The 57,671-nt window shown below is 29.6% G+C and carries 36 protein-coding genes (1 of these 36 running past the window's edge); 11 read left to right on the forward strand and 25 right to left on the reverse strand.

All coding sequences use genetic code 11. The annotated features are described in order from the left end of the window. From ACKTTQ_RS07125 to ACKTTQ_RS07170, 10 genes are all read right to left on the reverse strand, one after another. A partial coding sequence (locus tag ACKTTQ_RS07125; protein WP_408048774.1) for a hypothetical protein occupies window positions 1–5,025 on the reverse strand: 5,025 nt, incomplete at its 3' end. 4 nt (window positions 5,026–5,029) lie between these two features. Further along, window positions 5,030–7,126, reverse strand: coding sequence for a fibronectin type III domain-containing protein (locus tag ACKTTQ_RS07130; RefSeq protein ID WP_408048775.1), 2,097 nt, complete (start codon window positions 7,124–7,126; stop codon window positions 5,030–5,032). After that, window positions 7,119–11,756: a hypothetical protein gene (locus tag ACKTTQ_RS07135; protein ID WP_408048776.1), complete on the reverse strand. Its 4,638-nt coding sequence runs from the start codon at window positions 11,754–11,756 to the stop codon at window positions 7,119–7,121. Before ACKTTQ_RS07135 ends, ACKTTQ_RS07130 begins: the two co-directional genes overlap by 8 nt. Window positions 11,757–11,906: 150 nt before the next feature. After that, window positions 11,907–12,617, reverse strand: a complete 711-nt coding sequence (locus tag ACKTTQ_RS07140) for an SMI1/KNR4 family protein (RefSeq protein ID WP_408048777.1) — start codon at window positions 12,615–12,617, stop codon at window positions 11,907–11,909. Continuing rightward, window positions 12,617–13,405: a hypothetical protein gene (locus ACKTTQ_RS07145; RefSeq protein ID WP_408048778.1), complete on the reverse strand. Its 789-nt coding sequence runs from the start codon at window positions 13,403–13,405 to the stop codon at window positions 12,617–12,619. The genes ACKTTQ_RS07140 and ACKTTQ_RS07145 overlap by 1 nt, the downstream gene beginning before the upstream one ends. A gap of 4 nt (window positions 13,406–13,409) precedes the next feature. Beyond that, window positions 13,410–13,934 carry a hypothetical protein gene (locus ACKTTQ_RS07150; protein ID WP_408048779.1) on the reverse strand — a complete coding sequence of 175 codons (525 nt, stop codon included), beginning with the start codon at window positions 13,932–13,934 and terminating at the stop codon, window positions 13,410–13,412. Then, complete coding sequence (locus tag ACKTTQ_RS07155) at window positions 13,931–19,594, reverse strand: fibronectin type III domain-containing protein (RefSeq protein WP_408048780.1); 5,664 nt, start codon at window positions 19,592–19,594, stop codon at window positions 13,931–13,933. Before ACKTTQ_RS07155 ends, ACKTTQ_RS07150 begins: the two co-directional genes overlap by 4 nt. A 20-nt stretch (window positions 19,595–19,614) precedes the next feature. Next, a complete protein-coding gene (locus ACKTTQ_RS07160) occupies window positions 19,615–22,080 on the reverse strand; it encodes a hypothetical protein (RefSeq protein ID WP_408048781.1) in 2,466 nt (821 codons plus the stop codon). 257 nt (window positions 22,081–22,337) lie between these two features. After that, entirely contained in the window at window positions 22,338–22,898 is a 561-nt protein-coding gene (locus tag ACKTTQ_RS07165) for a muramidase family protein (protein WP_408048782.1), read from the reverse strand. Window positions 22,899–23,017: 119 nt separating this feature from the next. Beyond that, entirely contained in the window at window positions 23,018–27,325 is a 4,308-nt protein-coding gene (locus tag ACKTTQ_RS07170) for a glycosyl hydrolase family 18 protein (protein ID WP_408048783.1), read from the reverse strand. 318 nt (window positions 27,326–27,643) lie between these two features. Here ACKTTQ_RS07170 and ACKTTQ_RS07175 point away from each other — a divergent pair, with 318 nt between their 5' ends. Continuing rightward, window positions 27,644–28,075: a hypothetical protein gene (locus ACKTTQ_RS07175; protein WP_408048784.1), complete on the forward strand. Its 432-nt coding sequence runs from the start codon at window positions 27,644–27,646 to the stop codon at window positions 28,073–28,075. 89 nt (window positions 28,076–28,164) lie between these two features. Here ACKTTQ_RS07175 and ACKTTQ_RS07180 read toward each other — a convergent pair whose 3' ends face one another. Genes ACKTTQ_RS07180 through ACKTTQ_RS07190 form a run of 3 tightly spaced genes read right to left on the reverse strand, consistent with a single transcriptional unit; the run spans window position 28,165 to window position 30,330 of the window. Further along, a complete protein-coding gene (locus ACKTTQ_RS07180) occupies window positions 28,165–28,785 on the reverse strand; it encodes a trimeric intracellular cation channel family protein (RefSeq protein ID WP_093871409.1) in 621 nt (206 codons plus the stop codon). Window position 28,786: 1 nt separating this feature from the next. Next, on the reverse strand, window positions 28,787–29,905 hold the full coding sequence (locus ACKTTQ_RS07185; protein ID WP_093871410.1) for a DEAD/DEAH box helicase: 1,119 nt from the start codon (window positions 29,903–29,905) through the stop codon (window positions 28,787–28,789). A 32-nt stretch (window positions 29,906–29,937) separates the two neighbouring features. Next, the gene (locus ACKTTQ_RS07190) at window positions 29,938–30,330 is read right to left on the reverse strand and encodes an acyl-CoA thioesterase (protein WP_093871411.1); all 393 of its coding nucleotides are present in this window, start codon (window positions 30,328–30,330) and stop codon (window positions 29,938–29,940) included. Window positions 30,331–30,431: 101 nt separating this feature from the next. On the opposite strand from ACKTTQ_RS07190, the gene ACKTTQ_RS07195 reads away from it, so the two are divergent. The 3 genes from ACKTTQ_RS07195 to ACKTTQ_RS07205 are packed head-to-tail and all read left to right on the forward strand — an operon-like array spanning window position 30,432 to window position 33,216. Next, a complete protein-coding gene (locus ACKTTQ_RS07195; protein WP_093871412.1) occupies window positions 30,432–31,778 on the forward strand; it encodes an MATE family efflux transporter in 1,347 nt (448 codons plus the stop codon). Window positions 31,779–31,838: 60 nt separating this feature from the next. Then, entirely contained in the window at window positions 31,839–32,417 is a 579-nt protein-coding gene (locus ACKTTQ_RS07200; RefSeq protein WP_408048785.1) for a TetR/AcrR family transcriptional regulator, read from the forward strand. A 49-nt stretch (window positions 32,418–32,466) separates the two neighbouring features. Beyond that, window positions 32,467–33,216 (forward strand): SDR family NAD(P)-dependent oxidoreductase, encoded by a 750-nt coding sequence (locus tag ACKTTQ_RS07205; protein WP_299134383.1) that lies wholly within the window; start codon window positions 32,467–32,469, stop codon window positions 33,214–33,216. A gap of 38 nt (window positions 33,217–33,254) precedes the next feature. Here ACKTTQ_RS07205 and ACKTTQ_RS07210 read toward each other — a convergent pair whose 3' ends face one another. Beyond that, window positions 33,255–33,926 carry a DUF2461 domain-containing protein gene (locus ACKTTQ_RS07210; protein WP_408048786.1) on the reverse strand — a complete coding sequence of 224 codons (672 nt, stop codon included), beginning with the start codon at window positions 33,924–33,926 and terminating at the stop codon, window positions 33,255–33,257. Between the two features lie 88 nt (window positions 33,927–34,014). Next, window positions 34,015–35,106 carry a redox-regulated ATPase YchF gene (gene ychF / locus ACKTTQ_RS07215; protein WP_093871415.1) on the reverse strand — a complete coding sequence of 364 codons (1,092 nt, stop codon included), beginning with the start codon at window positions 35,104–35,106 and terminating at the stop codon, window positions 34,015–34,017. 154 nt (window positions 35,107–35,260) lie between these two features. Here ychF and ACKTTQ_RS07220 point away from each other — a divergent pair, with 154 nt between their 5' ends. From ACKTTQ_RS07220 to ACKTTQ_RS07235, 4 genes are all read left to right on the forward strand, one after another. After that, entirely contained in the window at window positions 35,261–35,827 is a 567-nt protein-coding gene (locus ACKTTQ_RS07220; RefSeq protein ID WP_093871416.1) for an RNA polymerase sigma factor, read from the forward strand. A 77-nt stretch (window positions 35,828–35,904) separates the two neighbouring features. Further along, the gene (locus ACKTTQ_RS07225; RefSeq protein WP_113785892.1) at window positions 35,905–36,903 is read left to right on the forward strand and encodes a FecR family protein; all 999 of its coding nucleotides are present in this window, start codon (window positions 35,905–35,907) and stop codon (window positions 36,901–36,903) included. 16 nt (window positions 36,904–36,919) lie between these two features. Then, on the forward strand, window positions 36,920–39,850 hold the full coding sequence (locus ACKTTQ_RS07230) for a TonB-dependent receptor (protein ID WP_408048787.1): 2,931 nt from the start codon (window positions 36,920–36,922) through the stop codon (window positions 39,848–39,850). A 131-nt stretch (window positions 39,851–39,981) separates the two neighbouring features. Continuing rightward, window positions 39,982–42,639: a TonB-dependent receptor gene (locus ACKTTQ_RS07235; RefSeq protein WP_113785894.1), complete on the forward strand. Its 2,658-nt coding sequence runs from the start codon at window positions 39,982–39,984 to the stop codon at window positions 42,637–42,639. 107 nt (window positions 42,640–42,746) lie between these two features. On the opposite strand, the gene ACKTTQ_RS07240 is transcribed toward ACKTTQ_RS07235, so the two are convergent. Together ACKTTQ_RS07240 and ACKTTQ_RS07245 are read right to left on the reverse strand one after the other, a co-directional pair. Further along, the gene (locus ACKTTQ_RS07240; RefSeq protein ID WP_408048788.1) at window positions 42,747–43,688 is read right to left on the reverse strand and encodes an MBL fold metallo-hydrolase; all 942 of its coding nucleotides are present in this window, start codon (window positions 43,686–43,688) and stop codon (window positions 42,747–42,749) included. A gap of 4 nt (window positions 43,689–43,692) precedes the next feature. Then, complete coding sequence (locus tag ACKTTQ_RS07245) at window positions 43,693–44,226, reverse strand: lysophospholipid acyltransferase family protein (RefSeq protein ID WP_093871421.1); 534 nt, start codon at window positions 44,224–44,226, stop codon at window positions 43,693–43,695. Between the two features lie 103 nt (window positions 44,227–44,329). Here ACKTTQ_RS07245 and rmuC point away from each other — a divergent pair, with 103 nt between their 5' ends. Beyond that, a complete protein-coding gene (gene rmuC, locus ACKTTQ_RS07250; protein WP_408048789.1) occupies window positions 44,330–45,706 on the forward strand; it encodes a DNA recombination protein RmuC in 1,377 nt (458 codons plus the stop codon). Window positions 45,707–45,753: 47 nt separating this feature from the next. On the opposite strand, the gene glyA is transcribed toward rmuC, so the two are convergent. After that, window positions 45,754–47,028 carry a serine hydroxymethyltransferase gene (glyA, locus tag ACKTTQ_RS07255; protein WP_408048790.1) on the reverse strand — a complete coding sequence of 425 codons (1,275 nt, stop codon included), beginning with the start codon at window positions 47,026–47,028 and terminating at the stop codon, window positions 45,754–45,756. A 213-nt stretch (window positions 47,029–47,241) separates the two neighbouring features. Here glyA and fahA point away from each other — a divergent pair, with 213 nt between their 5' ends. Continuing rightward, window positions 47,242–48,522, forward strand: a complete 1,281-nt coding sequence (fahA, locus tag ACKTTQ_RS07260; RefSeq protein ID WP_408048791.1) for a fumarylacetoacetase — start codon at window positions 47,242–47,244, stop codon at window positions 48,520–48,522. A gap of 57 nt (window positions 48,523–48,579) precedes the next feature. On the opposite strand, the gene ACKTTQ_RS07265 is transcribed toward fahA, so the two are convergent. Then, window positions 48,580–50,136, reverse strand: a complete 1,557-nt coding sequence (locus ACKTTQ_RS07265; RefSeq protein WP_093871425.1) for a DEAD/DEAH box helicase — start codon at window positions 50,134–50,136, stop codon at window positions 48,580–48,582. 70 nt (window positions 50,137–50,206) lie between these two features. Further along, entirely contained in the window at window positions 50,207–50,599 is a 393-nt protein-coding gene (gene ytxJ / locus ACKTTQ_RS07270; RefSeq protein ID WP_093871426.1) for a bacillithiol system redox-active protein YtxJ, read from the reverse strand. Window positions 50,600–50,754: 155 nt separating this feature from the next. Between ytxJ and clpB the strand changes: the two genes are divergently transcribed. Continuing rightward, complete coding sequence (gene clpB / locus ACKTTQ_RS07275; protein ID WP_408048792.1) at window positions 50,755–53,361, forward strand: ATP-dependent chaperone ClpB; 2,607 nt, start codon at window positions 50,755–50,757, stop codon at window positions 53,359–53,361. 27 nt (window positions 53,362–53,388) lie between these two features. Here the strand turns inward: clpB and ACKTTQ_RS07280 are convergent, their stop codons facing one another. From ACKTTQ_RS07280 to ACKTTQ_RS07300, 5 genes are all read right to left on the reverse strand, one after another. Continuing rightward, complete coding sequence (locus ACKTTQ_RS07280; protein ID WP_408048793.1) at window positions 53,389–54,030, reverse strand: MIP/aquaporin family protein; 642 nt, start codon at window positions 54,028–54,030, stop codon at window positions 53,389–53,391. A gap of 66 nt (window positions 54,031–54,096) precedes the next feature. Next, a complete protein-coding gene (locus tag ACKTTQ_RS07285; protein WP_408048794.1) occupies window positions 54,097–54,498 on the reverse strand; it encodes a GlcG/HbpS family heme-binding protein in 402 nt (133 codons plus the stop codon). 90 nt (window positions 54,499–54,588) lie between these two features. Further along, window positions 54,589–55,431, reverse strand: a complete 843-nt coding sequence (locus ACKTTQ_RS07290; protein ID WP_408048795.1) for a helix-turn-helix domain-containing protein — start codon at window positions 55,429–55,431, stop codon at window positions 54,589–54,591. Window positions 55,432–55,451: 20 nt separating this feature from the next. Next, window positions 55,452–56,447: a PLP-dependent cysteine synthase family protein gene (locus ACKTTQ_RS07295; RefSeq protein WP_299134417.1), complete on the reverse strand. Its 996-nt coding sequence runs from the start codon at window positions 56,445–56,447 to the stop codon at window positions 55,452–55,454. A 107-nt stretch (window positions 56,448–56,554) separates the two neighbouring features. Then, on the reverse strand, window positions 56,555–57,671 hold the 3' portion of the coding sequence (locus tag ACKTTQ_RS07300; RefSeq protein ID WP_255405282.1) for a S9 family peptidase. 1,022 nt of this gene lie beyond the right edge of the window; only the last 1,117 of its 2,139 coding nucleotides appear in the window; the start codon falls outside the window, past its right edge; its stop codon occupies window positions 56,555–56,557.

Raw genomic sequence — 57,671 nt, forward strand, 5'->3', positions numbered from 1 at the left:
CCATTTATAAGCATATGGTAAAACTCCTCCAGTTACTTTTGAGCGTAACTGGCCTGTTCCTCCATTACATAAAATAGATACTTCCTCTACTTTTGCCTCTAATAATAATGGTTCCTTGATTATATGAGTGCTAGTTGACGTACAACTTCCTTTGTCTGACACAAGCAACGTATACGTTCCACCACTTATATTTAATAACTCATTAGAAGTACTTCCTAATACTTTTCCTGTTGAATCTTTCCATTGGTAACTATAACCTGGTGTTCCTCCATTCGCTGTTACCTTTATTGATCCATTTGATAATCCAAACCCAGTTACATCTTTCTCCTCTTCAGTACTTATTGATAATCCGGTGGCTGGAGTTGTTACTTTTATTAATTTACTTATCTCACATAAATTCTTATCGCGAATCGTTACTGTGTAATCTCCTCCTGTTAATGAACTTATGCTTGAACCTGTTGCTCCATGTTTCCAACTATATGTATAAGGTGCTGTTCCGCCTTTAGCTTCAACTGAAATACTTCCAGTTGCTCCTTTGTAACATAAAACATTTTGTACATCTACTTTAGAAAACTCAAGCTTCAAAGGTTGATTAACTACGTATTCCTTTTCAGTTTTTATTAAATTTTTATCAGTAACTTTTATTACATATGTTCCACCAGTAATAGTATTTAAAGCATTCTTAGTTGATAAAACTGTAGCACTTCCTTTTTTATACCATTTATAGGTATAAGGAATTGTTCCCCCTTGTATAGAAGCTGTTAAGTTTACATTTGAATCTCCAAAACATAAAATATCATTTACTTGTGTAATTTTTGATACTTCTAATTTATTAGGCTGTGTTATCTTAAAAGTTTTAATTAGAGAACAATTATTAATATCTTTAATTGTTAATTCATACTCTCCAGCTTTTAAACTATTAATTGATTTACTACTACCTATTTTAGTTGTTTTCCCTTTTTCTCTCCATTCATAACTATAATTAGGTGTTCCTCCTGATACTTCAATAGAGGCTTTTCCATCATTAGTTTCAAATCCTTTTAAATTTTCTGAATTAAAACTATCTATCGTAAGTTTTTTAACTGGCTGTTTTATTTCTACGTTTATAGAAGTTACTTTACAATTATTTGCATCTGTTACTTCTACAGAATATACTCCTTTAGGTAAATTTGATACATTTTTAGAACTTAAAGAAAAACCAATATCTCCTTGTTTAGACCATTTATAAGAATAAGTTGAAACTCCACCTGTTACATTTATAGTAATTTCGCCATCAGCTCCTCCAAAACAACTAACATCTTTAGAAAATGATAAATTAACATTCAATTTCCCTGGTTGATTAACAGATAATTCAGCAAAAGCACTTTCTCCTTTACTATCATTAACTTCAACTCTATAGGTACCTTTTTGTTTATTTTTTAATTCCGTTAATTTAAAATCCGAATTTAATAAAGTTTTAGATCCTCCATTTACCAAATACCATTTATAAGTAAAATCTGAAGGAACAGAATTTAAAGGATATCCTCCTTTTACTTCAGCTAGTAGAGAAGCAGAGCTTTCTCCAAAACATAAAATATTTTTTGTTTGTTTTATACTTACATTTATAGGCTTAGGTTCTTTAACTTCAAAGTCTTTATTTTTTTTACACCCTTTACTATCAGTAACCTCTATTTTATATAGACCTGCATATAGGTTATTAATGTTTTTAGTTGTTTTTATAAAAACAGGAGTTCCATTTTTAGTCCATTTATAAGTATAGCCTCCATTTCCTCCAATAATATTAATAGCGATACTACCAGTTTTACCTCCTGGTATATCACAATTAATTATTGAAGTACTTGTAATATTTATATCTGAAGGTTCACTTACAGTTGTTGTTTTGGCACCAACAATTTCACATCCTTTAGAGTCTTTTAACCAAACATTATAGTTTCCTTTCGATAATCCTACTATAGTATTGTTTGATAAAGTACTTGTACTCTTATAACTTGCTTTATTATCTATTGAATATAAGTAATTACCTGACCCTCCATTAGTAACTAACTTAATTTTACCATTATTGGCATTAAAACATGTTATATCTGTTTTTATTATACTTAAAGTTACTTTTGACGGTTCTGTTAAATTAATTGCTGCTGTTTTGTTAGTATGACTATCATTTACTGTTACAGAATAATTTCCTTGAATTGTATTAGTTAAAACATTTCTTGAATTTGACAGTAATACACCATTTCTTTTCCACTTATAAGTATAAGAACCAGAACCTCCAGTTACGGTAGCTTGTAAATTACCTTTACCACGATTACAGGTAATTACTTTAGTAACTTTTAATTGTAATTTTAATTCTGGTAATTCTTTTACTTCTATTTCTCTTGAATTAATAGTACAACCATTAGCATCTTTAATTGTTGCTGTATAAAAACCAGCTTTTAAACCTGTTATAGTTTGACCTGTTTTTGTAGACGATGAATTTTTCTTTTTCCAAGTAACCGAATAAGGACTAGTACCACCACCTAATGCCAATGTAATTTTACCAACACTACCATTAAAAACTTTATTGTCAACTACAGAAATATTTGTAACCGCTAAAAGAGCTGGTTGCGAAATTTTTCTAACGCCAGAAATTACTGAGGTACATGATGTAATATTTCTATCTCTTATTCTAAATCTATACCCTGAACTGGTATTAGCAGCTAAACTAAAAGTATTACTATTTTGCCATACAGTACTTGATCCTTTCCAAATAGCATATTGATAACTTCTAGATTTTCCTCCTGTAGTTGAAATCCTTACTGTTGATTTACCATTATAACATTTAATAGGGCTTATATTTATACTAGAAATTTTAACTTGAGATTGTGCGCTTACTGTTATTCCTTTTTCAAGTTTTCCTTGTCTTGTATCTTTTATTAATACTACATAATTTCCAGAAGTAACATTAACGAAAGTACTGCTAGTAATGTTTGATAATGTTTTTATTGTACTTCCATTTTTCTTTATAATAACTGTATATTTCGGATATCCTCCTGAAATACTAGCTATATTAATTCTCCCTTGTCCTTGATAACAATCAGGAGTTACAGCAGATACAGAAAATACAATTGGTTTAGGATCTTTTATTTCTGGTAATGTATATTGCTGGGTACAATTATTTTTATCCTTATAAATTATTTTATGTATTCCTGCTGGTAAATTAGGAATTGTAAAACCACTAGTATAAGCTTTTCCTGTTTTGGTATTAGAAGCACTTCCTTTTAATAAAACTGTATAATTAAAATAATTACTAATAGGTGTTCCACCACTTACACTTCCTATTCTTATAGAACCATCACTATTTCCTGGAGCACTTGTATGTTTTGTTTGAGATGTTGTTACAACATGTGTTATTTTACTTTTTCTTCCAATACTAACTTTTACATTAGACTTTGTTTTATCTACACAACCATTCGAATCTTTTAATTTTATAGTATAAGTTCCAGGTACTTGGTTACTTAATGTTATTGTTCCTCCAAAAGGCCTACTCCATGTAGATCCATTATTTAAACTGTATACATAGCTACCAGTACCTCCAGATGCAGTAATTTTAATTTTACCATTTTTTGAATTATAACATAATTCATCCTGAACTTTAACTGCATTAAAAGTTATAGGAGTAGGAACAGTTATTTTAAAATCATATTTATATTGCTTACAAAAAGGAGAATTGTTCACTTTATTGAAACCAGAAACCTCTATTCTATAGTCACCTCCTTTTATTGACTTTCCTCTTGAAGATCTCCAGGTGTATTTATATACATTTGTACTCACCCGAGTTAAAGATGTTATATTAACATTATTATCTTCAGGAACATATGATCCGTTTTGAAACTTTCTTAATAAATTAATTTCTATTTTTTCATGAGCAAATAATTGTCTTTTAAAATATAACACAAACCCTTTTACATCACTATAAGAACATAAAGGTTGGTTAAATGTAGGAGCTTTAGCTATTTTAGGAGGCTCAGGTAAAAATTGTACAGATAAAGTTCTTGACTTATCTTTTAATCCATTACACCCTGGATTAAGCCTTACCTGAATTTTTAAATTATTTAATGCTTTTTTTCGATCAGCTGCACTAGAATATAAGTTAGATAAGTACAAGTCTATAGCAGCTTGTCCATTTTTACTAGCAATTGGTCTCCAAATAGATATTTGTTCAGTTTTTGGACTATAATTACGCATCAATCTTCTGATTTCAACGACTTGATCCATATAATAATCACAGTTTCCTCCTCCACCAGGCGGTCGAGCTCTTTTTTGCAGATTACCTTTTTTCTTTTTTTCTTCCTGAGGAGCTCTTGGTATGTCTCCACCTCCACCTCCATCAAAATTAATACAATCTTCCCATCTTTCTCTAGCTCTTGTTAGTCTATCTATTAAAGCCTGATAACCCGATGTATTTCTAGTTATTTTATTTACCGGATCAAAAAACTCCCATTTATATACTGTTGAAGGAGATCTATACGATTTGTATTCACTTGTTAACTTTACTGGAGAAGTTTCGCATGCTGTTTGCGTACTATAAATACTTGAACCGTTAGTAAACTTTATTTGTGGTAAAGGAAAAACTTCTATAAGAGCATATCCACTCTTTATTCTTTCTTGATAAATTTGATTTTTATTATATCTTACTGAATTACAAGGAATAGACACACTTACTTTTTTAGTAGCTTCTCTTCCTGATCTACAATCTCCAACCCAGTTTTTATGTCTGGCACGAGTAAAAAACTCAACTTGAACTACTGGATTTGATTGATTAAAATTCCTTGTAAAAGAATAACTTTTATTTATATAATAATTAAGTTTATGAATGTCTTCTCTTCTCCCATTTTTGTATATTAAAGTTACTCGCCTTAACCCATTTATGGTACCACAACTAGAACTACCTTGTGCTACATATCCAGAAACATTTATCTTATACTGTTGTGAATATGATTCTGATAAACTAATAAAAATAAAAAATAAAAAAAGTAATAGTTTTTTCATAGCATTAATAATTTAATTCAATTTTTTTAAGGGGTGATTTTACTCCAGATGTAAATACAGCTTGAAGTATATATGTGTATTTTGTATTGATTAAAAGATTTTTATCTCTAAATTTTTTAGTTTTAGATTTAAATACTTTATACATCGTTGGTCTTTTTCCTTCACTTGCTTTGTACAAAACAAACTCACTAACATTTACTTGTTTATAATTCCAATTTAACTGAATAAATTTTTGCTCTCTATTCACTTCGCCAGTAAATTTATCAATACTTGGTTTCGATAAATTATCTAACACTTTTATTTTCAAAGGAGTTACTGGCTCTGATTCAAGTCCTGAATTATCAACTGTTAGTATAGTATATAAGTATGTTTTACTAGCTATACCTGTAGCATCTACATATTTATTTTGTGGTAGAGGTAACTCTGCTATTAATTGCCATTGTAAACCTGCTCCGTGTTCTTTTCTATATAACATAGTAACCTTAGCATCTTTACTTGTACTTGTTATCCAGTTCAAATTTACTTTTCCTTTATCTGTTTTAAATGAAGAAAATACTGGAGATGTTGGTGGTACTATGTCTGGTCGATCTAATTCTAAAACATCTGAGAAACCTGATGGGTTATATCTTTTATCAAAAGATTGAATTTTATAATAGATTTTTTTGTTTAGTGTTTTAATATTTACTGTATCAATAAAATTACTAAAAGGCGTTGGCTCAAAAGTAATTTGAGTAAATTCATCAGTTTTTAAATTAGCCTTGAATACTCTATACCCTAAAAAATCAACTTCAGTATTTTGTTTCCAGTTTAATTTTACAACACCTAAAGAATCTATTGTACCACTTAATAAAGTTGGAGTAGCAGGAGGAGTACTATCATCAGGCTGCACCATTTTAGGAAAAGATTCCCTTCTACTTCCGTCATAACCAATACCTACTATTTTATAATAACTGATTGGTTGTAATCTTGATAATCTTATGGCTCTTTGATTTTTTACAATCTGTTTCTTTACAGTTAAATAAACCCCTTTAGGTTTATTTGCTCTTACTAATTCAAATGATTTTAGTGTATTTATTCCTTCTGAAGGAAACTTCCAATTTAAAATAACATCTCCGTTATCTTGAAAAGATAAATCCGTAAGAAAAGGTGTATGTACTAATGGTGTTATTCCTTTACCAGCTACTATATTTGAGTAAGGCCCTTGAATTCCAAAAGGTGAAATTCCTTTTATTCTATACTTGTACTCTTTATTATTCTGGAAAAGGCTATCTACATACATCATTCTATTTGATGGATTCTTTTCTCGTTCTCCCATATTCACTATTGGAGTACTAGATAAGCTTTTAAATTTTTCACCTCCATTATCTGACTTTTCAATAATATAATTTGTATAATATCTTTTTAGTATTGCAAAATTCCAACTTAAAATGGCTGTTTTATTTTTAAAAACTCCAACAAATTCTTGTGGCTTGGGTAATGGTTTATAATCCATTAATCCTAAAAAAACTCCCCCTGATTTAATTTTATATTTTTTCTCTTTTGGTAATACTACTTTAATTGAATATAGATAACGTTCATTTGCTTTAACTGAAGTATCAATAAATGCTAATCCAGAAAATTTAGCGACTTCAAAATCCTGATCTGCTGCATATAAAGCAAATGTAAATCGTTGTTCAAAAGCTTGGGCTTGATTAATTATACTTATAACTCCATTACCTCCTTCATTCATGTTTACATCAAACTGTTCACCATATAAAGCTTGGGCTGCAATTGCTGCATTGTTATTTTTTTCTGTAAACTCTTTCCATTCCATCATAGGTTTTGGTTTTAGAGGTACAGTTACAAGCTGTTTTACTTCAGGATTAGGTAAAACTTGTTTATCTCTAACAATGGTTTTTCTCTCAATAGTATATCCATATTTGTTAGCATATTTCCATGCTGTAGGTGTTGTAACTCCCCAACGTAACATGATACTTTTTTTTGTTGCTGTAGCGATTACTTTTACTTCTGGCAATTGATTACCGATAGCTTTTTGAGCAATCAGATTGATATTAACCAATAATAGTACGACTATTAATAGGCTATTGATTTTCTTATTCATTTAAAGGGTTTGTGTACTTTACTAAATTTTTTCTACTTGTTTGAACTTGGCCTGGTAAAACATACTTAAATGTTGTTTTATATTTTCCTCTTCTCATATAAGGAAAAGCTTCTGTTACAATTTTTCTGTACTGTGGATTATTTTGCCATGGTAAATTTGAATTTACTAGTTGGTAACTCAAATCTTCAAAATCTTGAAGGTAATAGTGAGTTAAATTATATCTGTACGGATTATATTGATTAATTTCACCAGTATAATCATTCTCTAAATATGTTAAATACCACGTCATAGGTTCAACCCCTTCAACTGGTGGAACTCCTACTTTATTTGTTTCTCTATTTACTTCAATTGTACCTGCTAATGGATAACTGTTATATATTAATGGATAAATTTCTTTTCTGTAATAACTATCATCTAATACTGCTCTAGCTACTACAAGTGATTTATTACCCGAATATTGACTTCCTCTTAATTCAACTAAATCAAATGCTTCTTGATTGTCAATCGCTGCTAATAATGTTAATCCATAAGGGTATTGTACATGCTCATATAAATCTTTATTTTTATTCATATCACGCATTTTATCATAAAAAGTAGCGTATAAACTTGTTCTAAACTTATGTGTTAATAGTTCTCTTTCTCCGTCTTTACTAACACTTCCTTCAGCTTTTCTAGATTTTACATTTGCTGTATTTCCTGAATCACTACTTCCTAAATTTTTACTTGTATATTTTTCAGAAACATTACCATCTAAACTACTTCCTTTTGAAACCAACTTAATATTTACATTGTATTCAGTTTGATTTTCCATTCCATTAGGTAGACTATATGATAATTGTTTGCTAGAAGAATTATAAACATATTCTCTCTTCAATACATTTCCGGTAGAAGCTGTCATTATCATTTCTTTTTTCCAGTCTGGAACAGCATCAAACAAGTATGTTTGCCCTCTTTTTAGTTTTATATAAGCATTATTATACTCTTCAATAAAAAAGTTTTTCTGCCCTAAAACAGGATACATATATTCTATATTACTTAAAGGAATTGTTTTAGGTGCATCTCCACTAGTAAAACTCACCTCTTTAGTTTCTATAGCTGGTTTTCCATCAGATTTGATCACTTGCCAACTATTATTTTTAAACTCTTCAAAATGTAATTGAACAAAAGCTTTTAATTGAGCATGTGGTGGTAAAATTTCATGAGAATAAAATGCAACCACATCATTACGATCATTCCATTTTAACTCTCCTATTATTTTTTCACTACCATTAGTCACAGAAAATTCATCTAATAATATTTTATATTTTCTATCTCCTGTCTCATCTGGTAATTCAAAAATTTTATTTATCTGTAAATTAAATACAGCTTGTGGGGCAACAAAAACATCAACATCAGCACTTCCTTCTTTAGGAGTTAAATCACTAATAACAACAATTCCATCAAGTGGACTACCACCTACAATTTCACATTTTTCACCAAGTTCAACCTTAAATCTAAATCGTCCTTTTATTAATCCTCCTAATAAATTATACTTACCACCTAAATAACCTCTAAACCAAGCTGGGTTTGGAAGTCTTGCTTGTAATAAAACTGCACCTCCTCCACTAATAATCGGAATTTTAGTTTTAGAACCAAATAGTTTAAATGTTAATCCTAATTCTCCTTGCAAATATGCATATGCTTGACCGTTTGCATACCAACCGTTCATTCCTACTGGCTCAGAAGAACCTTTACAATGTGCATCTCCATAATCTTTAAGCATTATGTCAAAACCAACACCTGCATCAAAACGAGCGTAGAAAATTAAAAAAGTTAGGTCTCCTGTAGTAACACTTAAACTAGCACCAAATGCTAAGCCTTTACCAGATTCCAACATATTTAAATCACGCATGTAATCTAATTCAGAAACATCTAGCCCTAAGATATCAGCTACAATAGGCGGTGGTGGTGGACTTCCGGGTAAGTTATCACCAACCATGAAATAACTATCCATTTTCACCTTTAAAATACCTAGGTCAATTTTAATTCCTACTCTATCTTCTGGAGTTCCTATTAATAAATGCCATTCATCTGATGACACATAAAAATCTAACCAACCTGCTCTTCCAGATGGACCTACTCCTTTTATAATTCCGAAATTTATATATACTTCAGATGTTGCTTGAAAAATATCGTTTACAAAATCAAATCCTATAAATACATTCGCAGAAATAGCTCCTGAAGGGCTTTGGGCTGGTATTCCTGGATTATCTTTATCTGCTATACCTGATAAATTACTATTCACTTTATCAAAAAAGTCATTTGGTAATGCAGCAATTAACTCTCCAAAACCTTTAAAATAAATTTCTTGTAATCCACCTGACTTTCTAAAAGCCATTCCAAATTCAACTGTTGCATGGAATAAATCTTCTGAGTTTTGTGTTATAATTCCTACAGAAGCTTTCATTCCAAAAGCATTATCTTCATATGGCTCATAAATAACCCCAGAAGTTGAGGCTCCGATTTCTTTAAAGGCGGCATCTTTTACATTTGTATTACCAGCCATCTTCATTCTATTGTAAAAACCTCCTCCAAAAGAATTTAACGCAAAACCTGTAAAGACTGGGATTCCATTTGGTATAGTTACTTGTGCATCAGCAAACCAATATCTAAAAGTTTTCGTTCTTCCAAATAATGCTTTTGCTTCAACTTCTAACTTCATTCCCTTAGAAAACTTAGCTCCTACTGCACCAGCAAAACCAGTTCCATACGTAGGGTCGTCTTCAAAAATAAAAATAGCTCCTTTTAATTGCATTCCTGCAACCTCCATTTGTATAAATAGATGTTCTAATTTTACACCATCAAACTTCCATTTATTTCCTTGTTCATCTAATTTACCTTTAATAGCTAATTTAGATGCTCCACCATTAGCTCCGTCTCCTTCAGATGTAAGATTTATTTCAAAATCGAAAAATAACTCGGCTCTGTTACCTGTAGGAGTTCTTAATCCTATTTCATTTATAGCTATTGGAAAATTAGCAATCTTCAATTTTCCTTTTACCCCAAAATATTCGACTGAAAAATTGGGGGACTCCGTTTGAAGTACCATTTTTTGAAAAGTAATTCCTTCAAAATTTATAACACTTTTAGAAGTATCTTTTGGAGGACTTGATGCTTGATTTGGTTTATCCTTTTTAAGTCCAGATGCAAGATTTAATGAACCATTTAAACTCGCTTTGGGTCTAAATTCACCATCTTTAACTTTCATTTCTATATAGGAATCTTTAGTTAAATGTACATTTGCTTTCCATACATTAAACCTAATATCTTTTTCAGTCTTAACAGATAACTTATACTCTCCTGGTTGAAAAACAGCGTTATACTGCAAACTATCTAACTGAGAAACAGGTAATACTAGTTTACCATTAAACTCTCCTCCTCTTAAATTATTTGTTTCAATATCTAATAAGAAATAATCTAATGAAAAATCCCATCCAGAGGCTGAACCTTCTTTTAACCCAATTACATTTTCTCCAATAAATTTACCCGTAACTCCTTGCCCATCAATTATTAAATCAGTAGCTCCAAAAGCAACTCTTTTATCACTATTCTTTTTCTTAAATTCAGGAGGTAAAATTACTTTTAATGATTGTACATATACACCTCTCCATAAATTAGGTTCTTCTTTGTAGTATTTATTTAAATAAGAAGCAGGCGTAGCCTCATCGTTTCGTAAATCACTAAAATCAAATACAGCTGTATTTAACTGAAAAGTTGTTCCCTCTAACCCTTTTATTCCAAACTCAGGTAATGATATGTTTACTACCATATCATTCCAATCTGCAATAGATGTTTTAAAATCTGCTTCTACATACCCAATTTTCTTTTTACCATTTTTATCAACTGGATGTAATAAACCATTTGCAAACTTAATGTTTGCATCCAAACCCATTTCTTTAAAACCAGAACAATCAACAATAGCATAGGTACCCGGATTTTCAAAACTTCCTTTTAACGTTAGTAATACAGAACCTTGATTAAAGTTTACAGTAAATTGTGATATTAAATTTAATTTAGCTTCTCCTACAATTCCTCCTTCATGTGATAACTTCACATCTGAAGCACCTAAAATTAATACTTGATCTCCTCTGTCTGGATTTGTACTTGGTAATTCTACCTTTAAAAAAACTGTTAACTCAGTATACGCTGGTTTAAAAACTGCTTTAGCAATACCAACTGTATACTTTACGTTACTAATACTTACTGGTTTTATAGCAACTGGAAGTTCACTTAATCCATCTTTAGTTAAAACATCAATAAAATTAGCAGACTCTTCAATACTTTTAAACGTATTTTCTGCCATATCCAGCCATTTTTTATTGACTAGGGAATCTACTGTATTAAACTGAAATCCTTGATTCGTAAAACGTTTCTTTACAACTGGTGCTTCAACTTTATCAAATTTTTCTAATGAAGAAAAATTACGAAACATTTTCTTACTAGTAAAATTTAATGGCTTTACTGAATTACCATTAATTACTAAACTATCTTTTTCGTTTTTATCTTTATCAATACTAAATGTAGTATTGGAAAAAAGATTAATACTTATAAATACAACTATTAAAAAACTTAGGGGTAATTTTTTACTCATACTTTTTGGTTGTTGATTTTTTTCTTTTTATAACTTTATTTGATTTGAATCAATTTTTTAACTCTAAATATTTATTATAGGTTATAAACTAATAAAAATTAATATGCATATAGATTCTTTCCATAATTAGTAACACTTCTCTATATAATATTATTCCTTAGGATGCTCTAATTGCTTCAAAAAAAAATTAAAATCATCGGCTAATAATGTAACAGGGACTTCATGTTCTTCTTCCATTCGACAAAAGAAAACTTTTCCAAAATTATCTTCCTTAAGTCCAATCACAAATTGCCCCCCACTAGGATCACAAGCAAAAGCTAAATAACTATCTTCAAAAAAAAACTTTAAACCTCTATTTGATGGTTGTAAAGATAAATCTACTGAATCAGTAAATGGAAAAAATCTATCTATATAAAAAGTTTGTTTCTCTTTAATAAACTGACTCCCTTCGATTGAAATATTCTTAATATTCAGTTGAAACTCTTTAAAATCTAATGGTAAGGAAACACCTAACTCCTTTTCATATTTCTCGATTATTTTTAAAGTAGTTAGATTTTGCTTTATTCTGATTGGAGGAACTTCATTAGGGCATAAAACATCCCATATTAAAGCTTTAACAGTTAACCAAACGCTTTCTTCTGTATCATCAGAGCCTATAAAATTAGTGTCATATCCAATCTTTACCCAACTCCATTCAGGATCATTTAATGCTTGAATAAGTTCTTCTTTTATTTTTTCTGCTAGACCTTCGTTGATTTCCAAAAAAGTTTTAAAACCATCTTCATACTCTTCCTCCGTATACTCCCAATCAGCTGAAAACAAACCTATTGCATACTTAATTTCTTTATACATTTTACTCATTATTCTACAGGAAACATTGTATTTATTTCAAATTTATTAGTTGATTGATTTAATTTATATCGAACTTCTATTTTTGTTAGACCATCAATTTTTATAGGTTCTCCTGATAATCGTTGTCCTGTCAAAACATAATTAGGTGCTCCCGCAGGTCTTTTATAACCTAAACCAATAGCATCACCTAAATCAACTTGAAATTTAAACCTTTGTACTTGTCCACTAGTGCTTGCTTGCTCTATTCTCAAAGCGTTCTGAAATGCATCCGTACTTTCATCTACTGCACTTAATGCTTTTTTCATACTGGTAGCATCTTTAAATTTAGATGACATTGGTGGTATTACATTACCTATCCGTTGACCTCCTTGTCGTTTTGCAATAGAAGAACCATCAGGAGCTATTCCTTCTGTTGCCCTTCTTTTCAATAATTCCTCAGTAACCTCAAAACCATGTCTTTCAATAGTGTGAGCATAACTATTCGCTCTTAATTTTGAAATATCTTCAGCGGATAAGGTATTAATAGAACTTTTCCATTTACTATACCCTCCTATTGCTTTAATATCCTCTAAATGATTAGAGACATCTTTAAGTTCATCAAGATTGGTTCGAAGATTTGGGGCATCAATATTTAGAATTTTATAAGCATCAAAACCTTCATTTGTGTTTAAAATACTTTTAAATTGATCGTTTGCACCTACCAAATCATTTGCCAAATTACTCAATGGACATTTTGTCCCTTGAGAATAAGAAAAAATGTAAAAAAATGTAAAAATGTAAAATAATAGCTTTTTCATATTCTTATAGTTTTATTATTTTTTTTCCAAACTCCATACGTTTTAAATCTCTGTAATCTAACTCCATCTCTCCTTTATTAGTAATTTTTAAATCTTCAATAAATACACTATCTACTGCATATTCTAAACTTCTTATAGTATTAAAATTTAAATCAATAACAACAACTCCATTTCGATATATTATTATCAATTTATTTTCATAAAAAAAATTCTTAACAAAATCTAAATTACCTTCTTTAAGAGGTATCTTAAATTCTTTAAATTTATCTTTAGAAACATTATAAATAACAGGTTTTCGCTTTGGAATATAAACATAACATCCATCATTAGATTCAAAAATGAAAGAAGTTAAATTATCAAAAAGTCCTTCGTTTTCATATTTTAAAAAAGAATTAATAACTAAATCTCCTTCAACATAAAACTTATACTTCCAAAATGTCCTACCCACATTTGGTTCTTCAAATGATTCCGCAACTAGTTTTACTTTTTTGTTTTTGTTCTCAAAAATATTTGGTCTATCTAAAATCATAAACAAGGGGTTTTATTTCCATGCTTTCTAAAAATCTTATAAGCTTCAATTAGTTCATCAAGTTTATCTGATTCTTTGGCTTTAAGAAACTTATTCAACACATCTTCTGATTTATTTATATAATCTACAATATCATCAGAAACTTCAATAGGTAATCTATTAAATACATTTTGTAAATCAGTTATAACACTTTTCTCTTTAACAACACATTTCCTCCATTTTCCTAACACTAATACTTTAGCTTTTATAGTACCTTCTTTAAAATAAGAAATATCTAATTCGTGTAATTTTTTTGAAAACTCTATTTGTTCTCCAGCTAGATTAGCTTGCTTATTAAACCATGGAGCCACATCTCCAACAGTTAACTCAACATCAGTAGCTTTATCACTCATTTTAAATTCAAAATAATACGATCCTTCTTTTAATTTATCATCCAACATTCTTGAATCGTATGTAAAAACTAAATCATCAACTCCTTCAGCATTATTTCTTATAGGGCTACCGAAACCTCCTCCTAAACTGGGTTGTGTTGATTTTTGAAAACGGTCTATCGTTTTTGTATACTTACTTCCTTTAACTTTATTAATAATTTTACTAAAACCACTCATAGGAGGCCAAACGATGTTATCAAATTTATTTATATTATTATCATTAAATAATTTATATAAATCATCCCATTTCTCTTCTTTAAATAATTCCCAAGCATCATCTTTTAAATTTTTGGCAGAAGTCGTAAATGAATCATTAAAAGCTTTTCTTGTTACATCTCTTATTGTTTCAGTAAGATTATCCAGAGACATCAAAATCCTCTTAGCGTCTTTAATTTTATCATTTAATTCTGAGATATTTCCTAGTTTAGCCTCCATCTCTAAATGAAGTAACCAAACCTTAGCTTCAGCAATTTTCTCAGGATTAGAAGCATATAATTCATCTAGCTTACCCTCAGCTTTTTTTAATTGATTTAAAAATAATTCTACTTGTGATTTGCTAGGTAAAGCTTGACTACTTGCAGGCAATTCTTTAACCTTCTTAAAAAGAAGTTTTAAATTTTTTGCTTGCCCTGCAATTTCGGTAACCGCAACACCAGCTGTAAGAATATTCAACGCAGTAACAAATGTTTGAACTTCAGGGCTCATATTTTCATAACCAACAATTTTGGTTGTTAAACTTACTCCTGACCCAATCATATCAGCTATTATAAACACCTTTCTTGCTAAACTTGGTCCTCTAGCTAAAGCACCATAGCCTGTTGCTAAACTTACAATATCAACTGTTGCTTCAGCACCATCAATTATAGTTTGAGTTCTACTAACATCATCTGCATAGTACGTAAGAATAGCTGGTGCTAAAATAACTTCATCTTTATTAAAGTCTTTCAACATACTTAAACTAGATTTATTAGCAAAAAACGTAGGTTCAAAAACCCCTATTGATTCAATAGATTTTTTTGCTATTCCTATCTTTCTTTTTCCAACATAAATGTTTGTCCATATTTTTAATGCAGAACTAACTCTATCTTTATCTGGTTCTACCCAATCGGCATTTGTGTCATAAGTAAATATACTATCCTTTTTAACAAATTTCCATAAAAGATTAAGATCAGCAAAAACAGTTTGCCAAAATGTAATATAACTGAAATCTATATTTCGTTGTATTACATCATCAGGTTTTAATTCAGATAATTGCTTTTTAAATTTATCTGATTTCTTAACGGTTAATTCTATAAGTGCTAATATTAAATCCTTATAATAATCATCCGTTATAAAAGTATGGTCATTATCTATTTTAGATGTTAACCCCCTTATTAAAGAATAATTTTCACCTTCTATTAAAGACTTTTTTAATAGGCCTTCCAAAAAATTATCTACATCATTTTTTGCTACATTTTTAATAAGTCTAATTAACTGCTTTTCTTGACTGTTATCTACCCAATTTTCATCAAGCATTATACTTATAGCTAATAACCTCTTATTGGTAGGTATTTTTTCTATATCCTTTTCTGATAATAAACTTACACACGATTCAATTGAACCAACATCGCTGTCTTTTGTTATACCTGATAATAATTCCCCACAACCATCAACATGGTTCCCTATATATTCTTTAAAAGCCTTTAAGTAAAGGTTATAAAAATCATATTTATTATCAGATTTTATTAAATCTCTTGCATTTGGTATAATATTTATATAGCAATCTACTGTACCTGAAGCATCTATAACAAAATCAAAAAATTTATCCGCCTTATGATACCAAGTTTTATCTTTCTCTTCAATTATACATTCATCAAATGTTTTGTACATTTTTTCATAAGCATTAGCTAATTGAATTATCTTTAATACTGAGATTAACGTCGATTTTTCATTATGTTTTGAAAGTAGTTTCGAATAAACTTCAAAATTCAATTGATCTGCTTTCTTTCCAATTAAAGCTTTAGAATAGGCATACGTTTTTCCTTTTCCTATAACCTTATTTTCATCTGAAAAAGGAATAACTTTAAACTCGTGTTCTCCTAACATTTTATTATTAGTAGAAAATAAGTCTAAGTTTTTTGCTTGAAATTTATTAATTACAAAATTAGTAGAGTTAGGAAGTCCCATTACTACATTATTTTCATAACCTTTATAGTTCTGAATACCTTCAAATGAATCAAACATACTATAGTATTTTGAAGAATATTTGTAACCATAAAAAGAAGTCCCATCGTAATGAGCTTCATACTTTTTACCATCAATTTCAAAAGCGTAAAGACACCCAGTAACCATATCCTTACTTCTTTCTAAATCATAAATACCAAAAGTAAAAGTTATGTTTTTTGCGTTTTTAGGAATATCTATATAATCTCCAGTAGGAGTAACAAAAGTAAATGACTCTTTATCAGTATTTAAAAATTTATCTGGAAATTCACCTGATTCCGTAATATGTTGTCCATCCTCATCTCCTTGGAACCAGTATATTTTAATTCCTGGAGCATGCATCTTTTTCCAATCTAAGTGATTTAAAACAGTACCATTTCCATAATCCATTAAAGAATTTGTTGCTCCTTGAGGAAACTTATATTCATCCCAAGTATGTTGTAATCCAAAAACTCCATGCCCCAATTCATGAGCAAGTGTTCTTGTTTGCTTTTCAACAGTTTTTGTATTAGCTATAAACACAAATCCGAATTGCCTTTTTAATGGCATAAATCCTTCTACGTCAGATTTATTTACGGGTACATTAGTTACAAAAACATAATAGGTCTTTTTACTGTAGTAATTTTGTTTTTTGATATAACTATTGAATACAGCTTCTTCATCAGTATAGTGAGATAAAACTGAGCTATCTTCTACTTTTAATCTACCATCTTTATCTTTATCCCAACCATAAATTTGCTCTGGAGAAACCTCATCAACCTCTTGAATATTTAATCGTACACCTGCTTTTCTATAGATTTCTTTTACTTGCTCTTTTACTTTAGAATCTACTTCACTAATCCCAACAGGTACTAAAGTTATATTTATAGTTTCTAATTTCTCAGATGCTAAATGCGTTAGTATTACACTACCCGCAACATCAAACTTATCATCTTTATTTTTGATAACTGCAAAAATTTCTTCATCTGCATAATGGTACTTTCTTTTAAGTTTTAACTTTGCAATGTCACCATTCCAACTAGTAACTTCTATTTTAGCCCCATCTTTAGTTTTAAAAACAAGATCTTCTTTTTTTACGTCACTATCATTAATAGTTACCTTAGCATTTATAAAGTCATCTCCATTAGTATCAGATATAGCTTTATACGCTACTTTATATTTACTACCGCTTTTATCTAAAACCTTATATTCTTTTTCAAACTTAGTCGAAGTTCCATTAGGTAATTCATCAAAATGATAGTATCCAGAGTTTTCAAAGACAACTGACACTCCAGAAGCAGTAATAGAATTTACATTACCACTCGAATCTAAACCATTGGTATTTGTATCTGTCACAGCACCTCCTTCTGCTCCTTCTTGTTGAGTAACTGTTCCATCTTCTCCTACAGACCAAACATCTCCATTTGAGCTAATAATATCAACATCATCGTCTCCAGGTATTACTGCAGTTTCCCCGTTAGTCCCGGTAACTACAATAGCACCGTTAGCATCTATTTCTATTGAATCTACAATAAAATCAACAGTAACAGAATCTTCAAGTACACCATTATCACCGTTAACACCTTCTGAAATATTAACATCTACATCAACCGTCATTGAAGCTCCTTCTCCAAACTCTGGATCATATAACGTTACAATTTCTCCTTCTGCTAATTGATTAGAAGAATTCACCAAAATATTACTAAATGTAACACCGAATTTTGCGAATTTTAAATAAGGAATCGCTACAAAACCTTTTCCTGAAATCACACCATTTGCTTGGCCTTGCATTTCAGTAATTGTTACTTTAAAATCTCCAGCTGTTATTTGATCTCCAATATTTAACCCTGGGTGTGGTTCTCTATTACTAATAGCAACTGCATCTGGTACAATACCACACTGATAATTCGCATCTTCATTTTGAATGATATCTGTTGAAACTCTTTGTAAATCAGAATACTCACTGTATTGATAAGCACACTTACCTTTTACTTTATATTCATAGGTTGTTCCAGGCTTTAATCCCCAAATTGTTGCCCAACCACTATTGGTTCTTTTAGTAAACCAATGAGCATCTTGCTTATCAGCTTCTCTATATGCTATAATAAACTCAGAATGTATTGTTGGATCTTGATTCCAAAATACATTTATTTTAGATGTTCCTTTAGCCTCTGCATTTACATCTTCAGGAATTTGACAGGGAGCTGTTCTTGAAAACCAAAAAACTTCACTATATCCTTGATTTTTAAAAAGCCCTATTTCTTCTAATCCTTGTAATGCTTTCGCTCTTACTCTCCATGCATACCTCTTTCCTGGTAATAATAACGGTTTATCTGGTCCGTATACTAAAGTAGTTGTTCTGGTAGTTGTTTCATAGATTGGAGCCTGTGATAAAAATGCTGTTCTAGGATCAATATGATTATCCCATACCTCAACTAATGCAAACTCATATTCAACATTACTAACATTTATATGTCTTGGCGTCCATTGAAAAACAATATTTTCAAAATCTTGAGGTTCAATATTTGCCTTATTAAAAGGTAAATTTAATATTGGAGGTTCGTTTTTAAAGATAAAAACAGTAGCGCATTTTTTACTTGACAATTTTGCTCCTGATAAATAATCATATACTTCAAAACAAAAATTATAACTTCCCTCTGGTATTGTTTGAGCATAAGTTGCTGTATTTATACCTTCTATATTTTCATATTTATAGTAAGGAGCTAACTCTTGATTTCTTAAAGTTAAAGGAACTCCACCTTCTAAATACAAGTTCTCAGCACCTAATACAAAATCTTTACTTCTAAATTGTATATTTCCTCCTTCAAAATAGGTTCGTAAACGAATTTGCCTATTACTAACAGTTATATCATTTAAAAATATTTGAACAGTTATAGGACTATTTAAACTTGTTTCATCTGCATAATTATAAAAATTCACTGGAGCAGGCGCACTAACTCTTGGTACTATAGTTACTGGATACTGTTGTGAATATAAATTAGCTACAAGTGAAAATAATGCAAAGATTAGGGGTAATATTCTTTTCATACAATAGGGTTAGTTAGTTTTTATAGATACTTTAGTTGAAGTTTATTTTTATCTATATTTTTTTCTGATTCATTTGCTAAAAACTCAATACTATTTTTTAACAAATATAATTTTATTTTTGATTTATCATCATCATTTTCAATCATTTCAAAAACTCTATTTCCAAATTTTTTATAAAATTGATTAAGATAGTTTTTGTCTTTTTTAACACTTTCTAGGGTTTTATAGTTCTTCAGCTTTGAAACAATCCATCTATGAGTTACTAATTTTTTTAATGATTTTTTTAATTTCTTATCAATCTCACTATATTCTTTTTGTAACAACTTAGAATATTCTTTTCTATCCTCTTTACTCTTATTATATAATGAATGTTTTATAGCTTCTTTTTTATCTTTTAAATATTCTAATTCCATTCTATAATCTAATCTATTAGCATCTTTTAATAAATCATTTAAAACACCATGCAAAGTAGAATAATAGATACTCAAGCTTTTTTCAGAGTCATATAGTGCTTTTAAAAATTGAATTGCTTTAATTTTATACGCTTTTTTATTATCTTCTTTAGCAATTTCAATTCTATTATCATTAAACTTTCTCTTTCTCTTTAAAGGCAAATCTTTAAAAATTGAAGAGTTTAATAATATTGCTATTTTTTGATCTACATCTTCAATTGATCCTTTATAAATAGAATCTCTGTATTTAAAATTAATAGCATCATTTTTAACTCTTTTTCGCTTTTTCTTTTTAACACGTACTCTCCTTTTCCTTTTTCCGAATTTTATATTCTTCGAATCAAAAACACCGAAATTATAAGTGTAACCAAAAGTTACTGTAAAATCTTTTTTTGAATTATTTAAAGAGCTTCTTAATTGAGCTAGCGTGTTTAAGTTAAAATTATGTCGTTTTTTATAAATATAGCGTCCACTAATCCTGAAGTTAGTAATGTCGCCTTGTTTTTCTCCATTATTTATACTTTGATTATATCCTAATGAACTATTTACTTTCAGTTTTTTTTCTAAAAAACTTTTATTAGCCGATACTGTTGGCCCTATTATGACACTATTATTATCAGCTACCTTATTATAACTTCCATTTAAAGCTCCAGATATATTTAAATTAGACTCTGGGTACCCTATTGTATATACTACATTACCATTATAGAGTGTTGACTTATCCAGATTGCTAGCTTTACCATCAATCTCATTTACTGCATCTTGAAATGTTAATCCTACATTAATATTTTGTCTAGAACTTTCTGTATCTTTAAGGATATAGTTTACATTAAGATTTGCATTTTGTGATATTTGAGACACATTAGCTTTATCTAACTCTTGTTCAATTTGAGATACTCCGTTAATAAAATCGAATTGATTTTTTATATTAGTATAAGATTGAAAATTAGAATATGCTAATGTCATATTCATTTTTTTACTTGCATCAAAAGCTAAGTTAATAGAACTAACTAATCTTTTTAATTGAGTTGCTTTACTTCCATCTAAATCATCTTTTTGTAAACCTGCATTTACAGTAATAGCTAATTTATCTTTAAATATACGTTGGGATGCATTTACTGTTATGTTTTCTAAATCATTATTAAAAAAATAACCTCCTAGTGTTTGATAGTTTGGATCTATATATTCGTAACCTACTCCTATACTTCCTTTTCCTATTTGATAAACAAAATTAAAATTAAATGCTTTATAATAACGGGTTGTTACATTAGAATTTAATAAAAAGGACATGAACCCATCGCTCTTTCCTCCTGCTCTTATATCTTCTGTTAAAGCAGAAAAAGCTATTTCTCCTTTTACTTTTAACCCTTTAATAACGTTTGCTTCTCCATCAACACTAATTACAGTATTGTCCTTTGGTTGAATATTTTTCTCTACAGGTATTCTTTCTTTTAACGAACTTAAATCATCACTTGCTTTAAAAAATATTCCTCCAATAGAGAATTTATCAAATTTATAAGAAGCTTTAAATCCATATCCCATTCTTTTATAGTTAGCTTCTCCATTTAAATTTTCTGTACTATACTCTCTCTCTTTTAAAAGTCTTCCATACATTAAACTTACTTTAAAATTTCCTTTAGGTGACAAATCAAGTCCTAATCCAGTAAATTGATGCCCACTTAATGTATAAGGAGAAAAAGACATATTTACATCTCCAATATGAGCAGTGACCCATTTATAACTTGGATGTAAACTAAGCCTATTAAAAGAAAAAGGATTATTAGTTTGAAATTTACTGTTAGAATAAGAAAATGATAAAGGGATATTATAAACATCACTTATATTCAAATTAATATTTCCTGATAAAAAATAAGTAAAAGGTTCTCTATTAGAGTCTCCGCTATAAAAAACTGAGTTAACTCCAACACCACCTGTTAATTTAAAGATTGATGATTTACCTATTTTCTCTAAGTTTTGACTAAAAACGATAAAGGGAAATAGTACAAAAATGTACAACGTTTTTTTTAGTTCCAATTTTAGCAATTAATTGATACGCAAAGAAAACAATTTTTATTCTAAAAATAAACTAGTTAGTTAAAAAAAATTCACATTTCTTTAACATTAAAATTTTCATAAAAAAAGGCCCAAGTTTTACACTTGAGCCTTTTTAAATCAACTATTAAAAACTAACTAATCACTAACTGTTATGTTAAGTAATCAATTATAAGACGACCTGCTCTTTCAATAGTTACACTTTAATTTTACCTTTAACAGTATTTTATGATATCAACTTACTCAATAAACAAACGTTGCCCAATAAAAATAGTATTACTTTTTAAATTATTCATACTTTTAATTTCAGTTACAGACTTTCCGTATTGTTTTGCTATACTATATAATGTATCGCCAGAACCAACAATATGATTCATTTTTTCAACATTAACTTCCGTTGATTTTTCATCAATAGATGAAACTTCTTTTTTTTGTTTTAAATCTTCATAGCCCACCACTATCTCATCACCTATTTCAATCTTATCAAAGTTTTCCAAACTATTTAATTGATATAACTTCCCTAAATTTAGATTATACATTCTTGCAATTGTACTTAATGTTTCTCCTTTTTGAACTATATGAGTTATTGTTGGGTCATATTCAACCTTTATCTTTTTTTGAGGTTTTGTAGCTGGGTTAATTGGTAAAACTTTTGATACATCGCCAGTTATTAAATTCATATAAGCTATTTTACCATTCAATGAAATTTTATCCCACCCTTTTGGCAATTTACTTTCTTGAGCGTACGTATAACTACTAATAAATAGTAGTAAATAAAATATTAAAAAAGTTTTCCTCATTATTCTTCTCTTTAACTCTCATCAAATATACTAATCTTTAAGCTATTACATTATAACAATAAAAACCCCACATAGTATATATACCTATATGGGGTTAATAACAAAATTACGCTTTGCCTTTAATTTGTTTTAATAAATTTACCAATATGTTTTTTATTATTTCTCTTATAAGAATAAAAATACAATCCACTTTTTAAAGAGCTAACATTAAATACTTTTTTACTTGTATTTAAATTTGTTTTCTCTCTAAAAACTACAGCACCATTAATATCAAACACCTCAATTTCAGAATTTATATTAGCCTCTCTCATATTTAAATCAACAATTATTAAATTATTAATTACTGGGTTAGAGAATACTTTTACTTCTTCTTCACTTAAAACTTGCTTAGTTGTTGGTGATTTTCTAAGTTGTTGACCTAAAGAATCAAAATATGCCTTATGGCTTGTAGAAAAAGTAGAATTATTAGCTAAATCCCAATTTATAGACCAAGTCATTAACCCTCTAAATTCAGGATAAGTAGTACTAGTAGTATAAGTTCTATTTGGATACGATGTACCTTTAATTAAATAATCTAATGCTTGTTGAACTATAGCTTCTGATGTATATCCACTTCCTGCTGCTCTTGGTTCAGCTGGTAAACCTATTGCTACTTGATTTGATCTTAAACCTGGAAAATTTAACCCTGTTTGTGCTACCTTAAACCCAGTAATTAACATTTCTGCCATTGCTACATGAAAATCTGCTGTAGCTGGTTGATATATTTTACCATCTCTACCAAACATTGAACCTGTATTATAATGTTGTACATGTATATAATCCATTTGATCACGTAAAGCGTGTATTACAGGCAAGTATGCTCCAAAGATTCCTGAATAATTTCCATATGCACCTTGTACATATGCCGTTTCTGGAGCCATACTTAATGTAAATTTACTTGCTCCTACATTATTTATTACCTCTTTAGTACCTTGAATAAGGTTTACTATTTTTGGTGTTGTAGGGTTTCTAAAATCCGTATCACCTGAATTTAAAGACAGAGAATTTCCTTCTAGATCAATATCTAAACCATCAAAGCCATATGTATTAATAATACTTGTCATTGATGTAACAAATTCATTTTTATCTGTTTCATTATTTAGCTCTACATGAGCATTAGCTCCTCCTATAGAAATTAATACTTTTTGACCTCTACCTTGTAAAATAGCCACGTCATTTTTAAATTCATTTATGTTTCCTCCATAAATACTAAATGGGGAAAATTTCATATCAGATTTACTACCTGTTTTTGGCTCTGCAAACGCTACACAAACAACATCCCAATTAGATGACACATCTCTTAATTTTGGAATTGTTGAGCCATTATCAAAGTTATGCCAATAACCAACTAATATTTTTCCTGATATTGGAGTTTGTGTTCCATCTGATATTACAACAGAAGAAGATGTTGTAGAATTATTTTCATTATCAGTAGCTTTTGCTGTTAATATATATTTACCTGCCTGTGCATTTGCTAACGTATATGAATATGGGCTACTAGTATCTTCCCCTAATTTTGTTGTTCCATTAAAAAATTCAACTTTTGAAATACTTCCATCATCAGTTGCAGAAGCATTAATTGTAATTGAACCACCTACCGTATATACAGCTCCACTTACAGGAGATGTAATACTTACCTCTGGGCTACTTCCTGAACTACAACTTCCTACTTTAGCCCATGCATCTTGCCAATGAGCTCCTGTTCCTGGTGCATAAGCCCAAGCTGCTGCTGATGAACACCAACCAGCTACATTACATTTAAATTTATCTCCTCCATTTTGCACCTCTTGATTTTGATTATATGAAGTTCCAGCTGCATATTGTGTTACTCCATCACAACCAGTTCCTCCAGTATTATCTTTTTCAATCTTAACCTGTACTACTATAGATGTAGTTGAAGCATTTTTATCATCAGTTGCTTTAGCTGTTAATGTATACGTTCCTTCTAAGGCGTTAGTTATGGTATAACTGTAAGGACTTGTTGTATCCTCTCCTAATTTTGTAGTTCCATTAAAAAACACGACTTTATTAACCGTTCCGTCACTATCAGAAGCACTTGCAGTAATTTCAACAGTCGCCCCTTCTTTAAAAGTTGCATTAGTTGATGGTGAAGTTATATTTACAGTTGGAGATACATTATCACCTCCACCAGTTCCAGTACAATCCTTTATCTTCTTCCATGGTTGACCATCACCTGTATGTGTATCTGGAGTTTGATTTTTTGTCCACCATTTCGCTTGATAGTTAACATTCTTATATTTAACATTTTCTCCCCCATTATATGTAATTGTAGCTGACCAATCAGCTATTCCACTACAATTATCTACTGTACCTCCATTTACTTTTACTGTTATTACAGATGAAGTAGCACTTAAATTTTTATCATCAGTTGCTTTTGCAGTTAGTGTATATGTTCCTACTAAGGAATTTACTATATTATAGCTATAAGGACTTGTTACATCCTCTCCTAATTTTGTTGACCCATTAAAAAATTCGACTTTACTAATTGTTCCGTCACTATCAGTGGCATCAACTTTTACCTCAATTGTTTCACCTTCATTAAATATAGCATCATCAGTAGGAGAAGTTATACTAACTATTGGTGGTAAATTCTCACCGGTTCCATTAGCAACAATTGTGACAATTGATGAAGTTGATACAGCATTATCATTATCAGTAGCCTTAGCAGTTAATGTATAATTCCCAGCTACAATGTTTTCTAATGTAAATTCGTAAGGTAAAGTAGTATCTTCTCCTAATTTTGTAGATCCATTAAAAAATTCGACTTTACTAATTGTTCCGTCACTATCAGAAGCATTTGCTTTTATTGTAACAGTATCTCCTTCTGCATAAGTTGCATTATTACTTGGTGAAGTTATACTTACTGAGGGTGAAGTATTTCCTCCTGTTCCACCATTAGCAAAAACTTCATTCATTTTATTTACAAGAGGCGACTTTACATTTGACCAGCGTTTCAATTTGGTTCCAAAAGATGTCGCTGAACCACTTATTTCAAGATCACCATAAACTGTCCAAACAATAGTACCTGCAAGTTCATTATCGTTTATAAATTGAGCCTTTATGCCTATAGATTCTTCATCATCATAACTTAAAAAGAAATTTCCTTTAACCAAATAAGGTACTTTAGCTTCATCATCCCACTTTCTTGTCCATCCACTATTAGGAGACAAAGCTTTTTGCTTTATAAAAAAATAATTAGGAGTACCATCATACACTTCTAACTTCCAATTAGTATAATCAGAAGCTGTTTGTATAGGGCCATCTGGTTGAATTGTTACTGCCTTTTTAACTGTTTTAGCATTTAAATCAGCAGCTCCTTCAGTTACTACTCCCCTACCATAAAATGGAGCACCAAAACAAATTTTATTTTTTGGGACACCATTATCTACTAATTTTTGTAGAGTTGCTTGCCAATTAAAAAAAGAAACTTCTGCATTTGCATATGGATATACTGGTGCATTATGCCCAGCTTTGTTTGACCAACCACCATTCATATCATAGGTCATCATATTAAAGTAATCCATTGAATTAGATAATTTATTCCAATTAAAACCATCTAATTTCCTTGGGTCAGCTGACATGGCAGATGTAATTAATTTATCAGGGCCTATAGCTACTCTAATTTCTTCTACTAAGTTCTCAAAATTAGCAAAATCGGCTTGTGTACCTGTAAAGTTCATACCTGAGTATGGCCCAGGATATTCCCAATCTAAATCAATACCATCAAAACCAGTAGCAATAAGTTTTTTACAATCTTCAATAAATCTTGCTCTCTTTACTGGATCAGCAGCCATTTCTGGAAAATGCTTACACATACTCCATCCTCCAATAGAAGCCATTACTTTTACTCCTTTTTGATGCGCTAATTCAAGTAAACCAGGAGCACCACTTTCCTTGTGTAAAGGTAAAGGTAGTGGCCCACTTAATCCCCAAGTAGGATGCGTCCAAGTAGTTCCTTCCAATTCAACTTGGAACCCTTGAGCTTCTGCTCTTCTTTTTGCATCTGCGTTTATATGCTGTAAAGGATCTATTTCTCCAAATAATATATGCATATCCCAACTACTATAAATATCTTTCATAAAAATATCATTAGGCGCTTGTGTAGCTCCACTTTGATATATCTGCTTATTTCTATGATCACCACTATGTAGTGAACCATCATTAGCAACTCCAAAAAATGAATAATTTAAGATCGTATATTTAGAGTAATCAATATTTAGATGCGTTAAAGCACCTTGTCCAGGAATTCCGGCTGTTGTTGTTTTCCATGCATCCCAATTTGTTATATAACCTATAACTTGTTTTTGATGATTTGACGTTGTTGCTGTTCCACCTGTGTTTACTTGTGAAAACAAGAATGTAGTCATTAGAAGAAAAACTATTGATAGTTTTTCTCGAACGAATGAGAAGGGTTTCATAAAGTTTTTAGTTTTTAAATTAATTTCTTTTTTAAGCTATAGTTTATTGATAGCATCAAAAAAAAAAATCGACAAACAACTCGAAAACAACACTCTATTACACTTTTTTATTCACGAATACTTTTATATATTCTAATTTTTATTGTAAATTTTTTCTAATATTCACCTCTGTAATTTATTAACAATAAACTAAGTAAAATTATCATTAAATTTTGATTATCAATTCTTTATATGTAGTTTTAGGAAAGTTAACTAAATTTAAAAAAAATGACAGATTCAAGCAAACCTAATATTCTTTTTTGGATTATTGGTATTATAGCTCTCTTATGGAACGCTATGGGTGTTAATGCATATATTCAACAAGCCTATAAAACAGATGCTTTTAAAGCCATGTATGAAGAGGAACATTTAGAAATGATACTAAACACTCCTTCATGGGTAATGGCAGCTTTTGCATTAGCTGTTTTTGGAGGTTTATTAGGTTGTATTTTACTCTTATTAAGAAAAAAACTAGCCTTAATTGTATTTTTAATTTCATTAATAGCTATAATTATTCAAATGACTTATAATGTATTTTTAAGTAAAGCTCTTGAAGTTTACGGACCTGGTGTAGTAATAATGCCCATTATGGTAATCGTAGTTGCAGTATTCTTATATTTTTATACTAAAAAAAGTATTGATCGAGGCTGGATATCTTAAATAAAAAATAACTTATAATAAAAAAACAGTAATTAAATTACTGTTTTTTTATTGATAAAAGATGCCATTATAGATTAAATACTAAACAACTATTTACCAAATAAATCATTTTTTATTTTTGGAAGCTCCAACTCATATTTAACCACAACTGTTCTAATTATAATAATCACTGTTGCTGATATAATAAAGTGAATATCTTCATTTATATTAAAGTAACCAAGTATTAAATACACTACACCACCAGCTAAGCAAGCAGATGCATATATTTCCTTTTTAAAAATTAAAGGTACCTTTCTTGTTAAAACATCTCTAATTACACCTCCAAAAACTGCTGAAACCATTCCCATTACTAAAGCTATGAATGGGTGTAAATTATATGATAATCCTTTTTGTAAGCCCAATAAAGTAAAAACGCTTATACCAATTGTATCAAACAAAAACATAGTTTTTCGCAAGGGTGCTATTCTACTTCTAAATAAAAAAGTTATAGCAACAGCTGTTAAAATTGTCCATATATAATTTATATCTCCAATCCAGTTTATAGGGTGCGCATTTATTAGTACATCACGTACCATACCTCCTCCAACTGCAGTTACAAAAGCAATAATAATAACTCCAAAAACATCAAAATCTTTCTTTAATGCAACCAGAGCTCCACTTATAGCAAAAGCAAACGTACCAATGATATCTATTGCATAAATTATATTCATTTTAAATTGTAATTTCAGAAATTCTTATCTGTAACAATCTTTCAACCTCTTTAATACGACTTCTTTCATTTTTAAGAATCAAAGTTAAAGAAACTCCTTTCTTACCAGCTCTTGCTGTTCTTCCACTTCTATGCGTATAATACTCTAGTTTTTCTGGTAATTGATGATGAATAACAAACCCTAAATTTTGTACATCTATACCTCTAGCTGCTACATCAGTTGAAACTAATATTTGTAAATTTTCTTTTTTAAATGCACGCATAACTTTATCACGCTCCTTTTGTTGCATATCTCCTTCTAAAGCTTCTACAGAAAAACCTTCTTCTTTCAATTCTTTTGTTAGTTTTTGAGCACCTGCTTTTGTTCTTGAAAAAATGATTCCTCTTTCTGAGTTTCTTCTTTCTATGAACTTAACAATTAAATTTACTTTTTCAGGAATTGTGGTTTCAACAAACTGATGAGTGATATTAGCATTTACTAATGAGTTTTTATTCACCTCTACTTGTTTTGCTGAGGCATTCATATATTTTTTTATAATACTTCTTATTTCATCTGGCATAGTTGCTGAAAACAACCATGTTTTTCTTGTTCCAGAAGTATATTTTAAAATACGATTCAACTCTTCTTTAAACCCCATACTTAGCATTTCATCAGCTTCATCAAGTACAAGTGTTTTTATATCGTTTAAATCTACCTCTCCTCTTTCTATCAAATCAATTAAACGTCCAGGAGTAGCAATAACAATATGAGTTGTTCTTTGTAAATTTTTTATTTGGCGATCAATTTTTTCACCTCCATAAACAGCTTCTAAAAAAATTTTATCATCAACATATTTCGTAAACTTAAATAATTGTTTTTTTATTTGCTGAACCAACTCTCTAGTTGGTGATAAAATCAAAGCCTGAATAGTATTTTTTGATGCATCAATTTTATGTAAAATAGGTAAGCCATAAGCAGCTGTTTTACCAGTACCAGTTTGAGCCAATCCTATAAAATCTGAATTATTTTCTAATAAATAAGGTATCGCTTCTTCTTGTACTTTTGTTGGAATAGTTATTCCTAACTCTTTTAACCCCTTTACATACTCTTTTCTTATCCCTAACTCTCTAAATGTTGTCATCCTTAATTTATTTATAACTGCAAAGATATTGCTTATTTTTTGCCTAAAAGTAAGTTTGTTATTTCTTTAGTTACCCTTTTAGGTTTTAATTTAATTGCATCAAGTAGGCAAAATGTTGTTTGCGATTTCACTAATAAAGTTTCACCTCTATACATTTCAAAATGACGAATTGACTTTATTCCCTCTGTTTTACCAACCCACGTTTTTACTATAATTTTGTCGCCTAAAACTGCTTGGTTTTTATAATCTATTTCATGTCTTACTACAAACCAAACATAATCTGGTTTAGGAATATCTTTTATTAATATTGACCAATGTTCATTAGATATTTCTTGCATCCACTGAACATATACTACATTATTTACATGATTATATTCATCTATTTCGTTAGAAGACACAACACGTTTATTCTCGTAAAATTTCATGCAGCAAACTTACATGAATGATGTTAATATTTACTTAAATCTTATCTTCATTTTACTACTATAACATAATATTTATGATATTCGAGTACTGAAAACTACATATGAATAAAATTACTAACAAATTTGGCACTGAAAAAATAAGTAAACTTCTTTTAAAACAGGCTATTCCTGCTTCGATAGGGATTTTAGTAATGTCTCTAAATATGATAGTTGATACAATTTTTGTTGGCCGTTGGATTAGTGTTATGGCTATTGCTGCAATTACTGTTGTTTTACCTATTGCATTTCTTATTTCTTCTATTGGAATGGGTATTGGTATTGGCGGTAGCTCTATTATATCGAGAGCTTTAGGCAAAAAAAACACATACAAAGCTTATAAAGTTTTTGGTAATCAGGTAAGCTTAACTGTTGTACTATCCCTTTCTTTTGTTTTTATTGGTACCCTTTATTGTTCTTCAATTTTAGAATTATTTGGTGCAAATGGTAACATTATAGTTCCTGCTACAGAATATTTCCATGTCATTATTTGGGGAATTCCTTTTTTAGCTTTTGCTATGATGGGAAATCCAGTAACAAGAGCTATAGGTAAACCTAATTATGCTATGTTTACTTTAATTTTACCTGCAATAGCAAATATTTTACTAGATATCATTTTTATTAAATTTATGAATTTAGGCATGTACGGTGCTGGTTTAGCTACTTCAATTTCTTATGCTGTAAGCGGACTATTTATTTTATGGTTTTTTCTTTCAAAAAATACCGAATTAAAGATCATTCCAAAGTATTTTATTATTGACTTTTCCATTTTAAAAGAAATTGTTTCTTTAGGTGGTATTACAATAATTAGACAAGGTACTATTAGTGTTCTTGTTATCATTTTAAATTTTACATTATTTAAATATGGGGGTGAAATATCTATAGCTATTTATGGTATAATTAATAGAGTTATGATGTTTTCACTTTTCCCTGTACTTGGGGTTACTCAAGGTTTTTTACCTATTGCAGGTTATAATTATGGCGCTAATGATTCACAAAGAGTTAAAGAATCTATTAAAACATCTATTATATTTGGTACGGGTATCGCTACATTTATTTTTATTTTAATAATGCTATTTCCTTCTCAGCTAGTGGGTATTTTTACAGATGATAAAGAATTATTAAACCAAACTCCAAATGCTTTAATTATTGCCTTTTTAGCAACTCCGGTAATTACTACGCAACTTATAGGGTCTGCTTATTTCCAAGCGGCAGGCAAGGCATTACCTGCATTATTATTAACTTTATTAAAACAAGGGTTTTTCTTAATTCCATTAGTATATGTTTTGCCTAAATTTTATGGTATTAATGGCGTATGGATTTCTTTTCCTATAGCAGATATTTTATCTACTCTAATTACTTATTTTTTCTTGCAAAGAGAAATTCGTTTAAACTTAAAAATTAATAATTAACATTATCTTTTTTTATCATATTAAAAAAACTCGTACATTTGGAACGTTCATTTCAATTAAATGCCAAAAGTAGAAACCTTTAATAAAGAAGTTGTAATAAAACAAGCTACTAAAGTTTTTCATCGGAAAAGCTACAGCTTAACGTCTATGCAAGATCTAGTAGATGCAACTGGCTTAAACCGATCTAGTATTTATAATACTTTTGGTAGCAAGCTAGATTTATATACAGTTTGTTTAAAAAGTTATCAAACTAACTTTAAATGTAGTATAGAAAATATTTTAAAGAATATTAATTCACCTCTTAAAGCAATTGAAGCTATTTTTATATTAAATATTAAGCAAAATAAGAATAATAAAAATATAGGTTGCTTAATTAATAATTGTACTTCAGAAATGGCCAATCAAGAAGTTACAATTCAAAAGTTCTTAGATAATAATCATAAAAGCATGATTAAATTATTTCAAGATTTTATTGAAAAAGGGCAACAAGAAGGTTCTATCAACAAAAATAATACTGCATATGAATATGCTTTATATTTATTAAACTCTATTCAAGGTTTAAGTATTTCTGGAATTTTAATGAACAATTGTAAACAATTAGAAAGTATAGTTAAAACAACCCTTTCTACATTAAAATAATTTTTTTTAACCTAATTTGAAACGAACGTTTCAAATAAAAAAACTAAAAATGAATAAATTACAAAACAAAGTAGCCGTAATAACAGGTGCAAATAGTGGAATTGGATTAGCAACTGCTAAATTATTCTTAAAGAATGGTGCTAAAGTTGTACTAGCAGGTAGAAGAGAAGATGCTTTAAATGAAGCTACAGATGGCTTATCTGGCGACTTTATAACTGTTGTTGCTGACGTATCTAAAGATGAAGATAACATAACACTAATTAAAAAAGCTGTTGAAAAGTATGGAAACATAGATGTATTATATTTAAATGCAGGAGTTGCACCTCTTGCTACAACAACAGACATTACAACAGCACATTATAATGAGGTTTTTGATATAAATGTTAAAGGTCCGATTTTAGCAACTAAAGAAGCTTTACCATATATGAATGATAATGGAAGTATACTATTTACTAACTCTATTGTACATCAAAAAGGCTTTGATGGTTTATCAGTGTACTCAGCTAGTAAGGGAGCCTTAAGAGCCTATGCTAGAGTATTAACATCTGAGGTTAAATCTAGAGGAATTCGTGTAAACTCAATTGCCCCTGGTCCTATTGATACACCTATTTATGGAAAAATGAACTTACCACAAGATGTTGTAGAAGAAATGGGGAAAGGTTTTGCTAGCCAAGTACCTTTAGGCAGATTTGGAACTTCTGAAGAAATTGCTAATACAGCTTTATTTTTGGCTTCAGAAGACGCTTCATATATTAATGGAGTTGAACTAGAAGTGGATGGTGGCTTAAGTCAAATATAATAATAAATAAAAAAGCTGAGATATAATCTCAGCTTTTTTTATAGTATTGACTCTCCATTTAAATTTGTAGTAAGTATATCACTCATTAAATTAAAATAAGGTCTAAGAGTTTTAAAGGAAGCATCTATTTCGTTTAAAAAGTTTTTAGACATGACTTCTTTATCTGTAAACCTTCTAATAGCTATAAAACCTTTCTTTTTAATTAAATCTATTGATTCATGTTCTTTATCAAATCCTTTAGGAGCAGTCTTTAGTTCATCTCCTTCTAATTTCCCTCCAAAATATTTTATAAAGTTTTCTTCAGCAAGTATTTCTCTTATTTCAGAAGCATCTAATTCAAACTCTTTACGGATTCTAAATAAATCTTCTTTTTCTGGTTGCCAAAAGCCCCCTCCTAAAACTGTATCTCCAGGCTTAACTTGTAAAAAGTACCCTCCTCTTAATTCTTTACCTTTTCTTGAATAGGAAACTGCAAAACGAGGATTATAAGGTGTTTTATCTTTTGAAAAACGCACATCTCTATATATTCTATATACTTTTTGCTTTTCAATCTCATCATGTAACTCTAGGTTTTGATTTATCTCAGTAAATAATTCTTTCGCATTATTCAAGGAAAGGTCATACACTTTTTTATTTTCTGCAAACCAATCTCGGTTATTATTATTTTCTAAATCTTGTAAAAATTGAAAAGTTTTTTTTTCGAATTGCATCTAACTAAAATTTGATTTAAATATACAAAAAAACCCTATAGAAAATATTTCAATAGGGTTAATTATATATGTTTAATTTAACTATGTTTTATACATTAAATCTAAAGTTCATGATATCACCATCTTGAACAATGTATTCCTTTCCTTCTACTCCTAACTTTCCAGCTTCTTTAACTTTTTGTTCACCACCTAAAGAAGTATAATCATCATACTTTATAACTTCAGCTCTAATAAAACCTTTTTCAAAATCGGTATGAATTACCCCAGCAGCCTGTGGAGCAGTATCACCTATGTTTATAGTCCAAGCTCTTACTTCTTTAACTCCAACAGTAAAATACGTTTGTAAATTTAATAACTTATATGCAGCTCTAATTAAAACTGAGGCACCAGCTTCTTCAAGACCTATATCAGCCAAAAACATTTGACGCTCTTCGTAATCATCTAATTCAGTAATATCTGCCTCAGTTCCTATTGCTAATACAATAACTTCTGCATTTTCATCTTTTACAGCTTCTCTTACCTTTTCTACATAAGCATTTCCAGAAACAGCTGAACCTTCATCTACGTTACAAACATATAATACAGGCTTAGAGGTTATGAATTGTAATGACTTTACAATCTCTTGATCTTTTTCAGAGAACTCAATAGCTCTAACAGAAACACCTTCTAATAAAGTTTTTTCAACTTTTAGTAAAACCTCTAATTCTATTTGAGCTTCTTTGTTTCCAGTTTTAGCAGTTCTTTTTACACGTTCTAAACGTTTTTGAACAGTTTCTAAATCTTTTAACTGTAATTCTATGTCAATAGTTTCTTTATCTCTTACTGGATCAACAGAAGCATCTACATGAATAATATTATCATTATCAAAACATCTCAATACGTGTATAATAGCATCAGTTTCTCTAATGTTTGCTAAGAATTGATTTCCTAAACCTTCTCCTTTACTTGCTCCTTTAACTAAACCTGCAATATCAACAATCTCTACAGTTGCTGGCATTACCCTTTCAGGATTTACCATACCTTCTAAAACTTGAATTCTTGGGTCTGGTACATTCACCACTCCTATGTTAGGTTCAATAGTACAAAATGGGAAATTTGCACTCTGCGCTTTAGCATTTGACAAACAATTAAACAATGTCGATTTTCCTACGTTTGGTAATCCTACAATTCCAGCTTTCATTATAATATGTTATTGATATTTTTTGCGAATGCAAATATAGTATATTACTTGGTTTTATGACTATAATTTGTAGAACCTAATACAACTAGTTTAACAGTTTTTTATCATATTAATATTTTTTTCACTACATTTATCGGGAATTAACTACTAATTAATGAGTAATTTATCTGATGACATTTTATGGAAATCATTAAAAGAAGGTGATCTTAAAGCTTTTTCTGTACTATTCAAAAAGTTTTATCCTCCTCTATTTAGTTATGGTCTAAAAATTTCAAAAGATCCTGTTATTACTGAAGATTCTTTACAAGATTTCTTTGTATATATATTTGAACACAAAGAAAACTTAAGTGACTTAGATAAGATTGCTCCTTACTTATTTTCTTCTTACAGACGATTTATTATTAAGAGAATAAACAAGATTAAAAAATATTCAATAGTTAGAAACATTGATAAAAATATTGTTGATATAAATTTTACCCCAGAAGAGTTTATAACTAACCAAGAATCAACAACCTTTAGAAATAAAAACCTTACCAAACTAGTCAACGAACTACCCAAAAGACAAAAAGAAGTTATTTATTTAAAATTTCATTGTAATTTAAAAGCTAAAGAAATAGCAGAAACAATGGATATTAACTATCAAAGTGTAATAAATATACTTCATAAAGCTATTAAAAATTTAAGAGAAGAAATGGCTATTTTACAATTATTAAATTCATAAATTTGCGGGATTAAAAAGAGTATATATATAAAATAATGTACTTTATATATATACACAGTTAGTATTACTATAATTTAATGGCTAAAAGGACGTATAATACAATTCATGATTTTTTAAATGATTCATCATTTAAAAACTGGGCTCATAACAGTCAGTTATCTGATATTTCTTTTTGGGATTTTTGGTTAAAAAACAATCCTTTAAAGAAAGATATTGCTTATGAAGCACGTGATATATTACTAGGCATTAATTTTAAAAAAACGTCTATACCAGAAGAAAAGTTAAATATTGAGTGGAACAAACTTGAAACTAAACTAAAAGCTACTCAAAACAAAAAAAATAATATTTTAAATAAAAAATATTTAACTCTAATTAGTGTTGCTGCAAGTATTTTAATATTGATTTCTGTAGGTATATATACTACTTTTTTAAACTCATCGTATATTACTCATAAAACAGCATATGGTGAAACGTTAGATTTAAAATTAAAAGATGGTACTTCTGTTACATTAAACTCTAACTCTAGCATTACATATAAAAATAATGATGTTAGAAAAGTATGGCTTAAAGGTGAGGCTTATTTTAAAGTTAATAAAAAAGAAACCACTAACGCAAAATTTTGGGTAAATACTGATGACCTAAAAGTAGAAGTATATGGAACAGAATTTAACGTTAATACTAAAAAAGAAAAAACAAAAGTATATTTAGAAGAAGGTAGTATTTGGTTAACTATGAATAATGGAAAATCTAAAAAAATGATACCGGGTAACTATATTGAATACTCATCTGAATATAAAAAAATAACAGTTGATGAAAAATTAATTTCAAATGAAGAGAAAACATCTTGGAAAAATGGAAAGTTAATTTTTAACAACTATACATTAGAAGAAGCATTAAACAAGGTAACAGATACCTATGGAGTAAATTTCACTTATAAAAACCCTGAAACTAAAGCGTTTTTAATTACTGGAATAGTTCCTACAACTAATTTAGATATCTGTTTAAATGCTATAAAAAAATCAACAAATATTATTATTAAAAAAGAAAATACTAAATTAGTGGTTTATAAAAAATAACCAACTACCTTTTTTAATGTCCAAAAAGAATACTAAAATACATTTTATACTATTCTTTGCTTGCCTTTTTTATTTTCTTACTAGCTATTCTCAAAATAAAAAACAGTTACTTCTTAGTGATGCTTTAAATATAATAAGCAATAAACATAAGGTGTTTTTTACCTATAACCCTGTTGTTATAAAAGATCAAAAAGTAGAAGTTCAAAACTTACAAAAGCTCCCACTAAATCAGTCAATTGAATTATTAAAAAAATTAACTTCTTACAAAATAGATTATCTTGGAAACAACTATTATGTATTGTATGCTTCAATAAAAAATAAATATTATACAAATCAAAAATCATTATACAAAACACAATTAAAACTATTAAAAGATAGTATCAATAAAAAAGAGGAAGAAGTTACAGTACGAGGAATTGTACTTAATCAATATTATCAACCAATAAAAAAAGTTAATATTATTGAAAGTAATACCCAAAATGGAACCATTTCTAGAAATGACGGATCTTTTGAGTTAAAGCTTCTTATAAATAATCCTATCATATTTACTCATATAGGATATAAAACAGAAATTGTTCAAACAAAAAATAAATTTTTAAGAGTATTATTAAAATCGGGAATTGAATTAGATGAAATATTAATAGTCGGGTCTAGAAATAATCAAAGAAAGAAAGTAGACTCACCTGTATCAACCGATGTTATCGAAATAGATAATATTAAAAAGAAAAGTGAATTTTTAGAGGTAAATCAGTTTATTCAAAATGAAATTCCTTCATTTAATGCTACTAAACAATCAGGTTCAGATGGAGCTGATCATATTGTTCCTGCAACATACAGAGGATTAGGACCAGATCAAACATTAGTTTTAATTAATGGTAAAAGAAGACATCAAGCATCACTTATCAATTTATACGGAACAAGAGGTAGAGGGAATTCTGGTACAGATTTAAATGCTATTCCTGCCTCTGCAATTAAAAGAATAGAAGTTCTTAAAGATGGAGCCTCTGCTCAATATGGTTCTGATGCTATCGCAGGTGTTATAAATATAGTTTTAAAAGATAATGTTAATCAAACAAATATAAATTCAACTGTAGGGTTTTATAATGCAAATAATAATTCAGATCAAAGTAAAAAAGGCATCGATGGATTTACCTATAAAGCTGATGTAAATTACGGAACTAAAATTAATAAAAATGGTTTTGTAAATGTTTCAGCAGAGTTTCTTTCTAAAGATCATACATTTAGAAATGGTACAAATGTTCGACAAAAATATGGCGATGCAGCACTAAAAAGTAGTAATTTATTCATCAATTCTGAAATACCTATTTCCCCTACAATGAGAGCTTACACAAATGGAGGATATAGTTTTAAAAACACTGAAGCTTATGCTTTTACTAGAACTTCAGATAGTGAAAGAAATATAATAAGTATTTATCCAAATGGATTTAATCCAATGATTACTTCTAACATTTCAGATAAGTCATTTACACTAGGTTTAAAAGGAAAATTAAAAGGATGGAATATTGACTTTAGTAACACGTATGGAAAAAATAATTTCCATTATTTCATAAAAGAAACTCTAAATGCTACCCTTCTTGATAAATCTCCAAAAGAATTTGATGCTGGTGGGCATAGCTTAAGTCAAAATACAACAAACTTTGATATTTCAAAATATTTTCGATCCACTTTTAAAGGCCTAAACATTGCCTTAGGTTTAGAAAATAGAATTGAAAGTTATAAGATTTTTGCTGGAGAAGAAGGCTCTTATGCTTCCTATGACCTTAATGGTAATATTGTTAATAGTAATACACCTATTAATCAAATACCTACCTTAAACAATAAAATTAGACCTGGAGGATCTCAAGGTTTTCCTGGGTACTCGCCCTTAAATAAAGTAAACAGGAATCGTACAAGTTTTAGTTTATATTTTGATAGCGAAATAGATTTTTCAAAAAAGTGGCTTCTAACAACAGCTTTTCGTTATGAAAATTATAGTGATTTTGGAAACACTATTAATACTAAAATTGCTACTAGGTTTAAAGTTACTTCAACAACAAATTTAAGAGCATCATTTAGTACAGGTTTTAGAGCTCCTTCATTAGCTCAAATTTATTATAATTTAAAATTCACCAACTACATAGATAACAAACCTGTTGAATCATTTTTAATAGCTAACAACAACCCAATCACTAACAAGTTTGGAATTAAACAGTTAAAAGAAGAAAAAGCTGTTAACTATAGTTTAGGTATAAGTCACAAAGCAAGTAAAAATTTACAATTCTTTATCGACTCTTATTATATTTTTATAAAAGATAGAATTATTTTGAGTGGAAATTTTGATGCATCAAGTATTGACCCTAATGTTCAAAATGTTCAATTCTTTGCTAATGGGGTTAACACTTCAACTTACGGATTAGATTTTAAACTTAATTGGTGTAAAAAATTTACAACTTCTAAACTCTTTATTAATTTTTCAGGAAATTTTAATAAGATGAAAATTACAAGGATAAACAATAAAGATCTTGATTTAAAAACATTTTTTGGAGCAAGAGAACAATATTTTTTACTTGCTTCAGCTCCGAAACATAAATTAATTTTAAATGCTATTTACAGTAATAAAAATATATCATTAAGTTCAAGTATAACAAGGTTTAGTAGTCTTAGATTACTTGATTGGCAAATAAATAAGCCGCTTAGTAATTTTAACAACTCTCCTGAAGAAAGATTATCAGCCTCAATAGATGACTATGGTGCAAAATACACTTTAGATAGTCATTTTTCTTATAAATTATCAAAAAATTATTCAATTCAAATTGGTGTCAACAATCTATTTAACACCTACCCTACTCAACAAGGCGGAAATACTGATAGTGGAGGTCTATGGGATGCTGTTCAAATGGGTAGTAATGGAGCTTTCTATTACAGTAAATTTTCTGTTAATTTTTAACTTTATTTTAACTTTTTTCAAAAAAACAGAGTATAGAAAAATAAAACTCAACTTAATAATAATACAAGGCTACTGTTAATAAAATAACAAAACAGCAAAAACCTTCTTAATTATTAACTAAATTTTTATTTATGAAAAAACTTTTCACGTTACTCTTTACAATTGTATTTAGTGGTTTTACATGGGCACAAATGCAAATTTCTGGAACAGTCACAGACTCTAACAATGATGCCCTACCTGGCGCAAATATCATTGAAAAAGGCACACAAAATGGTGCAAATACTGATTTTGATGGAAAATTTAACCTGACAGTCCAAGAAGGAGCAATACTTGTTGTTAGTTTTTCTGGATATGAAACACAGGAAGTTTCAGTTAATGGTAAAAAAGTATTTAATATTGTTTTAAAAGAAGGATTAGAACTTGATGAAGTAATTATAACAGGTAGTAGAACTCCTTCTAGAAGTAATACTACAAGTTCATTACCAATTGATGTTGTTGGTGTAAAAGAACTACAAGCAACCGGTCAAACAACTTTTGATAAAGCTTTACAGTATAAAATACCATCATTTAATACAGTACAAACACCTGTTAATGATGCTACTTCATTACTTGATCCATATGAAATTAGAAACATGGGACCAAGTAGAACGCTTATACTTATTAATGGTAAACGTAAAAACTTAAGTTCATTATTATATACACAAACATCTCCTGGTAGAGGTGAAACAGGTGCTGATATTTCTGGTATCCCAACTGACGCAATTGAAACTATTCAAATTTTACGTGATGGTGCATCTGCTCAATATGGTTCTGATGCTATTGCTGGTGTAATGAATATCATTTTAAAAAAGGATTATAAAAATGGTTCTGCAACATTTAGATCTGGAATTACTGGTGAAGGAGATGGTGAAATGCTTGGTGTTAGTGTAAATAATGGAAGTAGATTTGGTAAAAAAGGTTTTATAAACTACACTATTGATTTTTCAAAAACTAAAATGGCTAACAGACCAGGTACTGTAGATGCTGAAGGTGAAGCTGCCGATTTTGGAGCTAATATTAATTTTGTAAATGAATTTTTAGGACGTAAACCAGATGCTGGTAATATTAACGCTTCTCCTCAAACTACAGCTGCAAAATTCTTAATTAACGGTAGTCATGATTTAAGTGAAAATTCTGATTTATATTTCAATGCTGCCTACGTATATAAAATGGTTAACAGTTTTGCTAACTATAGAACTCCATATTGGAGAACAATTGGTGACTTTCCATATTTAGCTAATTTCTTCCCTGGTGATCATCCAACAAATGCAGGTGGCTATGATGGATACCTTCCTACTTTTGAAGGTCTTTTAGGAGATTATAATGCTACAGTTGGTATTAAATCAACTATTAATGACTGGAATGTTGATGGTAGTATAACTGTAGGTGGTAACAAACAAACCTATACTGTTAGTAATTCTCATAATAGAAGTACAATTCTTGATTCTAATAATGAAAATATCTATAGAGAAAATAGTCCAATATCTTTTAAACCAGGAGGTACTGCTTTTAGCCATGTAGTAGGAAATTTAGATATTTCAAAAATATTATCTGATAATGTATCTATTGCACTAGGTACTGAATTTAGAGCTGAAGATTTTGAAGTAATTCAAGGTGGTTTAGCTTCTTATGATGGAATTGGTGCCGATTCATTTGCTGGTAACAGACCAGAAAACTCTGGAGAATTCAACCGTTATAACTTAGGTGGATATTTTAGTGTTGAATGGGATGCTACTAAAGATTTTCAATTAAACGGTACTGTTAGGGCTGAAAACTATTCAGATTTTGGAAGTACTTTTGTTTGGAAAGTAAGCTCACGTTATAAGTTTGCTGATGATAAATATACAATAAGAGCATCTGCTTCTACAGGATTTAGAGCTCCTACTTTACACCAAATATATACACAAAAGAAACAATATAGCTTTGTGGCTGGTTCAGGTATTCAAGTGAGTGGGTTAATTAATAATGTTTCAAGAGAAGCTAGACAATTAGGGGTTCCTAGATTAAAGGCTGAAGAATCTACAAACTTTACTGTTGGTATTGGAGGTAAGCCATTCAATAATTTTAGTTTTACTTTAGATTATTATAATATTGAAGTTGATGATAGAATTGTTTTAAGTAATGAGCTTTCAACTACATTTGGTACTGTTAGTTATTTTGCAAATGCAATTAACACAAGAACGTCAGGATTAGATGTTGTAATTGGTTATAAAAATTTAGAATTAGGAAATGGTAAATTAGGGTTTAATTTATCTGGTAACTATACATTTGAAAATGGTAGAACTGATAACAATGGTAGTGCTTTAATTGACGCAACTCAGGAAGCTTTATTATTTACTTCAAGACCAAACACTAAATGGATTTTAGGAGCAACATATGATGTTGGTAACTTTGGATTTACTTTAAACAACACTTACTTTGGAACAACGAAGTTTAAGCAAGCTGGTATGGACAGTAACTTAAGAACTGAGTTTACTCCACAAATTGTAACTGACTTAGGTGTGAACTATAATATAGATGATAATTGGACAGTAGCTTTCAATGCTAATAACATTTTAAGCGTATTACCAGAATGGAGTTTTAAAGCTGAAAACGCAGCTGGACAAGCAATTTTAAATGACCCTGCACAAGTTAAAACACAATCCAACTTAATTACTTTTAACCAACGTTATTCTCAAATGACATACGATGGTTACCATTTCAGTCAATTAGGATCTATGTTTAACTTATCGGTTAATTACAAGTTTTAATAAGATAATTGTCTTTCATTATATTTAATTATATGCAACTAAAACCTCGAAGCATTCCCCTAGCTTCGGGGTTTTATATTAAATAATAAAATAATTGAATTGTGATATTAGAATTTTATAATTGAATTTTGTTTAGCAATATTAAATCCTCTTTCTTTAACTCTATTTTCAGCATCACTTCCCTCACCTAATAATGGATTTGTATGATTAAAATGGATAAAATAGATTTTCTTTTTATCATCATTTGTTAACCCCTCAAACAACTTCATACTTTCTTCAACAAAAGGATGAGGAACTTCATTCATGTCTCTGTTAATCTCTCCATTTTTAAAAAAAGTCGCATCTAAAAACGCTATATCAACTTGTTTTATATAATCAACAATACTTCTATCCCACTTTTCCCATTTATCAACATCAGGAATAAACAATGCTTTTTTAGAAGTGTTATTAATTAAATAACCAACTGTTTCTGTATATTCATCTCTATGTGGTACCAAAATTGGAGTTATACTAATTCTTTCATTTAAAACAAGTGATGAATCTTTTTTTAATGCCTTTAACTCAATATTATTGTTTGTTACTAACTGGCTCCAAGGTCCGTTAGTTTCCAAATATGTTTTCATTCTTGGCATTGTATAAATTGGCATTTTAGTTGCACTCATTGCTTCTCTACCTAAAAACATAATTCCTGTATAGTGTCCTATATGTCCATGAGTTAAAAAAATACCATCTGGAATATCTTTATTCTTTGTATAGGTAGATAATAACTTAGTTTGTTTCGTAAAATCAGGTGTTGCATCAAACATCCAACTTTCATTAGTTATCGGATCAACCAAACCTATAGAACTAACCATTCTTTCCAAGCTAGAGTTTGTATAAGTTTTTAAGCAACATTCTTTTTTACAAGCTATTTGCGGATATCCAGCATCTTGTGCAACTCCTAACACTACAAAATAAGGAACACTAGGAATGTTTTTTAGTTTTTCCTTTTTAACACAAGAAAAAACACATAAAATAAAAATAATATATAGTAGACTTTTAACTTTCATATTCTTAAAATAATTCAGGATTAGCTCCTTTTATATCTTTATAAAAAGAATAAAAGTGTTCAAAATCACTTTCCATATTATCAGTAGGATAAAAAGGTTCTGATAAAATTATTTGCTTATGCTCAAAATCAAAGGCAAACATTATTATAGGTACATTGGCTCCCTTTGCTATGTAATAAAAACCTGTTTTCCATTTATCTACCTTTTTTCTTGTTCCTTCTGGTGATAAAGCTAAACGAAACTCATCATGCTTATTAAAAACATCTACAATAGCATCTACTTTATTATTACTTTTTGAACGGTCAACCGGTGCACCGCCTAACCATCTAAAAATAAAACCAAAAGGAGGCTTGAACAATGATTTTTTTCCTATAAAATTAATTTTTACTCCCCATGAGTTTCTTGCTAAGATCGCTATTGGAAAATCTTTCCAACTAGTATGTGGAGCACCAATAACTATATATTTTTTTAATTCTTTAGGAAATTCTCCAACTAACTTCCATCCTAAAATTTTGGTATATATAAACTTAGATATCATCTCTTATAAAATATGCCTCAATGATACGGTTTTCAGTAACAATAACAAACATTTTTATAATATCTTGCGTTATATTTGCTTGTTCAACTAATTTTTTCATTTAATGAGTACTACTTTACTATTAATAATCACAACAATTTCTGGATTAGTATTAGGTGTTATTATTGGCCATTTACTAGGTAAATTAGCTTTAAATAAAGCTACAGATACATTAGAAAAAGAAAACAACACCTTAGCTGTTACTATATCAAATGCAGAAGCTCAGAAGAATGAAAAAGAACAGGTTTTTATTCAACAAAAAGAAGATTTCTTAAAACGCTTGGATGATAAAACAAAAGAGAATAATGAATTAAGACGAGAAAAAGATTTCTCTGCTACTGAATTAGCTAGAAAAAATGAAGAACTAAGAAACTTACAATTAAAGTTAAACGAAAATAAAGAAGAGGTTGAGAAACTACAAGATAAGTTTACCAAAGAATTTGAAAACCTTGCAAATAAAATATTAGATGAAAAATCTAATAAATTTACTGAACAGAATAAAGAAAATATAAAAAATATACTAAGTCCGTTACAAGAAAAAATACAAACTTTTGAAAAGAAAGTTGAAGATTCTCAAAAAGAAAGTATTTCAATGCATTCAGCTCTAAAAGAACAATTACATGGTTTAAAAGAGCTAAACACCCAAATGAGTAAAGAAACTATTAACTTAACTAGAGCATTAAAGGGAGATAGTAAAACACAAGGAAACTGGGGAGAACTAGTATTAGAACGTGTTTTAGAAAAATCGGGATTAGAAAAAGATAGAGAATATTTTGTTCAACAATCTTTTACTAACGATGAAGGTAAACGTATACTACCTGATGTAGTTATTCATTTACCAGATAATAAAAAAATGATTGTTGACTCTAAGGTTTCTTTAACTGCATATGAACAATATGTAAATACTGATGATGCTATTGAAAAAACTCGTTTTATAAAAGAACATGTAAACTCTTTAAAACGACATGTAGAGCAACTTTCAGAAAAAAAATATGAGGATATTTATAAAATAGAATCTCCTGATTTTGTTTTGCTATTTGTTCCTATTGAACCTGCATTTGCTGTAGCTTTAAATGAAGATAATACTTTATACAATAAAGCTTTTGAAAAAAATATCGTGATTGTTACTCCTACTACTCTTTTAGCTACTTTACGTACTATTGATACCATGTGGAATAATGAAAAACAACAACGAAATGCTTTAGAAATTGCAAGACAAGCTGGTGCTTTGTATGATAAGTTTGACGGTCTTTTAAAAGATTTGATAAGTATTGGTAAAAAAATTGATGCTACAAAAGCTGATTATAGTTCTGCCATGAACAAATTAGTAGAAGGTAGAGGTAATTTGATTACTAGTGTAGAAAAATTAAAGAAAATGGGAGCTAAAGCTAAGAAAGCACTTCCTGAAAAAATAATAGAACGAGCTCAAGAAGAGGATTAAAAAAAGCGACTTAATAAAGTCGCTTTTTTATTGTTTTAATATAATAGTTACATCACAAATAATCTTCTTTGATGCATTAAGTCAAATACTTTTTCTCCTATTGCTTCTAATGCTTCATCATTAGTAGCATTTGTTATTGCTTCATCAATTAAATCAACAACAACAATCATATCTTCTTCATTTAAACCACGTGTAGTTACTGCTGAAGTACCAATACGGATACCAGAAGTTACAAAAGGTGATTCTGTATCAAAAGGAACCATATTTTTATTTACTGTTATCTCAGCTTTACCTAAAGCTATTTCAGCATCTTTACCTGTAATTCCTTTGTTACGCAGATCAATTAACATCATATGATTATCTGTTCCTTTAGAAATAATATCATATCCTTTCGCTACAAAAGCTGCAGCCATTGCTCTAGCATTTTCACGAACTTGAATTTGATACTCTAAAAAACCATCAGTTAACGCCTCACCAAAAGCAACTGCTTTAGCAGCAATTACATGCTCTAAAGGTCCTCCTTGATTTCCAGGGAATACCGATGAATTTAATAAAGTCGACATCTTTTTTGGCTTTCCACTTTTTAAGGTTAATCCAAAAGGATTTTCAAAATCTTGTCCCATCATAATCATACCACCACGAGGTCCACGTAATGTTTTATGTGTAGTCGTTGTTACAATATGACAATGAGGTAACGGATCAGATAAAATTCCTTTAGCTATTAAACCAGCTGGATGTGAAATATCAGCCATTAAAATTGCACCTACACTATCAGCTATTTCTCTAAATTTCTTAAAGTCAATATCACGAGAATACGCTGAAGCTCCTGCAATAATTAATTTAGGTTTATGTTCATTAGCTTGTTGCTCTAAATGATTGTAATCTATAAGCCCAGTTTCTTTATCAACACCATAAAATACAGGGTTGTATAATTTTCCTGAAAAATTTACAGGTGAACCATGAGTTAAATGACCTCCATGAGATAAATCGAAACCTAAAATAGTATCACCAGGTTTTAAACATGTAGCGAACACAGCTGTATTTGCCTGACTACCTGAATGAGGCTGAACATTTACATATGCAGCTCCAAATAATTCTTTAGCCCTATCAATTGCTATTTGCTCTACAATATCAACTATCTCACATCCTCCATAATACCTTTTTCCAGGATATCCTTCTGCATATTTGTTAGTTAAAATTGATCCTTGCGCTTCCATTACCTGCTCACTTACAAAGTTTTCAGAAGCTATTAGCTCCAACCCATTTAACTGACGTTTTTTTTCATCAGCTATAAGGTCAAAAATTTGATGATCTTTTTGCATTACTATGTGTTGTTAAATTTTGTTGCCAAATGTAATCATTTTCTCAATAATTTTTATTTGGATAGTAAGTATTTTCACACATTTATACGTATTAGTTAATTATTGATACTATATTAATCTTTTGTGTGCATTTTTTTACATTTTTTAGTTTTTTACCTCTCTAAAATTCAAAAAAAATATGTAGGTTTGATAAAAAATTAAACAATACAATTAATGGAAATAACCGCAAATAACCCGAATAGAAAATCTTGGTTAACTGTAACAGAAAACTCTGATTTTCCGATTCAAAACATACCTTTTGGTGTTTTTTTAACCAAAGATGATATTATTACAATTGGAACAAGGATTGGTGACTATGCTATTGATTTAGGTGCTTTACATCAACTTGGATATTTTGAAGGCATTCCTTTAACCGATGATATTTTTTTACAAGATACCTTAAATGATTTTATTGCTGATGGTCGTAAAACTTGGCGTTTAGTTAGAAATAGAATTGCTGAAATTTTTGATGTTAAAAACAGTAGTTTAAGAGACAATGCTGAACATAAAGACAAAGTGATTTTTAGAATGGATGAAATAGAAATGCAATTACCTGTTAGTGTAGGTGATTATACCGATTTCTATGCTAGTAAAGAACATGCTACAAATGTAGGTTCATTATTTAGAGATCCTGAAAACGCATTATTCCCTAACTGGTTACAAATACCTATTGGTTACCACGGAAGAAGTTCTTCTATTATTCCTTCTGGTACTCCTATAAGAAGACCTGTTGGTCAATCTAGACCTAATGAAGGTGAAACTACACCTAATTTTGGTCCTTCAAAATTATTAGATTTTGAATTAGAAATGGCATTTATTACAACAGTTGCAAATGACTTAGGAGAAAGAATTCCTATTGAAGAAGCTGAAGACTATATTTTTGGATTGGTTTTATTCAATGATTGGTCTGCTCGTGATATTCAAGGATGGGAATATGTTCCTTTAGGGCCATTTTTAGGTAAAAACTTTGCTTCTACTATATCACCTTGGATTGTTACTTTAGATGCTTTAGAACCTTTTAGAGTAGATAACCCTAAACAAGTACATAAACCTTTACCTTATTTACGTAAAGAAGGTAAAGATAGTTATGATATTAATTTACAAATGGCTATTCAACCTGAAGATAAAGAAGAAACTGTTGTTTGTAACTCTAACTTCAAATACATGTATTGGACAATGATTCAGCAATTAGCACACCATACCGTAAATGGTTGTCCTGTTAATGCTGGTGACATGATGGGAAGTGGAACAATTTCTGGTCCAACTCAAGATAGTTTTGGTTCAATGTTAGAATTAACATGGAGAGGTCAAAATCCTATTAAAATGAACGATGGTAGCGAGCGTAAATTTATCAATGATAATGATACAGTTATTATGCGTGGATATTCTAAAAATGACAAAGTTCGTATTGGTTTTGGAGAGTGTGTTGGTAAAATTTTACCTGCAATTGAATAAACTTAATAGTGTTATATAAAAAAATCCAGTTCGTTTTGAACTGGATTTTTTTTTATTTTATTCTTCTTCTGGTGGTGGATGTCCAAAAATTTGTTCATACACTTCATCAAAATTTGTTCGTAAGTAAGCATTTAACTTTTTTCTATAGTCATCTTGTAACCAATCAATAAAATTATGTGTACTCTTACAAATACATTTTGAATACCTAAATATTCTATCATCTATATCTCCTCCTAGTTTTTTAGCTAAAATTAAAGCATCAAAAACATCTTCACTATTTTCAATACATAATTTTGCATGATGCTCAATAGATTTCTCTAATACTTTTTTTGAAGATTGACCCGATTGTATTGTGTCAACATACACCTTCTTTACATCAAAATATAAATCTTTTGAATTAGAAAATTCCTTTTTTACATCAGCAGGAAGCTCATATTTAAATTCACTTTCAAGCTCTTCATCACTTAATAAATTATCAAGATAAAAGTTAGGAGCTCTAAACATCTTTTGCCAATCTAAATCAGCACCCCAAGGACCAAATCTATGGAAGTTATTACCTAAATCAATAACATTAAATTCTGATTTATCAGGTAAAACACGCGATCCCCTACCAATCATTTGGTAATACAATGTTAATGATTTTGTTGCTCTATTTAATATAATAGATCTTACTGAAGGCTCATCAAATCCAGTAGTTAATATACTTACTGAGGTGATAATTGCATTTGGTGTTTTATGAAACCACTTTAAAATAAAATCACGTTCTTTTTTAGTATTCGTATTATCTAAGTGAGCAATAGGATATCCAGCCCTTTTAAAAGTATCAAATACATGTAAAGAAGTATTTATTCCATTATTAAAAATTAAAGTTTTAGTTCCTTTTGCACGTTCTTCATATGCCTGCAATAACTTAGAAAGCATATCTGAATTTGTATATAGATCCTCAGAAGATTTTACGGTATAATCACCATTTGCACCTACCTCTAATGAAGTTAATCCTACATTATACGAAAATACATTTGCTCTTGCTAAATATTCATTTTCTATTAAATTACCGATACTTTCACCATCAATTAACTCATCATAATTGTTCTTCATTGGTAACTTAATGTTAGAACTCAATGGAGTTGCGGTAACACCTAATACGAACGACTTATCAAAAAACTTAAACAGTTTAGTAAATGAATTATAGTGAGCCTCATCAATAATAACCAATCCTACATCCGATATATCTAACATATCATCATTCAAACGGTTATTCAAAGTTTCAACCATTGCTACAAAGCAACTAAAGTTACTTTGATCATTTAAGTCTGCTTTACTATCAATGATTTTATTATCTACATTGAATTCGCTTAACATCCTAGCGGTTTGTTTACACAATTCAATACGGTGCGTCATTATTAACACCTTTTTTTGATAATGCTTTAAATACTGACGGGTAATTTCAGAGAAAATAACTGTCTTCCCTCCTCCTGTTGGTAATTGATACAGTAGGTGGTAATTTTCGGGGGCATTTTCAAAACTTTTAAAAATTTTGTGTAACGCTTCCTTTTGATAATCGTATAAATTTTTACCTACAATTGGCTTAGTCGTCGCTGTTTCTTTACTCAATTTTGTACTATTTTGAAGTATGCGAAAATACGACCTATTTAAGTAAATACCAGTAAAAACATTATAAAATTTAAAAAGTTTTTAAATTTATGTTAGTAATATCATAATGAGAAGCATAAGCTACAGCCACTCCTCTTTTTATAATCATTAGCTGTGGAGACTGGTGTAATACCTGAAATTTATAACCAATTTCATTAGACAATTCACGGTAATTTAATAAATCTAAATAATAAACTTTAAAATCTTTTAAACTCTCATCAAAACTACTTTCAAAACGTTGAATAACCATTCTACTAATTCCACAACGCGTTGAATGTTTAAAAATAGCTATTGGTTCTTTCTTTGATAAAATTTCAATTTCTTTAAGTTGATCCATACTTCGTAAAGGCAACCAGTTAACTAACGATTTTTCTTCTTTTTTTTCTGATGATGAATTTCCAAAAAGTGATTTTAATATTCCCATTATTGTTGTTTAGTATTTCTGTCGACTATAAAACCAAAACCTTTCAAGTGCCAAAAAGTCAGTAAAAACAAAGTGGTTAGCGACATTTTGACTCTTTTTATCTTTAAAAAAGTATTGGTATTAATTTTGACTAGTTCATTGTAAAATTAATGATTATGAATTTTAACAATTATACAATAAAATCGCAAGAAACTATACAACAAGCGCAACAATTAGCGCAAGAGTATCAACATAATCAAATTGAAAACGAACATATTTTTAAAGCTTTATTTTCAGTTGATGAAAATGTACTCCCTTTTATATTAAAAAAATTAAATGTTAATTTAACAATTGTTCAACAAATACTAGACAAACAATTAGATAGTTTTTCTAAAGTTACTGGTGCAAATTTAACACTTTCTCCTGAAGCTGGAAAAAGCCTTACAGAAGCTTCTGTAATAGCTAAAAAAATGAATGATGAATATGTTTCTATAGAACATTTGGTTTTAGCTATATTTAAATCAAAAAGTCAAATTTCTCAAGTATTAAAAGATCAAGGTGTAACTGAAAAAAATCTTCAAAATGCAATAGATGAATTACGTAAAGGTAATAGAGTAACTTCTCAAAATGCTGAAGAAACATATAACTCTCTAAACAAATACGCTAAGAATTTAAACCAATTAGCGCAAGATGGAAAATTAGACCCTGTAATTGGTAGAGATGAAGAAATAAGACGTCTTTTACAAATTTTATCAAGAAGAACAAAAAATAATCCAATACTAGTTGGTGAACCTGGTACCGGTAAAACTGCTATTGCTGAAGGTTTAGCCCACAGAATAATTCGAGGTGATGTTCCTGAAAATTTAAAAGACAAACTAATTTTCTCATTAGATATGGGAGCTTTAATTGCTGGTGCTAAATATAAAGGTGAGTTTGAAGAACGTTTAAAATCTGTTATTAAAGAAGTTACTACTTCTGAAGGAGATATTGTTTTATTCATTGATGAAATTCATACTTTAGTTGGTGCTGGTGGTGGACAAGGAGCAATGGATGCTGCTAACATTTTAAAACCAGCTTTAGCTCGTGGAGAACTTAGAGCCATTGGAGCAACTACTTTAGATGAGTATCAAAAGTATTTTGAAAAAGACAAAGCTTTAGAACGTCGTTTTCAAAAAGTACTAGTTGATGAACCAGATACTGAAAGTGCCATTTCTATTTTAAGAGGTATTAAAGACAAATATGAAACACACCACAAAGTACGAATTAAAGATGAGGCCATTATTGGTGCTGTAGAATTATCTCAACGTTACATTACTAACAGATTTCTACCAGATAAAGCTATCGATTTAATGGATGAAGCTGCTTCTAAATTACGCATGGAGATCAACTCTAAACCTGAAGAATTAGATGTACTTGATCGAAAAATAATGCAGTTAGAAATAGAAATAGAAGCCATAAAACGTGAAAATGATGAAATTAAGTTAAAATCATTAAATGCTGATTTAGGAAACATTAAAGAAGAACGTAACGAATTGAATGCTAAATGGCAATCAGAAAAAAATGTAGTAGACGGTATTCAACAATTAAAATCTGACATTGAAAATTACAAACTAGAAGCTGAAAAAGCAGAACGTAATGGTGACTATGGTAAGGTAGCAGAACTTCGGTACGGTAAAATCAAAGAAACCCAAGAGAAACTTGATCAACAACAATTGGTATTAGCTAATCAACAAGAAAACTCTTTAATAAAAGAAGAGGTTACTTATGATGACATTGCTGAAGTTGTTGCAAAATGGACAGGAGTTCCAGTTACAAAAATGCTACAATCTGAACGTGAGAAATTATTAAAATTAGAAGATGAATTACACAAACGTGTTGTAGGACAAGAAGAAGCTATTGAGGCAGTGTCTGATGCCGTACGTCGTTCAAGAGCTGGTTTACAAAACCCTAACAAACCTATAGGTTCTTTTTTATTCTTAGGTACAACTGGTGTTGGTAAAACAGAACTTGCAAAAGCACTTGCTGATTATCTATTTGATGATGAAAACGCTATGACTCGTATTGACATGAGTGAATATCAAGAAAAACATTCTGTAAGTAGATTAGTTGGAGCCCCTCCAGGGTATGTAGGTTACGATGAAGGTGGACAATTAACGGAAGCTGTAAGAAGAAAACCATATTCTGTTGTACTTTTAGACGAAATTGAAAAAGCACATCCTGACACTTTCAATATACTATTACAAGTATTAGATGAAGGAAGATTAACTGACAATAAAGGGAGAGTAGCTGATTTTAAAAACACAATTATAATTATGACTTCAAATATGGGAAGTCATATAATTCAAGAAAAGTTTGAAAACATGAAAAATGATCTTCATACTTCTATGGAGTTAGCTAAAACAGAAGTTCTTGGATTATTAAAACAAAGTGTTAGACCTGAATTTTTAAACAGGATAGATGACATTATTTTATTTACTCCGTTATCACAATCTAATATTAAACATATTGTAAAACTTCAATTGAATAATGTTAAGAAAATGGTAGCTAAACAAAACATTACTATTGATGCTACAGATGAAGCAATTAATTATTTAGCTAATAAAGGATATCAACCTGAATTTGGAGCTCGTCCTGTAAAGCGAGTAATTCAAAAAGACGTTTTAAATGCTTTATCTAAAGAGATTTTATCAGGAAAACTTACCACAGATAGCATTATTTTATTAGATGCTTTTGATGATAAACTTGTTTTTAGGAATCAATCAGATTTAATTGAAACCAACTAATTTAAAAAAGGCTAAAACATTAATGTTTTAGCCTTTTTTACTTATAAATAACCATGTACAATTCGCAGTAATCGCCCCAATAACTGGTGCCAAAAAATACAGCCATGCTATATGCATATTACCTGTAAACAATAATGGAGCTAAGCTTCTTGCAGGGTTAAACGATCCTCCAGAAATAGGTCCAGCTATTAAAATAAACCCCATAACTAAAGCCCCCAAAACAATACCTAATAAATGTGAATAACTCTTATTTTCACTAACTCCTAAAATAGTTAACATTAAAAAAAACGTAAATACTGCTTCCAATACAAAAGAAGGAATTACTCCTCCTGTTGGCAAAGTTTCTCCCAAAGTAGTTGTATTATAAAAAACAACTTTAAGTAATCCACTAGCCATTAATGCACCTAATATTTGCCACACTATATACCCTATAACTTCTTTTTTAGAAATTACTTTTCTTATTCCTAATGCAATAGTTACAGCTGGGTTAATATGAGCACCAGAAATACTTCCAAAAACATAAACTATTGCTGTTATAGTTACTCCAAAAGATACAGAAACACCCAATAAACCTATGCTATTATTAAATAACGAGTTAACAATCACTGCTCCTGTTCCACAAAAAACCAACGCAAATGTTCCAATGAATTCAGCTAAATACTTTTTCATTTTAAAAATTTAAGTATAAAAAAAGGTAGCCTAATTGCTACCTTTAATTTTGTTTTACTAATTGATTTATAATGTTGCACTTGCTCCTGCTTCTGCAACTGCATGATCATTTTCAACAGAACTTCCACTTACTCCAATTGCACCAATAATAGTTCCTTCTGAATCTTTTACAGGTACTCCACCAGGAAAAGTTATTAATCCGTTATTAGAATGCTCAATATTAAATAAAGAACCTCCTGGTTGAGACAATTCACCTATTACTCCTGTATTCATATCAAAAAAACGAGCTGTTTTTGCTTTCTTTATTGAAATATCTAAAGAACCTAACCATGCTCCATCCATTCTGGCAAATGCAACTAAATTTGCTCCAGCATCAACAACAGCTATATTCATTTTTGTATTTAACTCCGTAGATTTAGCCTTAGCTACTTTTATAATTTCTTCTGCTTGTTCTAATACTATATTCATTTTGTAGTGATTTATATTTACACTGCAAATTTAGTACTAGAATTAACGCTCTTGTTTACCTGAAAAGGTCAAATAACTTATGAAAAAAGGTCACTTTATTTGAGATGGACTTATTCCAAATTTTGTTTTAAAAGCACTACTAAAATTAGAAAGGTTATTATATCCTAAATCCAAATAAACATCAGACACTTTTAAATTTCCTTTTTCTAAAAGCTCCTTAGCTTTATCTAAACGTTTATTTCGAAACCATTTTCCTGGTGAAATATCATGCTCCTTAATGAAATTTCTTTTAAAAGTAGATAAACTCATATTACACAAAAAAGCAATTTCTTCAATAGTTAATGATGAGTATATATTTTTTTCAATAGTAGACTGAAATACAGATTCTTCTTTAAGAACTAAGCTACAAATATAATTTTCAAATAACTCTCCGTACTTGTTCAATAAATACAACAATAACTCTTCTAATTTTAAAGAAAGTAAATCAATCATGAATTTAGATGATGATGTAGTTATATTATTAAGAGAATTCAAATAAGAACTTAAATAGTCATCATTTTCAATTACAAAATACGGAGCTATATTTTTTGTGCTCACTTTTTTATTAATATGTTTTTTAATAAAATTCTTTAATTTATCTTCAGAAAAAAATAATAATTTACAGTAATAAACTTCATCTGTATCTAACAACTCACTCCACAAGCAATTTCCCTTTTTTATTAAAATTGATTGTGAATTATCTACTTGCACTTTTCTATCTGCAAAATGAACTTGCTTTTTACCTTTTTGTAAAAAGCTAAACATGTGCATATTTAAATTTACTTTTGTTTTAATGGCATTATCAACCATTTTTAAATCGTAAATATAAAGATCATGATTATTTGTGCCTTTGATGTAAGAATCAGGTACATTTTCTATAGTAAAGTTAGACACAACTTAAAAACATATAAAATTTAATTTAAAAATCCTTGTTCATTCATCCAATCATCAGAATAAATTTTATTCATATATCGTGATCCATGATCAGGTAATATAATTACAACAATACTATCTTCATCAAAATAGTTTTTATCGGCATATTGTTGAACTCCCTGTAAAACAGCTCCTGAAGTATACCCTGCAAAGATACCTTCAGTTTTTACCAACTCTCTAGCTTTCAAAGCTGATGTTTTATCAGCTACTTTTTCATAAATATCTATCACATCAAAATCTGTTGATGTAGGTATCAAAGTTTTTCCTAATCCTTCAATTTTATATGGACAAATTTCATTAGCATCAAATTCACCCGTTTCATGATATTTTTTAAGTACTGACCCTATAGCATCAACTCCTAGAATTTTAATTTCTGGGTTCTTTTCTTTTAAAAATTGCCCAGTTCCAGAAATTGTTCCTCCAGTTCCACTAGCGGCAACCAAGTGAGTTATTTTACCATCAGTTTGTTCCCATATCTCTGGGCCTGTACTTACATAATGTGCCTCAATATTTAATTCATTAAAATATTGATTAATATATATTGAACCTGGATTTTCTTTATGTAATCTTTTTGCTACTTCATAATAAGAACGAGGATCATCAGCAGCGACATTCGCTGGACAAATATGAACTTCAGCACCCATAGCTTTTAACATATCTATTTTATCTTGCGATGATTTATCACTAACTGCTAAAATACATTTATAACCTTTTACAATGCTTATCATTGCCAAAGAAAAACCAGTATTTCCAGAGGTAGTTTCTACAATAATATCTCCTTTCTTTACAATTCCTTTTTTCTCTGCTGTTTCAATGATATGAAGTGCTATTCTGTCTTTAGCTGAATGGCCAGGATTAAAAGCCTCTACCTTAGCATAGTGCTTTCCTGGAATGTTTTTAGTTATTCTATGTAATTCTACTAATGGTGTTTCTCCTACTAAATCTAAAATTGTATTGGTAATACCAGCGTGTCTCATTCTTATCTAATATAAAAGGCGTCATTACGAGAATATATGACGAAATTTAAAGATTTTATCTATTTTCTAGTAATGACGCCCTACTCTTTCCGAGGGCAAAAGTAAAACTATTTTTCTAACTTTTCCTCTAACATTAAAAAGAACGTATATTCTTCTGCTAATTCTTTTAAAGCATCAAATCTTCCTGAAGCACCTCCATGACCCGCTTCCATATTTGTATGTAAAAACAACATATTCGAGTCTGTTTTAACCTCTCTTAATTTTGCCACCCACTTAGCTGGTTCCCAATATTGTACTTGACTATCATGTAAACCTGTAGTAATTAACATATTTGGGTATTCTTTTGCCACTACTTGGTCATAAGGGGAATACGACTTAATATAATCATAATACTCTTTATCATTAGGATTCCCCCACTCATCGTATTCTCCAGTAGTTAAAGGAATACTATCATCTAACATTGTTGAGATAACATCAACAAAAGGAACAGCTGCAATAATTCCATTATATAATTCAGGGTTCATATTAACAATAGCTCCCATTAATAAACCTCCAGCAGAACCTCCCATAGCATACAAATGCTTTGGTGAAGTATACCCATTATCTATTAAATACTTAGAACAATCAATAAAATCTGTGAATGTATTTTTCTTTTTTAACATTTTACCATCTTCATACCACTCACGTCCTAGATACTGACTTCCTCTAATATGTGCTAATGCATATACAAAACCTCTATCAAGTAAACTTAATCGTGTAGTTGAAAAGCCATCTGGTATTGTGTAACCATATGATCCATAAGCGTACTGTAAAACTGGAGTATTTTCATCTATTTTTGTATCTCTGTGATGCACTATTGATACCACTACTTTTTCACCATCTCGTGTTGTAACCCAAATACGTTTGCTTACATAATTTTTTTTATCAAATGCCCCCCCTAAAACTTCTTGTTCTTTTTTAATGTTCTTAGATTGATCTTTCATATTAAAATCAATTATAGAACTTGGAGTTGTCATTGAATTATAAGAATAACGAATAACATTTGTATCAAATTCAGGATTAGAATATACATCTGCTGAATAAGTTTCTTCTTCAAAAGGTAAATAATAATCTAAAGTATTATCCCATCTTTTAATTCTAATTTTATTCAATCCTTCATTTCTTTCCTCTAAAACAAGATACTCTTTAAAAATAGAAAAATCTTCAAACAAAGTATCTTCCCTA

The sequence above is a fragment of the Tenacibaculum halocynthiae genome, assembly GCF_964512825.1.
Classification (GTDB): Bacteria; Bacteroidota; Bacteroidia; order Flavobacteriales; family Flavobacteriaceae; genus Polaribacter; species Polaribacter halocynthiae.

Bases quoted from the DNA above. Each gene is read 5' to 3' on its own strand.
- ACKTTQ_RS07130 (WP_408048775.1), bottom strand. From the start codon at position 7,126: ATGAATAAGAAAATCAATAGCCTATTAATAGTCGTACTATTATTGGTT.
- ACKTTQ_RS07165 (WP_408048782.1), bottom strand. From the start codon at position 22,898: ATGAGGAAAACTTTTTTAATATTTTATTTACTACTATTTATTAGTAGT.
- ACKTTQ_RS07235 (WP_113785894.1), top strand. From the start codon at position 39,982: ATGAAAAAACTTTTCACGTTACTCTTTACAATTGTATTTAGTGGTTTT.
- ACKTTQ_RS07145 (WP_408048778.1), bottom strand. From the start codon at position 13,405: ATGAAAAAGCTATTATTTTACATTTTTACATTTTTTTACATTTTTTCT.
- ACKTTQ_RS07175 (WP_408048784.1), top strand. From the start codon at position 27,644: ATGACAGATTCAAGCAAACCTAATATTCTTTTTTGGATTATTGGTATT.
- ACKTTQ_RS07190 (WP_093871411.1), bottom strand. From the start codon at position 30,330: ATGAAATTTTACGAGAATAAACGTGTTGTGTCTTCTAACGAAATAGAT.
- ACKTTQ_RS07185 (WP_093871410.1), bottom strand. From the start codon at position 29,905: ATGACAACATTTAGAGAGTTAGGGATAAGAAAAGAGTATGTAAAGGGG.
- ACKTTQ_RS07295 (WP_299134417.1), bottom strand. From the start codon at position 56,447: ATGAGACACGCTGGTATTACCAATACAATTTTAGATTTAGTAGGAGAA.
- ACKTTQ_RS07155 (WP_408048780.1), bottom strand. From the start codon at position 19,594: ATGAAAAGAATATTACCCCTAATCTTTGCATTATTTTCACTTGTAGCT.
- ACKTTQ_RS07205 (WP_299134383.1), top strand. From the start codon at position 32,467: ATGAATAAATTACAAAACAAAGTAGCCGTAATAACAGGTGCAAATAGT.
- ACKTTQ_RS07210 (WP_408048786.1), bottom strand. From the start codon at position 33,926: ATGCAATTCGAAAAAAAAACTTTTCAATTTTTACAAGATTTAGAAAAT.
- clpB (WP_408048792.1), top strand. From the start codon at position 50,755: ATGAATTTTAACAATTATACAATAAAATCGCAAGAAACTATACAACAA.
- ACKTTQ_RS07220 (WP_093871416.1), top strand. From the start codon at position 35,261: ATGAGTAATTTATCTGATGACATTTTATGGAAATCATTAAAAGAAGGT.
- ACKTTQ_RS07150 (WP_408048779.1), bottom strand. From the start codon at position 13,934: ATGATTTTAGATAGACCAAATATTTTTGAGAACAAAAACAAAAAAGTA.
- ytxJ (WP_093871426.1), bottom strand. From the start codon at position 50,599: ATGGGAATATTAAAATCACTTTTTGGAAATTCATCATCAGAAAAAAAA.
- ACKTTQ_RS07230 (WP_408048787.1), top strand. From the start codon at position 36,920: ATGTCCAAAAAGAATACTAAAATACATTTTATACTATTCTTTGCTTGC.
- ACKTTQ_RS07135 (WP_408048776.1), bottom strand. From the start codon at position 11,756: ATGAGTAAAAAATTACCCCTAAGTTTTTTAATAGTTGTATTTATAAGT.
- ACKTTQ_RS07280 (WP_408048793.1), bottom strand. From the start codon at position 54,030: ATGAAAAAGTATTTAGCTGAATTCATTGGAACATTTGCGTTGGTTTTT.
- ACKTTQ_RS07170 (WP_408048783.1), bottom strand. From the start codon at position 27,325: ATGACTACATTCTTGTTTTCACAAGTAAACACAGGTGGAACAGCAACA.
- ACKTTQ_RS07200 (WP_408048785.1), top strand. From the start codon at position 31,839: ATGCCAAAAGTAGAAACCTTTAATAAAGAAGTTGTAATAAAACAAGCT.
- glyA (WP_408048790.1), bottom strand. From the start codon at position 47,028: ATGCAAAAAGATCATCAAATTTTTGACCTTATAGCTGATGAAAAAAAA.
- ACKTTQ_RS07140 (WP_408048777.1), bottom strand. From the start codon at position 12,617: ATGAGTAAAATGTATAAAGAAATTAAGTATGCAATAGGTTTGTTTTCA.
- ACKTTQ_RS07180 (WP_093871409.1), bottom strand. From the start codon at position 28,785: ATGAATATAATTTATGCAATAGATATCATTGGTACGTTTGCTTTTGCT.
- fahA (WP_408048791.1), top strand. From the start codon at position 47,242: ATGGAAATAACCGCAAATAACCCGAATAGAAAATCTTGGTTAACTGTA.
- ychF (WP_093871415.1), bottom strand. From the start codon at position 35,106: ATGAAAGCTGGAATTGTAGGATTACCAAACGTAGGAAAATCGACATTG.
- rmuC (WP_408048789.1), top strand. From the start codon at position 44,330: ATGAGTACTACTTTACTATTAATAATCACAACAATTTCTGGATTAGTA.
- ACKTTQ_RS07285 (WP_408048794.1), bottom strand. From the start codon at position 54,498: ATGAATATAGTATTAGAACAAGCAGAAGAAATTATAAAAGTAGCTAAG.
- ACKTTQ_RS07195 (WP_093871412.1), top strand. From the start codon at position 30,432: ATGAATAAAATTACTAACAAATTTGGCACTGAAAAAATAAGTAAACTT.
- ACKTTQ_RS07240 (WP_408048788.1), bottom strand. From the start codon at position 43,688: ATGAAAGTTAAAAGTCTACTATATATTATTTTTATTTTATGTGTTTTT.
- ACKTTQ_RS07225 (WP_113785892.1), top strand. From the start codon at position 35,905: ATGGCTAAAAGGACGTATAATACAATTCATGATTTTTTAAATGATTCA.
- ACKTTQ_RS07245 (WP_093871421.1), bottom strand. From the start codon at position 44,226: ATGATATCTAAGTTTATATATACCAAAATTTTAGGATGGAAGTTAGTT.